Origin of the sequence: Blautia sp. BCRC 81119, assembly GCF_003184505.1 — a bacterium.
Lineage (GTDB): Bacteria > Bacillota > Clostridia > Lachnospirales > Lachnospiraceae > Blautia_A > Blautia_A fusiformis.
The window spans coordinates 1-57,671 of the sequence record NZ_QJHD01000026.1 but is presented as its reverse complement, the minus strand read 5'-3'; the positions used below and the strand labels follow the sequence as shown (position 1 = coordinate 57,671).

64 protein-coding genes (1 of these 64 running past the window's edge) are annotated in these 57,671 nt (G+C 44.6%); 60 read left to right on the top strand and 4 right to left on the bottom strand.

Going from position 1 to position 57,671, the window contains the following annotated elements; translation table 11 throughout:
- The 40 genes from DMI82_RS15065 to DMI82_RS14875 all read left to right on the top strand — a co-directional run.
- A protein-coding gene (locus DMI82_RS15065) for a phage minor head protein (protein ID WP_110103771.1) crosses the window boundary here: on the top strand, nt 1-2,713 show its 3' portion. The gene continues 713 nt to the left of window position 1, outside the view; only the last 2,713 of its 3,426 coding nucleotides appear in the window; its start codon lies off the left edge, out of view; its stop codon occupies nt 2,711-2,713.
- Entirely contained in the window at nt 2,713-3,135 is a 423-nt protein-coding gene (locus DMI82_RS15060) for a hypothetical protein (protein ID WP_110103770.1), read from the top strand. The genes DMI82_RS15065 and DMI82_RS15060 overlap by 1 nt, the downstream gene beginning before the upstream one ends.
- Nucleotides 3,136-3,282: 147 nt before the next feature.
- Nucleotides 3,283-3,747, top strand: coding sequence for an XkdF-like putative serine protease domain-containing protein (locus tag DMI82_RS15055; RefSeq protein ID WP_110103769.1), 465 nt, complete (start codon nt 3,283-3,285; stop codon nt 3,745-3,747).
- Between the two features lie 66 nt (nt 3,748-3,813).
- The gene (locus DMI82_RS15050; protein WP_110103768.1) at nt 3,814-5,112 is read left to right on the top strand and encodes a hypothetical protein; all 1,299 of its coding nucleotides are present in this window, start codon (nt 3,814-3,816) and stop codon (nt 5,110-5,112) included.
- Nucleotides 5,113-5,125: 13 nt separating this feature from the next.
- A complete protein-coding gene (locus DMI82_RS15045; RefSeq protein ID WP_110103767.1) occupies nt 5,126-5,512 on the top strand; it encodes a capsid cement protein in 387 nt (128 codons plus the stop codon).
- A 22-nt stretch (nt 5,513-5,534) separates the two neighbouring features.
- Nucleotides 5,535-6,566 carry a hypothetical protein gene (locus DMI82_RS15040; protein WP_110103766.1) on the top strand — a complete coding sequence of 344 codons (1,032 nt, stop codon included), beginning with the start codon at nt 5,535-5,537 and terminating at the stop codon, nt 6,564-6,566.
- Nucleotides 6,567-6,585: 19 nt separating this feature from the next.
- Nucleotides 6,586-7,143, top strand: coding sequence for a hypothetical protein (locus DMI82_RS15035; RefSeq protein WP_110103765.1), 558 nt, complete (start codon nt 6,586-6,588; stop codon nt 7,141-7,143).
- A gap of 11 nt (nt 7,144-7,154) precedes the next feature.
- A complete protein-coding gene (locus tag DMI82_RS15030; RefSeq protein ID WP_110103764.1) occupies nt 7,155-7,601 on the top strand; it encodes a hypothetical protein in 447 nt (148 codons plus the stop codon).
- Nucleotide 7,602: 1 nt separating this feature from the next.
- Nucleotides 7,603-7,917: a hypothetical protein gene (locus DMI82_RS15025; protein WP_242981850.1), complete on the top strand. Its 315-nt coding sequence runs from the start codon at nt 7,603-7,605 to the stop codon at nt 7,915-7,917.
- Entirely contained in the window at nt 7,914-8,333 is a 420-nt protein-coding gene (locus tag DMI82_RS15020) for an HK97-gp10 family putative phage morphogenesis protein (RefSeq protein WP_110103762.1), read from the top strand. Before DMI82_RS15025 ends, DMI82_RS15020 begins: the two co-directional genes overlap by 4 nt.
- A gap of 12 nt (nt 8,334-8,345) precedes the next feature.
- Nucleotides 8,346-8,645, top strand: a complete 300-nt coding sequence (locus DMI82_RS15015; RefSeq protein WP_110103761.1) for a DUF5026 domain-containing protein — start codon at nt 8,346-8,348, stop codon at nt 8,643-8,645.
- Entirely contained in the window at nt 8,642-9,511 is an 870-nt protein-coding gene (locus DMI82_RS15010) for a hypothetical protein (protein WP_110103760.1), read from the top strand. The genes DMI82_RS15015 and DMI82_RS15010 overlap by 4 nt, the downstream gene beginning before the upstream one ends.
- Nucleotides 9,512-9,524: 13 nt before the next feature.
- Complete coding sequence (locus DMI82_RS15005) at nt 9,525-9,812, top strand: hypothetical protein (RefSeq protein ID WP_110103759.1); 288 nt, start codon at nt 9,525-9,527, stop codon at nt 9,810-9,812.
- On the top strand, nt 9,812-11,233 hold the full coding sequence (locus tag DMI82_RS15000) for a phage tail sheath subtilisin-like domain-containing protein (RefSeq protein ID WP_110103758.1): 1,422 nt from the start codon (nt 9,812-9,814) through the stop codon (nt 11,231-11,233). The genes DMI82_RS15005 and DMI82_RS15000 overlap by 1 nt, the downstream gene beginning before the upstream one ends.
- Before the next feature lie 19 nt (nt 11,234-11,252).
- Nucleotides 11,253-11,714: a phage tail tube protein gene (locus DMI82_RS14995; protein ID WP_110103757.1), complete on the top strand. Its 462-nt coding sequence runs from the start codon at nt 11,253-11,255 to the stop codon at nt 11,712-11,714.
- 86 nt (nt 11,715-11,800) lie between these two features.
- Entirely contained in the window at nt 11,801-12,316 is a 516-nt protein-coding gene (locus tag DMI82_RS14990) for a phage tail assembly chaperone (RefSeq protein WP_199579974.1), read from the top strand.
- 178 nt (nt 12,317-12,494) lie between these two features.
- Nucleotides 12,495-17,750: a phage tail tape measure protein gene (locus tag DMI82_RS14985; RefSeq protein ID WP_242981849.1), complete on the top strand. Its 5,256-nt coding sequence runs from the start codon at nt 12,495-12,497 to the stop codon at nt 17,748-17,750.
- A 4-nt stretch (nt 17,751-17,754) separates the two neighbouring features.
- The gene (locus DMI82_RS14980) at nt 17,755-18,402 is read left to right on the top strand and encodes a LysM peptidoglycan-binding domain-containing protein (protein ID WP_110103756.1); all 648 of its coding nucleotides are present in this window, start codon (nt 17,755-17,757) and stop codon (nt 18,400-18,402) included.
- A 15-nt stretch (nt 18,403-18,417) separates the two neighbouring features.
- Nucleotides 18,418-19,662, top strand: coding sequence for an XkdQ/YqbQ family protein (locus DMI82_RS14975; RefSeq protein WP_110103755.1), 1,245 nt, complete (start codon nt 18,418-18,420; stop codon nt 19,660-19,662).
- Between the two features lie 12 nt (nt 19,663-19,674).
- Entirely contained in the window at nt 19,675-20,031 is a 357-nt protein-coding gene (locus DMI82_RS14970) for a hypothetical protein (protein ID WP_110103754.1), read from the top strand.
- 9 nt (nt 20,032-20,040) lie between these two features.
- Entirely contained in the window at nt 20,041-20,484 is a 444-nt protein-coding gene (locus DMI82_RS14965) for a DUF2634 domain-containing protein (RefSeq protein WP_110103753.1), read from the top strand.
- Between the two features lie 13 nt (nt 20,485-20,497).
- Nucleotides 20,498-21,625, top strand: a complete 1,128-nt coding sequence (locus DMI82_RS14960) for a baseplate J/gp47 family protein (RefSeq protein WP_110103752.1) — start codon at nt 20,498-20,500, stop codon at nt 21,623-21,625.
- Nucleotides 21,625-22,401 carry a putative phage tail protein gene (locus DMI82_RS14955; RefSeq protein WP_110103751.1) on the top strand — a complete coding sequence of 259 codons (777 nt, stop codon included), beginning with the start codon at nt 21,625-21,627 and terminating at the stop codon, nt 22,399-22,401. Before DMI82_RS14960 ends, DMI82_RS14955 begins: the two co-directional genes overlap by 1 nt.
- Before the next feature lie 14 nt (nt 22,402-22,415).
- Entirely contained in the window at nt 22,416-22,721 is a 306-nt protein-coding gene (locus DMI82_RS14950) for a hypothetical protein (RefSeq protein WP_110103750.1), read from the top strand.
- An 18-nt stretch (nt 22,722-22,739) separates the two neighbouring features.
- On the top strand, nt 22,740-23,267 hold the full coding sequence (locus tag DMI82_RS14945; protein ID WP_110103749.1) for a hypothetical protein: 528 nt from the start codon (nt 22,740-22,742) through the stop codon (nt 23,265-23,267).
- Nucleotides 23,264-23,623 carry a hypothetical protein gene (locus DMI82_RS14940; protein ID WP_110103748.1) on the top strand — a complete coding sequence of 120 codons (360 nt, stop codon included), beginning with the start codon at nt 23,264-23,266 and terminating at the stop codon, nt 23,621-23,623. The genes DMI82_RS14945 and DMI82_RS14940 overlap by 4 nt, the downstream gene beginning before the upstream one ends.
- A 3-nt stretch (nt 23,624-23,626) precedes the next feature.
- Entirely contained in the window at nt 23,627-24,727 is a 1,101-nt protein-coding gene (locus DMI82_RS14935) for an SUMF1/EgtB/PvdO family nonheme iron enzyme (protein ID WP_110103747.1), read from the top strand.
- A gap of 53 nt (nt 24,728-24,780) precedes the next feature.
- Nucleotides 24,781-25,152 carry a diversity-generating retroelement protein Avd gene (gene avd / locus DMI82_RS14930; protein ID WP_110103746.1) on the top strand — a complete coding sequence of 124 codons (372 nt, stop codon included), beginning with the start codon at nt 24,781-24,783 and terminating at the stop codon, nt 25,150-25,152.
- A gap of 357 nt (nt 25,153-25,509) precedes the next feature.
- Nucleotides 25,510-26,667: a reverse transcriptase/maturase family protein gene (locus tag DMI82_RS14925; RefSeq protein WP_110103745.1), complete on the top strand. Its 1,158-nt coding sequence runs from the start codon at nt 25,510-25,512 to the stop codon at nt 26,665-26,667.
- Entirely contained in the window at nt 26,648-26,818 is a 171-nt protein-coding gene (locus tag DMI82_RS19865; protein ID WP_015525465.1) for a hypothetical protein, read from the top strand. The genes DMI82_RS14925 and DMI82_RS19865 overlap by 20 nt, the downstream gene beginning before the upstream one ends.
- Before the next feature lie 84 nt (nt 26,819-26,902).
- Entirely contained in the window at nt 26,903-27,286 is a 384-nt protein-coding gene (locus tag DMI82_RS14920) for a hypothetical protein (RefSeq protein WP_110103744.1), read from the top strand.
- Nucleotides 27,287-27,307: 21 nt separating this feature from the next.
- On the top strand, nt 27,308-27,736 hold the full coding sequence (locus DMI82_RS14915; RefSeq protein ID WP_110103743.1) for a hypothetical protein: 429 nt from the start codon (nt 27,308-27,310) through the stop codon (nt 27,734-27,736).
- 11 nt (nt 27,737-27,747) lie between these two features.
- Nucleotides 27,748-28,074 carry an aminopeptidase gene (locus DMI82_RS14910; protein WP_242981848.1) on the top strand — a complete coding sequence of 109 codons (327 nt, stop codon included), beginning with the start codon at nt 27,748-27,750 and terminating at the stop codon, nt 28,072-28,074.
- 29 nt (nt 28,075-28,103) lie between these two features.
- Nucleotides 28,104-29,570 (top strand): glucosaminidase domain-containing protein, encoded by a 1,467-nt coding sequence (locus tag DMI82_RS14905; protein WP_242981847.1) that lies wholly within the window; start codon nt 28,104-28,106, stop codon nt 29,568-29,570.
- 294 nt (nt 29,571-29,864) lie between these two features.
- Nucleotides 29,865-30,194, top strand: coding sequence for a hypothetical protein (locus DMI82_RS14900; RefSeq protein WP_110103742.1), 330 nt, complete (start codon nt 29,865-29,867; stop codon nt 30,192-30,194).
- A 20-nt stretch (nt 30,195-30,214) separates the two neighbouring features.
- Nucleotides 30,215-30,457: a hypothetical protein gene (locus DMI82_RS14895; protein ID WP_110103741.1), complete on the top strand. Its 243-nt coding sequence runs from the start codon at nt 30,215-30,217 to the stop codon at nt 30,455-30,457.
- A gap of 26 nt (nt 30,458-30,483) precedes the next feature.
- Nucleotides 30,484-30,894, top strand: coding sequence for a hypothetical protein (locus DMI82_RS14890; RefSeq protein WP_110103740.1), 411 nt, complete (start codon nt 30,484-30,486; stop codon nt 30,892-30,894).
- A complete protein-coding gene (locus DMI82_RS14885; protein WP_110103739.1) occupies nt 30,888-31,070 on the top strand; it encodes a hypothetical protein in 183 nt (60 codons plus the stop codon). The genes DMI82_RS14890 and DMI82_RS14885 overlap by 7 nt, the downstream gene beginning before the upstream one ends.
- A gap of 12 nt (nt 31,071-31,082) precedes the next feature.
- Nucleotides 31,083-32,036, top strand: coding sequence for an ADP-ribosylglycohydrolase family protein (locus DMI82_RS14880; RefSeq protein ID WP_110103738.1), 954 nt, complete (start codon nt 31,083-31,085; stop codon nt 32,034-32,036).
- 2 nt (nt 32,037-32,038) lie between these two features.
- Nucleotides 32,039-32,239 carry a hypothetical protein gene (locus DMI82_RS14875; RefSeq protein WP_110103737.1) on the top strand — a complete coding sequence of 67 codons (201 nt, stop codon included), beginning with the start codon at nt 32,039-32,041 and terminating at the stop codon, nt 32,237-32,239.
- Nucleotides 32,240-32,456: 217 nt separating this feature from the next.
- Here DMI82_RS14875 and DMI82_RS14870 read toward each other — a convergent pair whose 3' ends face one another.
- The 3 genes from DMI82_RS14870 to DMI82_RS14860 are packed head-to-tail and all read right to left on the bottom strand — an operon-like array spanning nt 32,457 to nt 34,960.
- Nucleotides 32,457-33,881, bottom strand: coding sequence for a hypothetical protein (locus DMI82_RS14870; protein WP_110103736.1), 1,425 nt, complete (start codon nt 33,879-33,881; stop codon nt 32,457-32,459).
- An 11-nt stretch (nt 33,882-33,892) separates the two neighbouring features.
- On the bottom strand, nt 33,893-34,462 hold the full coding sequence (locus tag DMI82_RS14865; protein WP_110103735.1) for a helix-turn-helix domain-containing protein: 570 nt from the start codon (nt 34,460-34,462) through the stop codon (nt 33,893-33,895).
- Between the two features lie 24 nt (nt 34,463-34,486).
- A complete protein-coding gene (locus DMI82_RS14860; RefSeq protein ID WP_110103734.1) occupies nt 34,487-34,960 on the bottom strand; it encodes a GNAT family N-acetyltransferase in 474 nt (157 codons plus the stop codon).
- A gap of 205 nt (nt 34,961-35,165) precedes the next feature.
- Here DMI82_RS14860 and DMI82_RS14855 point away from each other — a divergent pair, with 205 nt between their 5' ends.
- The 15 genes from DMI82_RS14855 to DMI82_RS14785 all read left to right on the top strand — a co-directional run bounded on the left by DMI82_RS14855 (nt 35,166) and on the right by DMI82_RS14785 (nt 52,930).
- On the top strand, nt 35,166-35,354 hold the full coding sequence (locus DMI82_RS14855; protein ID WP_087306154.1) for a MarR family transcriptional regulator: 189 nt from the start codon (nt 35,166-35,168) through the stop codon (nt 35,352-35,354).
- A gap of 15 nt (nt 35,355-35,369) precedes the next feature.
- Entirely contained in the window at nt 35,370-36,455 is a 1,086-nt protein-coding gene (locus DMI82_RS14850) for a site-specific integrase (RefSeq protein ID WP_110103733.1), read from the top strand.
- Entirely contained in the window at nt 36,452-36,829 is a 378-nt protein-coding gene (locus tag DMI82_RS14845; protein WP_110103732.1) for a plasmid mobilization protein, read from the top strand. The genes DMI82_RS14850 and DMI82_RS14845 overlap by 4 nt, the downstream gene beginning before the upstream one ends.
- A 100-nt stretch (nt 36,830-36,929) precedes the next feature.
- Nucleotides 36,930-37,910, top strand: a complete 981-nt coding sequence (locus tag DMI82_RS14840) for an AAA family ATPase (RefSeq protein ID WP_110103731.1) — start codon at nt 36,930-36,932, stop codon at nt 37,908-37,910.
- A 199-nt stretch (nt 37,911-38,109) separates the two neighbouring features.
- Nucleotides 38,110-38,244 (top strand): hypothetical protein, encoded by a 135-nt coding sequence (locus DMI82_RS20485; RefSeq protein ID WP_278308659.1) that lies wholly within the window; start codon nt 38,110-38,112, stop codon nt 38,242-38,244.
- Nucleotides 38,245-38,413: 169 nt separating this feature from the next.
- Nucleotides 38,414-39,763 carry a plasmid recombination protein gene (locus DMI82_RS14830; RefSeq protein WP_110103729.1) on the top strand — a complete coding sequence of 450 codons (1,350 nt, stop codon included), beginning with the start codon at nt 38,414-38,416 and terminating at the stop codon, nt 39,761-39,763.
- Nucleotides 39,764-39,776: 13 nt separating this feature from the next.
- Nucleotides 39,777-40,091, top strand: a complete 315-nt coding sequence (locus DMI82_RS14825) for a hypothetical protein (RefSeq protein ID WP_110103728.1) — start codon at nt 39,777-39,779, stop codon at nt 40,089-40,091.
- A 214-nt stretch (nt 40,092-40,305) separates the two neighbouring features.
- On the top strand, nt 40,306-40,722 hold the full coding sequence (locus DMI82_RS14820; protein WP_110103727.1) for a YjdF family protein: 417 nt from the start codon (nt 40,306-40,308) through the stop codon (nt 40,720-40,722).
- A gap of 67 nt (nt 40,723-40,789) precedes the next feature.
- Complete coding sequence (locus tag DMI82_RS14815) at nt 40,790-43,051, top strand: hypothetical protein (RefSeq protein WP_110103726.1); 2,262 nt, start codon at nt 40,790-40,792, stop codon at nt 43,049-43,051.
- A gap of 1,011 nt (nt 43,052-44,062) precedes the next feature.
- Nucleotides 44,063-44,662: a hypothetical protein gene (locus tag DMI82_RS14810; RefSeq protein ID WP_110103725.1), complete on the top strand. Its 600-nt coding sequence runs from the start codon at nt 44,063-44,065 to the stop codon at nt 44,660-44,662.
- The gene (locus tag DMI82_RS14805; protein WP_110103724.1) at nt 44,652-46,004 is read left to right on the top strand and encodes an HsdM family class I SAM-dependent methyltransferase; all 1,353 of its coding nucleotides are present in this window, start codon (nt 44,652-44,654) and stop codon (nt 46,002-46,004) included. Before DMI82_RS14810 ends, DMI82_RS14805 begins: the two co-directional genes overlap by 11 nt.
- 2 nt (nt 46,005-46,006) lie before the next feature.
- Nucleotides 46,007-49,246 carry a type I restriction-modification system endonuclease gene (hsdR, locus tag DMI82_RS14800; protein ID WP_330409279.1) on the top strand — a complete coding sequence of 1,080 codons (3,240 nt, stop codon included), beginning with the start codon at nt 46,007-46,009 and terminating at the stop codon, nt 49,244-49,246.
- Between the two features lie 21 nt (nt 49,247-49,267).
- Entirely contained in the window at nt 49,268-50,692 is a 1,425-nt protein-coding gene (locus DMI82_RS14795) for a type I restriction-modification system subunit M (RefSeq protein ID WP_110103723.1), read from the top strand.
- Between the two features lies 1 nt (nt 50,693).
- On the top strand, nt 50,694-52,067 hold the full coding sequence (locus tag DMI82_RS14790; RefSeq protein WP_110103722.1) for a restriction endonuclease subunit S: 1,374 nt from the start codon (nt 50,694-50,696) through the stop codon (nt 52,065-52,067).
- On the top strand, nt 52,064-52,930 hold the full coding sequence (locus DMI82_RS14785; protein ID WP_110103721.1) for a DUF6414 family protein: 867 nt from the start codon (nt 52,064-52,066) through the stop codon (nt 52,928-52,930). The genes DMI82_RS14790 and DMI82_RS14785 overlap by 4 nt, the downstream gene beginning before the upstream one ends.
- A 611-nt stretch (nt 52,931-53,541) precedes the next feature.
- On the opposite strand, the gene DMI82_RS14775 is transcribed toward DMI82_RS14785, so the two are convergent.
- On the bottom strand, nt 53,542-53,910 hold the full coding sequence (locus DMI82_RS14775; protein ID WP_110103720.1) for a hypothetical protein: 369 nt from the start codon (nt 53,908-53,910) through the stop codon (nt 53,542-53,544).
- 400 nt (nt 53,911-54,310) lie between these two features.
- On the opposite strand from DMI82_RS14775, the gene DMI82_RS14770 reads away from it, so the two are divergent.
- The 5 genes from DMI82_RS14770 (at nt 54,311) to DMI82_RS14755 (ending at nt 57,440) form a co-directional block, all read left to right on the top strand.
- Nucleotides 54,311-55,225: a restriction endonuclease gene (locus DMI82_RS14770; protein WP_110103719.1), complete on the top strand. Its 915-nt coding sequence runs from the start codon at nt 54,311-54,313 to the stop codon at nt 55,223-55,225.
- A complete protein-coding gene (locus DMI82_RS14765; protein WP_199579972.1) occupies nt 55,222-55,362 on the top strand; it encodes a hypothetical protein in 141 nt (46 codons plus the stop codon). The genes DMI82_RS14770 and DMI82_RS14765 overlap by 4 nt, the downstream gene beginning before the upstream one ends.
- Nucleotides 55,363-55,391: 29 nt before the next feature.
- Nucleotides 55,392-56,774: a GH1 family beta-glucosidase gene (locus tag DMI82_RS14760; RefSeq protein ID WP_110103718.1), complete on the top strand. Its 1,383-nt coding sequence runs from the start codon at nt 55,392-55,394 to the stop codon at nt 56,772-56,774.
- Between the two features lie 67 nt (nt 56,775-56,841).
- Nucleotides 56,842-56,979, top strand: coding sequence for a hypothetical protein (locus tag DMI82_RS19860; RefSeq protein ID WP_158526480.1), 138 nt, complete (start codon nt 56,842-56,844; stop codon nt 56,977-56,979).
- The gene (locus tag DMI82_RS14755; protein WP_242981846.1) at nt 56,979-57,440 is read left to right on the top strand and encodes a glycoside hydrolase family 113; all 462 of its coding nucleotides are present in this window, start codon (nt 56,979-56,981) and stop codon (nt 57,438-57,440) included. Before DMI82_RS19860 ends, DMI82_RS14755 begins: the two co-directional genes overlap by 1 nt.
- The last annotated feature ends 231 nt before the right edge of the window (nt 57,441-57,671 follow it).

The following is a 57,671-nucleotide window of genomic DNA, read 5'->3' as shown; positions in this document are numbered from 1 at the left end:
AGTAAAGATGGCCCAGGCGCAGGGCCTTATGGGCGTTGTGGAAAAGGTATGGTCAACAGCTTATGACGACGGCGTTTGTGATATCTGCAACGGGCTAGAGGGGCAGACGATAGGCATAGACGGCAATTTTAATTTTAAGCTGAATAAATTACTTTTTGGAGGGCAAAGGCTGACACCACCGGCACATCCGCAGTGCAGGTGTGCGGTTGAGTATAGGGAGATTTCCCCGCCGGTAATACAGCCGGCACAGAGTCAGACACCGGGGCCAAGTATACCGGATCCGGCAACACCGTCCGTCCCTGGCAGCTTGCAAATGCCGCAGGGAATGAAAGACAAAGGTCTGGCGCACCTGGGAGGTACCGGAGAAATGCACTTGTGTGAGGACGGCAGCGGCACGGAATGGCTTTTCAAACCGGCGCAGTCCAAAAGCGGCACACCGGAAGAGTTCCGGGCCTATGTGCAGGAAGCTGGTTACAAGGTGCAGGGCATTGTGGATCCGGACACGGCCGTCAAGGTCGGCACCGGAAACATAGGCGGCCAGTTTGGCGCATACCAGCAGAAAATTGACGTGGACCCGAACGGGTTCGACTTTAAGGCGTGGCAGCAGTACGGCACCAAAGGCCTGACAGCTGACCAGGTACAGCAGATACAGCGGGAACATGTTACAGACTGGCTGCTGGGGAACTATGACAGCCACGGCGGCAATTTTGTGACAGATACCAGCGGACGGCTGATCGGCGTAGACAAAGAACAGTCTTTCCGGTACATTACCGACAAAGCCAGTGAAAAAATGACATACGCATATCATCCAAACAGCAAGTATGGTGAAACAGAGCCACTGTACAACACTGTTTTCCGGAAGTATGCCAACAATGAGCTGGACCTAAACCCGCAGGACACCCTGGCATATATAAAACGGGTCGAGGCAATACCTGACAAGGAATATAGAGAGATATTCCGGGACTATGCCGAAAGCCTGAAAGGTAAGGGGAAGGACGCAGAGCAGCTGCTGGATGCCATTGTGGAGCGAAAACAGAACCTCCGGGAAACATACCGGACATTTTACACGGACCTGTTGACCCAGCGAACCGGTAAAAAACAGGCAGCTTTTGTGTGGGCGGACGAAGCACAGAACACGGCCAAGACCATCCAGGCGGTCACGCATGACGCGGCAGCCCTGAAAAAAATGGGAAAGGCTGATCTGCTGCAGATGGCCAAGGCACAAAACATTGCGTACTGCAACAACATGAACAAACAGCAGCTCATTGACAGCTTGTCCGACCCAGTAAAGGCCAAACAGTGCAGCAAGGATGTACGGGACAGACTGGCGGCCAACCAGGCGGCCAGAAATGCCAAGACAACACCGAAAGCACCGACAGCAACCAATACAGGGCACTTACCTCCAGGAACTAAAACGGCCGAGGATGTATTTACAGATTTTGACAAGATACACCCAGGACCAAAGCAGGGGCAGGCGGTATGGAGCGACGCGGACAAGGTTGAGGGCATGAACCTGAGCGCCCGTCGTATGATCATAGACGGAGACGTACACTATGAGATTACCGGCAAGCTGAGGTCCAGCGCCTGGGATGATGTGCTGCAGAGGATGGACGGGGCAAACCCGACGGTCCCGTCGCAGCGTATCAATATGAGCTTTGAAACCACGGCTCCGACAGCAAGGGCATGGACAAGCAACACATTAGTTGAAACCCAGGCAAACATACACGGGGTTGTTACCTACCTGGATTCTTATGATCCAAAGTATGCATCTTTTGAGCTGTACAGTGGGAAGCAACAAGGCCTGCATTCCTGGGACGGTTATTTCAGAATCCGTGTCCGGAGCAGCGGGGATGGCGTAACAGATGCCAAGAAAGCCACAGAGCTGCTGAAAAAGGTAGGCCTGGACGAAGTAGCCAGGACGCCGACAGCAGCCGCAGAGGAAACTCTGAAAAAGGCAAGGCTTGTGTGGTCACAAGCACCTAACAGGGTGGACGAGCTGAAAGATCTGGCAGGCAGCAGGTTGGTAAACAAACTGGACGAGATAATCGCCCAGGAAAATATCAATGTGGTGCAGCTGGCCAGTATGAAACTTCAGAACGAATACAACGGCTATATAACCTATGTGGTTCCCGGACTTGCAAAGGATCTGGAAAAGGCTGGTGCAAAGTATGTTTACCATAGCGTTACCAGGGAGGGCGACGTTATAAAGATTTTGCAAAGCGGTGGAATTTCTTCGACCATGAGCAGAATCAAGCAGGGCATACAGAACCCGGCCGGTGCCAGTATGTGCTCCGACATGAGAACCGGAGGAGCTGACAGTGCATTTACCAGAGTGGCAACAGGACAGGCGCAGCGGATGAAAAAGAAATTTTCCGGTGCTAGTGTTTATGGAGATTACCAGATAAAAATGAGCACGGAAGTCCTGGAACGCACAGATTACTATGCTTTTGAATGGGACAGATTTGGCGAGGTTGCGGACATAAGCCAATACGGAAAAAGCCCCATGCAATTTGTTAAGGACATGGAAAGCGGCTTTCAGGGAAGTAACGAAATCATGTTCCGAAATGGAATAGACAGCCGGTATTTTACAGAAATTATGTGCAACAGTCGCCAGGAACGGCAGCACCTGTTGAGCGAACTCCGGGCACAGGGTATAATAGATATTAACGGTATTGATATCGAAAAATTTATAACCGTAGGGAGTGGATTGTAATGGACGATAGAAAAACGTACTGGTTTGAACAGCCGCACATGCCTGGCATGTTTAATGTGGCCGTGCAGCCTATTGTAGATCCGCGGGACGGGCGCCTGCATTTTGCGGTGCCTGCTTCCGGTATATGGGCCTTGACCGGAAAAGTGATCAAGGACACCGGGGACTATTTTGAATTTGAGTGTAATGACAGCGTTATGGGTGCCAGAGGCGGCACCTATAAATTTTCTGCACTGGACATTAAGACATTCCGAAAAGAAACCTGGAAGTGGATCGCACAAGGCAAGGACATTGCTGAGTGCTGCCAGAATACCGCTGATCTGCATTTCTGGTACCGGAAGAACTGGCCAAACAGCCGCGTGGCAGAAATTGGAGCCTGGGAGATGGAAGAGAACAGGCGAAAAGGACACCGCACGGACATTTAAAATCAAAAACGTACATTTTTGAGCGTAAAACGTGCAAAAAACACGGAAAACGTGCAGAAAATCAACAGTAATGTGCAGAAATGCCATTTAACACAGAGCGTCTGGAAGAACCCCAGGCGCTTTTTTCATACCTAAAAGGAGGAGAAAATGCAGACTTTCAGTGACATTATTAAGAGCCGAGCGCAGCCGATTGAGAAAAAGGGGCGCTTTAAGGTTCAAAAAGTAGACGAGGACAAGCGGCTTGTATTTGGGTGGGCCAATGTGTCTGTAGATGTGGGCGGCAATGAGGTTGTTGACCTGCAGGAGGACATGATCGACCCGGAAACCCTGGAAGCCGCAGCCTATAAATTTGCAGAGCTGTACCGAGACGGCGGGGAAATGCACGAAAGAACAGGAACCGCAGTCATGGTGGAAAGTGTTGTGCTGACTGAGGAAAAGCAGGCAGCAATGGGACTGGCCACCGGCACCTTGCCGGTTGGTTGGTGGATCGGCTTCCGCGTCACTGATGATGATGTGTGGGAGAAAGTAAAAAGTGGAGAATATAGCATGTTCTCCATTGGCGGCACCGCAATCCGGGAAGAAATTGAGGACGACGGAGCCGTAGCAGAGTGATAAGCAGGAACACCGGGAAACTGGTGTTTTTTGTTTATAAAATTTTAGAGAGGAGGACACGGTCAAGTGGCAAAGACAAAGCTGAAAGACCTGGAAGTAACAGAGGTTAGCCTGGTGGATGCTGGTGCAAACCAGCACGCGCACGTTGCACTGTATAAGAGAAACGGCGGGAAACCGGAAGAACAGCCAACAGGCCAGAATCCGGAACAGACACCAGCAAAAAGCGGCCTGCACAAGTTCTTTTCTGCCATTGGCAAGGCGTTGAAGCTGGACCAGGCGGACATTGACAGCGCAGTGGCCGACATTGAAAAAGCAGATACATTCAATGACAAGATGGAAGAACGCAAACTCCGCCGCATTACTGATGAAATTTGGGACGTGTGTTTTGCACTGGAAAACAGCTTGTGCAGCATTATCCGGGACGAAGAAGTAACGGACAAGGCCGCACTGATGAACCAGAGCATTGACGAGTTTGACGTGGCCATCAAGGGCCTGGTTACTTCCTGGGGCGCAGGTAAAACGGCACAGATTGTAAAAACAGCTGGCGCCGTGAGCGTGGAGCACATGCAGGAAACCGTTGACCGCCTGGGAGGGATGATTGAAAAGGCGACAGGCAAACAGCAGCCGCCGGAAACAGAGGATCCTAAACAGGAGGGCGGGGAGACACCGCCGGAAGATAACGGAAAAACCAAAACAAAGAAATCTATAGGAGGAGAAACCGACATGAAATTCAACGAGGCAAACATGACAGCAACAGACCGCATGGCGTTTGAAGAACTTAAAAAGCGCTATGGTGTTGAGGATGGAGCTGAGGGCGCCGGAGCAGGCGCAGGAGCAGCGCCGGAGGGCGTAGGCAAGGCAGCGGGCACCGGAGTAGCAGAAGCCCCAGGAGCGGCCGCTGAGGGAGCACAGGGAGCAACAGGACAGCAGGCAGCGGGCGAAGATATTTACAAGGGTCTGCACCCGTTAGTGGCAGCTGAACTGATCGCACTGAGAAAACAGGCAGACGCAGCACAGGAGGAAAAACTTTACAACGTTGCGAAGAAGTACGAGATCATCGGCAAGAAACCGGAAGAACTGGTCCCGACATTAAAGGCGCTGCAGGCAGCAGGCGGCACAGCATACGACGATATGATCGGCGTACTTGACGGAGCAGTGGCAGCGGTAGAAAAATCCGGGCTTTTCGGAGAAGTTGGCAAAAGAGGCGCAGGAGCTACAGGAGGCACTGACGCATGGAGCAAGATCGAGAAGAAAGCGGAAGAAATTCGCAAGAGCAACGCCGCCCTGAGCTATGCAGAATCCATTGACGCTGCATGTGTACAGAACCCTGACCTTGTACATGAGTATGAGGCAACAAGACGATAAGGAGGCAGAGAACATGAGCTATTACGGAACAACTATCAATGACAGTGCAGTAATTGTGGTAAAAGCAGGCGAAGAGATTCCGGCACCGGCTTTTTTAGCAGTTGGCGCTGATGGAAAAGTGGCAACTGCAGGCAAGAACGCAATCGGTATTGCGCTGCCTGGATGTGACGACAAGGCAACAGTGGGGGATGACCTGGACGTGCAGATCAAGGACATCGGCACATGGACAGTTGGCGAGGCCGTAGCATACGGCGACGAGCTGGCAGTCGGAGCAGGTGGCAAGGCAGTAAAGGCAACAGCAAAGTCCTTTATTGTCGGTATTGCGCTGGAAGCAGCAACCAAAGCAGATCAGCGTATTGCTGTACAGATCGTAAAAGCAGGCTACAAGCCGGCAGAATAATAAACAGGAGGAATAAAAGACTATGAGCAGAAATGTAATGAGCACTAACGCAGGGATTGCGGCAGAAATTGCAAAAGGATGGAAGCCAAACCAGTACCTGACCAACATGTCCCAGGCATATTTCGCACAGCCTGGCGACTGGGTGGCACCGTCCATTTTCCCGATTTGCCCGGTAGCTACTAGCTCCGGATTTTACTACACATTCGATAAGGGAGATCTTGCCAGGGACAACGTAGCCCGCAAACCGGCGTTCGGAAAAGTTAATCCGGCAATCATGGGAACCGGAGAAAACCAGTATGGCTGCAAGGTTGACCAGGTTATCGTTGGTATTGACCAGATCGCAGCTTTGAACTACCAGCGCAGCCACGCGCCGGGCGTACAGGATCCACGCCGCGCCAAGGTTCGTTTTGCTAACGAGCAGATGAGCCTGCACCTTGATATCCTTTTCGCAAAGGGATTTTTCCACAGCGGCGTTTGGGGAGACGAATGGCAGGGAACTGACAGCGCGCCGTCTGGCAAGAAATTCCTGAAATTTAACGACGCGAACTTTGATCCGGTGCACTTCTTTGATGAACGCCGCCGCGATATTAAGCGCAGAGGCCGCAGACAGCCGAACCGCCTCGCCCTGGGTTATGACGCATACCTGGCACTGAAAGAGCACCCGGACATTGTTGAGCGCGTGAAGTATACCGGATCCACAGCAAACCCGGCAATCGTAACACAGCAGGTTCTGGCACAGGTGCTGGGATTTGAGCAGGTAAAAGTGCTTGAATCCACCTACAACGTAGCAAAACCGGGAGAAGAGGCTGACATGCAGTTTATTTGCGACAGCAACGCAGCCCTGATGTGCTATGCAACCAATACGCCGCAGGTAGACGAGCCGTCCGCCGGCTATACCTTTACATGGGATATGCTGGGAAATGGTTCCTATACTGCTATGGATCAGTACGAGGGAGAGAACGGAACACACAGCGAGTTCATTGAGGGACTTATGAGCACCGACATGAGAAAGACGGCCGACGATCTGGCAACATTCTTTACTGATTGTGTGTAATGCCTGAAAGGAGGATGTTATGAGTTATGTGTGCGTAAAACCGATTACATTACTCGGAAACGCTTACATGCCGGGCGACCTGATCCAGGACGGGCACATCCTCCCTACCAGAGAGCGTGCATTGTTACGCACTGGCTGCATTGCTGAGGTAACGGGGGCCGCAGAGCTTCCCGTTGCTGAGCTTGTGCAGGTGGAAACAGGGGAGGAAGTTACTTTTTCCGTTCCGGTAATACAGGAGGTTGATGGAGATACAGCCCAGGTTATGAGTGTGCCACTGACTGAGGGAGATATGCAGCAGGTTTTTTGCATTATGCAGATGAACGCAGACGAGGCTGCAAAAGCCATTAAAGATGTGAAAAGTGAGAATATTTTAGTTGTACTTCATGCAACAGATTCTCGCGTCACAGTAAAGAGAGCTGCAAAAAGCCAGGCAGAGGAGCTTTTGCTGGATGATAAGGCAATCTTGACGAATGACCAGGCAAAAACAGAGAACTTGCCAGCAGAAAGCCAGGAAGTATCAGAAACGCCGGAGCCAGCAGAACACCAGGAAGCGGCCGAAACACCGGCAGAAGGGTAAGGTAATGCCGCATGAAAAAAACGTATACCTACAATCCGGAGAAGATAGGAGAGCAGGGCGTTGATCGTATGCGCTTCGAACTGGGCGACACCATGGTCGAGGGAGCAGAGGAAACCAGCGCGCTGAGCAATGAAGAATACACGGCCATCATTGCGGCAAAGAAAACGTGGAAGCGTGCCAAACTGGCAGCACTGGAAAGCATTATGCGACGGTTTGGCATGGAAGTAAACACGACAGTGGGGCCGTTAAAGTTGGAAATGCAGGCACGCGCAGAGTTTTGGCGGAAGCAGTACGAGCAGCTGAAAAAAGAGTGTGGAGCCGACACGGTACCAACGGCCGGAAAAGCTTCTCCGGAATCGGGCGCAGACGGAGGCCATTATTTTTATGGTGGTATGCACGACAATGTGTACGCAAAAGACGGAGGGGGCGAGCGCGATCTTTTATTTAAGACCAGGTAATTTGTACAAAGATTTTTTTGTAGCAAAATGCACCAGCGGCGTAGATGGGAAAGGCCGCCCTGTAAAAAAATATGACAGCGATCACAGCGTCGTGATACATGCCGTTCTGGCCCAGGCAACACCGCAGGAAAAAGCCAGATGGGAACAGATACAGCACCCGATCACACACACGATTGTGGACCGGGGACACCCGAAAGCGGTGGAAACGGACCAGCTGACATGCGGAAACCGCAAGTTTTATGTGCAGGGCGTTGACGAACCGGGGCAGCTGGGACTGTATACCATCTATTACGTGGAAGAGAGGGCAGACGTATGAGCGTGCCTGATATAAGCGTTGAAGTAGCAAAGAAAGTGACCGCTATCGGCCAGGAAATGAAATCCAGAGCCACAAGAGGCAGCAGGGCGCTGAAAAATGCGGAGCTGCAAGTGCTGAGAGGGCAACGAGGCGGCAGGAGCTACAAGAAATCATTTAAAAAGAGCAGTTACACGGCGTCTGCACCGGGCGAACCGCCAGCAGTGCGCAGTGGAAAATTGCGGAGCAGCTTCAGACCGGTGGCAGGATCCTCCGGCGGGGCTTTATCCGTAAAAGTGGCCATTGAGACAGACACTCATTATGCAGGGTACCTGGAACATGGCACAAGCAAAATGGCGGCAAGGCCATACGTGGAAAAGATTAAGCAGAAAGCGGAACCCGAAATCAAAAGCATTTTCGGAGCACCGTACAACGTGTAAGGAGGTGCCAGCATGGCATTGATAAAAGACAGAGCGGCACCTGTTTTTGACAGTGAGCAGGTGTACAAAGGCGACCTGATAAGGGCAAAGCATAAAACATGGGACGAGTACAGAAACGGGCTTGTTGTTGGGATAACCAGCAATGAGCTCGTTGTGCTTTACCACACTGGCATAGGGAATGTTTCAAACCACTTTGTAATGCTGGCAAGTGAAGTGGCTGACGGGGAATGGCAGGGAACCTGGACGGAGGACATGCAGGCCGTACAGGACATTGTACCCGCAGCAAATGAAAGCGACGGCGTGACAGCATGACTCTGGAAGAACTGATCTATACCAGGCTTGTTCAGGAGAAAGAACTGGCAGAGAGCCTGGCAAAGTATGAGGGCGTTCCGGCGGTGTTTTTACAGAAAGCACCGGACGACAAAGCCCAGGGGTGGGGAGTGAGCCAGTACCCCCGCGCTGATTATCTGGTAGACATGACAGCAGACCCGGAACGGCACAGCAGCGGCATGGTAAGTGTGAACGTATACAGCGACGACACAGGCAAGCCACCGGAGGAGCTGGCGCCGCTGGTGCGCATAGCGCTTTGCGACGTGGTAATGCAGGCGGATGATGGAGCCTATTGTATTACCTGGGCCAGAACGGAGCTGTTTGAAATGAATGACAGCCAGAACCCTAACACCCTAGTAAACGGGTGTTCGCTTACATTTTTGCTGATTGCATTCCCACAGCAGATCACACAGGCACCGGATCCGGCACTTGCAATGCAGGAATTTTTGAAACGCTGGGAAACAGACGCCCTTGTGATCAACAAAGACCATATTGAAAGTTTTTATGAGCCGAGTGACTTCCACCCGGCTATTTATGTGCGCATTTCCGGGACGAAAAAGAAACGCCAGACATGCGCACTCACATGGATGGAGTGCAGCATGGCCATACATGTGATCGCACCAACGCCGGAGGCAAGGAACAGCTGGACACGGTATCTATACGACACCCTGGCCAGACTGGGAGAAATTATCCTCCTGGACGGTGCACCGCTGCTTTTTGATGAATTGGCGGTTGATAATGCCGCCGACTACCTGACCAGGGGGCAGATAACCATCAAAGGGCAGTATGCAACTGAGAATTTCAGTGAGTATTCCCACCCGCTGAAAGAAACCTATTTCAACAAATAAGGAGGACGAAGAAATGGTAACAACCAAGAAGCCCACAGAAGCCACAGAAACGGCTGAACAGGTGCAGGCGGACAATTCCAGGGCTGAGGCCGTAAAAGCCGAAAATGAGGCGGCTGAGAAGCCCACAGCACCGGTCTACACTGCCGAGGAATACGCCAGAGCAGCTGCAAAAGTGTTTGAGGGCAAATACAGCCCGGACATTGTGCGCGCTGCCTTTGCAGTAGCCGGAAAGAAAGAAGCGACCAAAGCGGAAGCTGAGGAGCTTGTAAAGAAATTTGCCAACAAGGAGGTTAAAAACTAATGAGCGGATTTTTTGTTGTAGGAGAGAAGAAAGAACGCCCTGGCGTATACAAGCGCTATGAGAACGCGGGCGGAGTAGAAGCAGCCGGAGCCAGATCTGGCGTCGGTTGCGCACTTGTAACAGGTAACTGGGGAGTATTAAACACACCGGTCACGATTGACCAGAGCACTGATGTTTCCAACGTTATCGGTGCGGGTTCCGGATATGATGCTATCACAGCATTTATGGCCGGAGGCATGGAGGAGTGCGTTGTGGTACGTGTTGGAACTGGCGGAACGCCGGCAACAATTACTCTGAAAGATACCACAGCCAGCGCTGCTGTTGACGCTGTTGCGCTTACAGCACTTTATCCTGGAAACAGAGCATTTACCATTACCGTAAAGGCTTCCCTGGATGATGAAACAGCAAAAGAGGCAACCATCTACGAGGGAACAAAAGCCCTTGAAAAAGTAACCTTTGCAGCCGGAAAAACAGAGGTTGACGGAATTGTGGCCGCATTTGCAAACAGCAAGTACGTGAAAGCCACGAAGAAAGCTCCAGGAAACGGCACTCTGGCAGATGTTACACAGAAAGCCTTTACCGCCGGTACAAACCCGACAGTAAACACTGCAGCATACGGAGAAGCTGCAAACGCAAGTGAGGCAGAAGTGAGAGACATGATCATCGTTGATACCAACGACGCAGCAGTCCACACACTGATTGCAACTCACGTTGCCAGAGTGTTCCAGGAGGGAGCATATACCATGGCGACCGTGGCAGAGCCTAGCTCCGTGGAGATTGAAACCCGTATGCAGCACGCAGCGGCATTCAATGACGAAAAAATCCACTATGTACTGAATCCGTACATTGGCACAGACGGCGTTGAGTATGAGGGTTATATGCTGGCGGCAAGAATCGGTGGCCTGATTTGTGCAGGAGCTTCCAATGCTTCCCTGACTCATACCGTGATCAGCGGAGCAGCGAAGCTGAAAGAAACCCTGAACAGTGGAACCATTAAGAAAGCCCTGAAATCCGGCTGTATTGTACTTTCCACCAGTAAGAGCAAGCAGGTATGGATTGAAAAGGCGATCAACACTCTTGTAACCCTGAGCAAAGACCAGGATGCTGGTTGGAAGAAAATCCGCCGCGTGAAAGAGCGTTTTGAGCTTATGGACCGTGTTGAACAGACTACTGAGGTCCTGATCGGCCAGGTGGACAACGACCCCGACGGCCGCGCAGCTGTTATCGCAGCCGCACAGCGAGTTGTTGACGCCATGGTAGGAGAAAAGAAGCTGTTATCCGGTACCGTAATTGAGGACGAGGGAAATCCAGCACAGGGAGACTCTGCATGGTTCATTATTGCTGTTGACGACCTTGACAGCATTGAAACTATTTACCTGACATTCCGCTTCCGTTTTGCAGCTGAGGAAGATTCTGAGTAAAGAAAGGAGATAAAGGACAATGGGTATTATCAACACACAGGCGGTCGCAAACGCCAAAAAGGTGCTGACCGGTAAGAACGGAGCACTGTACAACGCAAAGGGCAAGCTGCTGGCTACTATGGAGACCTACCAGGCGCAGGTCAATGTTACAAATACCAAGTTCCAGCCGCTGGGAGACCCGCAGGAGCATGAGATCTTTACCAGCTATGGACAGACACTTACCTTTACCGAAATCGTGGTAGAGGACGGGGAGTTTATTACAGATCTGCTGGCAGGCATGAAGTCCGGAGAAATGCCGTCCTGGAACTTCCAGGGCGTTATTAAGGGCCGCAACGGTTCCGAGGAAAGACTGGTATACAACGATTGTGTACCGTCTGGAAACATTGACCTGCAGAACGTAACAGTGGGCGACCTGATTAAGAGACAGTGGAGTCTGTTCGTAAACGGCGCAGTAAACCAGCAGGGCAAGCTGAGAGCCTAAAGCAATATAACAACATAACTACACAGACAGAGCCGCGGGGAATAGCCTCGCGGCATTTTTAAAATAAACCAGGAGGATTTGAGAACATGGCAACTAAGAATGTGAATTTAGAAAATGAGGCAGCTGTTGAAATGACTGAGGACGAGAAGAAAGCAACAGTGAGAAAGTACGAAAATGACATCCTGGGCGGACTTATGGCAGCCGCCGCATACAAGACAGACGCAGAGGAAGCAGTACCGATTGAAATTAAGAGAAACGGCGCTGTTGTGCTGTCTTTCCGTATCCGCCCTATGGGTGAAGATGAATATTTGAAGTGCAAGAAAGATAACACAAACTACAAGCGCAACAAGCAGCTGGGTACAAGAGTGGCAGAGAGTGTTGACGCTGCCAGATACCGCGCACAGCTGATCTATGAGGCAACCGTTGAGGAAGATCGTGACAAGATTTGGGATAACCGTGACGCATGGAAGAACCTGAACGTGCTGAACGGCACTGACCTGGTTGAGGTGGTTCTGAAATCCGGCGAGAAAGACGAGATCCTGGCCAAACTTGACGAGATTTCCGGATATCAGCCGACTATGGAGGATGTAGCAAAAAACTAATCGAAGCCGGCGGCAAAACAACGCTTATGCACATTATTTTCCAACGGCATCATATCCCATTTGACGAGTTTTTGAGCAAACCAGACTGGGCGCAGGTGCTCATGCTGGAAAGTATGAAAATACAGCTGATAGCTGAGCAGAAAGCAAGAGACGGCACTGAGGAGGGCGGTGAGTAAAAGTGGCCGAAACATTGACTATTGAAATTCCGATAGAAGCGGTTGACCGCACCGGTGCTGGTGTGCAGTCGGCCACAAGAAACCTGACGGCGTTTGAACGTGCGTGGGACCGCACACAGCGTCGCCTTGATCGGTTGGAAAGAGCGCACAATATTGATATCGAGTTAGACGACAACGCAAGCCAGGGACTGAGCCGGGTATCTGACCAGGCGGAATCCCTGGACGGCGTAAGCCCAAGCGTTGACGTAGGAGTGAATAATGCAGCCACAGAGACATTGAGCGACGTGACAGACCAGGCAGCGGCCCTGGACGGCACCGCCTCAGACGTTGAAGTGGGAGCAGACAACAACGCAACCGGAATTATTGACGACGTGGGCGACTCACTGACCGCCCTGAATGGCAATGAGGCGGTTGTGGGGTTAAGCGCGGATGATAGCGCCACCATGGAGATAAGGGACGCGGGCGACGCGCTGGCGTCCCTGGATGGGGATGTGGCAACCGTAGAGCTAACAGCAGACGACAACGCCACCCAGGCAATACGAGCAGCGGAGGACGCCGCGGAAATGTTGGACGGTACGAGCGCCACAGCAGAGCTGGGGGCGGATGATAACGCCACCCCGATCGTAAGAGCCGCGGAGGATGCTGTTGAGAATTTTTCCGGAAGTTCCGGATCCGCGCAGCTGGGAGCAGACGACAACGCAAGCCCGGTTATTGATAACGTGCGGGATAAAGCAGCAGCCTGGGACGGCAGCGTCTGGACGGCAACAGTGAGCGTTGTGGATGCAGCAACAGCACCTCTGACGGCAATAATGAACGCTGCAAAGAACCCACTGACACAGGCGGGTGCTGCACTGGGTATCAGTGTAGGCCTGGGCGATACGGTAAACACTTACAAAAACTTTGAAAGCATGATGAGCCAGGTCGGAGCCATTTCCGGAGCAACAGGGCAGGCGTTTGAGGACCTGACAGCAAAAGCCCAGGAAATGGGAGCAACGACCAAGTTCACAGCGACAGAGGCAGCCGAGGCGTTTAATTACATGGCAATGGCCGGGTGGGAACCAGAACAAATGACCGCTGGTATATCCGGTATTATGAACCTAGCAGCAGCTTCCGGAGAAGATTTGGCAAGTACCTCGGATATTGTTACGGATGCGTTGACAGCTTTTGGATTGAAAGCGAGGGATTCGGGACATTTTGCAGATGTATTAGCAAAAGCAAGTGCAAGCGCAAATACAAACGTTGGTATGTTGGGAGAATCGTTCAAATACGTTGCACCCGTGGCCGGAGCCATGAAGTACAGCGTTGAAGATACGTCCCTGGCACTGGGTCTGATGGCGAACAGTTCCATCAAGGGAAGCATGGCCGGTACAGCCCTAAAGACTTCCCTGGCAAATATGGCAGCACCTACTGACAGCATGGCAGCGGCTATGAAAGAGTATGGTATAAGCCTAACAGATAGCTCTGGAAACATGAAAACTCTGAAAGGTGTTATGGATAACTTGCGCGGCAGCCTGGGCGGACTTTCTGAGACTGAACAGACGGCAGCAGCTTCTACTATTTTCGGAAAAGAGGCCATGGCCGGCATGCTGGCGATCATCAACGCCAGTGAAGAGGATTACAACAAGCTGAGCGAAGCTATTTACAATTCCAAAGATGCAGCACAGGATATGGCAGACACTATGCTGGATAACCTAGATGGTTCCATGACACTTATGCAGTCCGCTGTTGAGGGCGTACAGAACAGTTTCGGAAAGAGATTGACGCCGTACATCCGTGGAGTTGTGGACGCGATTACAGACGCAACACCGGCAGCAACAGCAGCACTTACAAACTTGATGGACTTTGTTGACGGCAAGGCCGAGGGAATCAAGAGAACCGTGAGCGGTATGACCAACTCCCAGGAATGGCAGAACGCAGACCTGTTTGGAAAGGTTGATATTGCATGGGACACACTGATCGCAGAACCATTTACAAAATGGGCCGGCAGTAAGGGCAAGCACCTGTTGTCAAAGGGGCTGAGCAGCCTGTTTGGAGAAGCTGCAAAGATTATGCCGGGCGGCGAACAGGCCGGGCTGACTTCATGGCTGAGTGCTGGACTGATTGCCAAAGGAGCAACTAGCCTGATCGGCAACGCAGGCAACGTGGTAAAAGCACTGTCGCCTATTGGCAGCGCCATTAAAAACATAGGGCTGGCAGCACAGACAGCTCCGTCCGTTGGTGCCTTTGTGAGTGACCTGGGCGGAACGATTCCAACAGCTGCAAAATTTGGTATTGCAGCGGCAGCGATTACAGCGGCCGTGGTTGCTATCGGCGTGGCTATAGATAACTACAACGAGAAGCAGATCAGCAACAGCCTAGCGGACCATTTCGGGAGCATTGAACTGAGCGCGAAACAGGCAGAGGAAGCAGCTTCCGGAATCTTAAATGCAAAGTACCTGGTAAATGTTGAGATGGCGATCAATGAATTTAAGAACGCCGACGAACTGAGAAAGAAAGCAGAGGAAGCACTGCAAGCAAACCAGGCACTGACATGGAAAAGCAGCGTCGGCATTGAGCTGACCGCTGACGAGCAGCAGTCCTATAAGGACAATGTAACAACCTTTGTGGAAAGCAAAATTTCCGAGCTTGAAAGCCGGACATTTGCGGCCCATATAAGCGTGCAGACATTCCTGGGAGGTACTGAGGAGGGCGAAAGCCTGGCAAGCAGTATTGAGGAATGGGCGCGAGCAGACCACCTGGAACTGACCAATCTATCCAATGACCTGAAAACGGCCGTGGAGGAAGCGCTGCAGGACGGCATTATTGATGTTGACGAAGCGCAGGCAGTGTCAGCTTTACAGGATAAAATGAACAGCATAACCAGCAAATGGAAGCAGGCGGAAGCCCAGGCGCAGCTTGACTGGATCAACCAGGAATACGGCAGCCTGAGTGGCAAAGACCTGACCGCAGACTCCTTTACTTCAGTAGTGGAGGCTCTGGCAGGACAGAGAGAAACCGCAGCAGAGGAAACCCAGGCGCTGGCAACAGAATTTTACTCATACTTAAATGCCGCGGAGGCTTCTGGACGAATTACAAAGCGGCAGAATGATCATTACAAAGACCTGGCCAGCCAGGCAATTAGAAACCAAAAGGCAAACGACCTCATGACCAGCCTGGACTTTGAAAACAACACCCTGGGCGGTACTTATGGCGACCTGATTGCAACAAACCAGGGAAAGACACAGAAAAGCATGGGAAATGAGGTTGATTATTTAAAGAACTACCTGAAAAGCAATGATGTTCAGAGTCTTTACGACCATCTGAACACGTTCGGCGTAGATTATGCGCAGCAGGGTGGCGGTTGGAAATGGCTGCAGAGCGGCGACCAGAACGCACTTGAAAAAGTGTGGGAGGCCATGAAACCGGATGCAGACTCCATGCGTGGCCTGGTGGATGAATATGTAAAGGTTGGCCAGGATGTGCCAAAGCAGATCATGGACAAGTTTAACGAGACTATGGCCATCGGTGCTGCTTCCGGCGATACAAGCGCAGCCTGGGACGTATACGCCAAGAGCATTGCGGATTCCGGAGACAAAGCCCTGATTGACGCAGTAAGCCAGATGGACACAAAGGGACAGCTGGGAGAGGAGTTTTCCGCAGCCTGGAAGCGTGCCACGGCTTCTGTTACTGACGAACCGGTGGAGCTGGGAGACCTGAAAGCGGAGGTTGATGGCGTAGACATTGACAAAGACGCATGGGTGTCTAGCTTAAACGAAAAGCTGGGCGATCTGGCCGAAACCGAGGACGTGACCGCAGAGGGCGCGACCATCAAGGTAAAAGCCGGGGATTGCTTATGGGAGATCGGCAACGCCCTGGGAATTGACTGGCAGACAATAGCGGAGGAAAACGGTATTGAAAGCCCATACATTATCCACGCAGGGGATGAGCTGAAAATTTCCATGGATAACTTGACCGCAGAGGTTGACGGAGACGCAGCAACAGCGGCCATTGACCAGGCTATGTCCGCATTGACCGCAGAGGGTGCAGAGTTTTCTGTTACTGCTGACGGTGTAAAGGTGGACCTGGCAAACGTTGAGGTTGATTCTGAGACAGCCATGGCACAGATAGAGGCGGCCCTGGGAATGGAAACAGGAACCCTGAGCGGTGCCGGCATACAAGTACAGTCCGGGGCAACGGTAACTATACCGTCCGATCTGGTACAGGTAGACACAAGTGGTATTGAGGCAGCAGTGGAGCAGAGCACAGCAAGCGGAAGTGAGGACACGACTGTTGAGAAGCAGGTAAACGTGACCACGACAGCCGGATCCACGGACACAACACCAGTGGAAGAAGCAGCGCAGGCAGCTCTGAGCAGTGAAACAAACACCACAGACACCACAATGACCACCAATTTAACCGTAGAAGCAGGCAGCACGGATGCAACACCGGCAGCCACATCTGCACAGGCGGAACTTGATAATACATTTTCCAACACTATGCAGACCAATGGCAGCACGGATGTGACAATCGAGAAAGCCAGCGACAATATAGCAGCAGTTTACAGCCAAGTAGGTAGTGAGCTGCAAGCAGCTTTTAACTCCCCTTATTCTGCAAGGGCTTCTGTAAATGTAACAGTTTCCTACCATATTACGAACCCAAGTGCTTCACTGAGCACGCACAGCAGTGGATCAACGGTTTCTGTATCCATTGCCGGACATGCAAACGGTGGAGAGGTGGGCCTGCATGGCGCAGAATTATCCTGGTTAGGAGAAGAGGGCAAAGAGTATGTTATCCCGACGGTACCTGGCAGGCGTGGCCGCGGCATTGCGTTGTGGCAGCAGGCAGGCGAGGACCTGGGCGTGCTGGACAGCAATGGAGAAATTGCAGCCCACGCAAACGGCGGAATCGTAGGGCCTGGCGGCGAAGAACTGGCCAGCAATACCATTTTGCCATTGCAGGCACAGCCACAGGACGAAAGCAAGAGCGTGTGGAGTGTAACCGGCCAGGAAATGTCGGGGGATAGTAGCGAAGAGGAATCCGAGGGCAAGAAAGCCGTTTCTGTCAATGCAGCAGTGCAGGGACAGCAGGGCAACAACACCTTTGAGATTAACGTGGACATGAGTCCGGTTATTAAGATCGAGGGCGGAAACATGGACGAGGAAAAGGTCTTTGAGGTTATGAAGAACCGGATCCGCGAAATGGCAGACGACCTGGGAGACGAGATCGCAGAGCGCATGAGCAAAATTTTTGCAAACATGCCGCTTATACAGGAGGCATAGGGACATGGATATTTACCTGACACCATCCGGCGGCAGCAGAATACAGTTCCCTATGCTGCCGGAAGCTATAACAATGGGCGCTGACGCAAAATTTATGACGTACAGCATTATTTCACTGGGGGACGTAAAACTCCCCCGTGGACAAGGAACAAAAGAAATTTCATGGTCCGGGATGTTTCCAGGGGCAGTGCGGAAGAAAAACAGACTGGTAAGAAAGTATACCAAACCCGACACACTGATCAAAAGCCTGGAAAAGTATCGGGACAATGGCACAAAATGTACTTTGCTATGCACTGGCACCTGCATAAACTATTCTGTTTATGTTTCCAGTTTTAAAGGCAAGTACAAAGGTGGATCCGGAGATTATTTCTATGACATAAAATTTATTATTGCCAGAGATATAAAGATTTACACCACCAATGAGCTGAAAATAAAAACGCCAACCAGACCGTCGCCTAAAAAGAAACAGCCCAAAACAGGCAAAAAGACGACCACCTACACGGTAAAATCCGGGGATTGTTTATGGAGGATTGCACAGCGTCTGCTGGGTAAAGGCTCCAGATACACGGAAATTTACAACCTGAACAGGGACAAGATAAAGAATCCGAACCTGATATACCCAGGCCAAAAGCTGACCATACCGGCCAAGTAAGGGAGGTGCAGCTGAGTGATTGAAGTAAGCAAAGTGCACTATGACGTGATTGCAATCACAGAAAAGAAAGTGCAGCTAAACATTACCCAGGCGGTTGAGGGCCTGGGATGGGAGGAAGAAGAGGACGAGCTGGCCATGAAAATAACCTTTGAGCTATACAATGCCAAGTATAACGGTTCCAGGCTGTCCTCTTTGATAAAGATCGGGTGCGTGGTGGCAATAAAAGCGTACTGGGGCAGCGGCAAGGGCATTGTGGCCATGGGAAATGTAACAGAGTGTGAGCGCAGCACAACGAAAGCCGACGAGGTTTTTAATGTGGTTGCTTATGACAACCTGTACAGTATGCAGCGTTCCCAGGACAATATTTATTTTGCTGCCGGAAAGGGCACCAAGAGCGCCCTGACGGAAGTTTTCAAAAACTGGGGCATTACCCTGAGCAGCTACAGCGGTCCGGATGTGAGTCACGCAAAGATTTTGTACAAAAACTCATACCTGGGCGACGTAGTGCGCGGAATCCTGGACGAAGCTAAGAAAAAAGGCGGAGGAAAGGCGATTGTACGGAGTACGAAGAACAAAGTTTCTATTGTGGCCGTAGGTGGCAACAAAGATATTTATCACTTTGAGGGTAACAACAGCGTGTCCAGTAAGCACAAAGTAAGCATTGCAAACCTTGTTACCCGCGTGAAGATTGTATCCTCTGAAAAAACGGACGGATTGCCAAAGGTTGAGGCAGTCAAGAACGGAAAAACAGAATATGGAATTTTCCAAAGGATTGTGAACCACGCCAGCAGCGACAACCTATCAGAGGCGCAGGAGACAGCACAGGAAATGCTGGACGAAAACGGAAAACCGAAAGAGACGGCAACCGTGCAGGCGCCTGATACCCCACCGGTGCGCAAGGGCGACATGGTACACCTGGCTGTCGGCGCGCTAAATGGCTTTTACATTGTCAAGAGCGTGCAGCATGACGCAGACAGTGGAAAAATGACTATGCAGGTAGAAAAAGCAGATACAACAGCCAAGAAGAAAACAACAAAGGCAAAGAAAAAGACCTACAAAGTGGGCGACGTCGTGAACTTCCACGGCGGCAAGCACTATATTAGCTCTTACCCAGGTGCAAAGGGCTACAACGTATCAGCCGGCCGCGCGAAGATTACAATCGCAAACGGCAGCGGAAAAGCGCACCCGTGGCATCTGGTATATGAGAACTGGTCCGAAACGCACGTTTATGGTTGGGTGGATGATGGCAGCTTTGATTGATAGGAGGCAGATATGGCAGAGAATAAAGGCAGCCCAGGTCTGAGCAAACTGGCCCGCGTGATATCCCAGCGGGCAGAGAACGTGGCCGGAAAGGCAGAGCGTGATCTAGTGCTGGATTTCGGCAGCATTAAAGGAGACATGAGCCTTTTAACAAATACTTTCCCCATACCGATACCGCGCAGTGATTATCATGTGTGCAGGCTTGTGGGAGGTCTGGCGTACACGATTTCCGGAGGCTCCCATGGAGGACATGAGGGAGGCAACGGAAGCCATACGCATACGGCCAAGCCACCACAGATCAAGCCAGGGGACCGCGTTCTGGTTGCCTGGGTGCAAAATGAGGCGGTTGTTATTGATGTGGTAAGTTAGGAGGCAAATATGGCAGAAAATCAGCTTTTTCCGGTGTTTGACTTGCCTGAGATACCAGACAACCCGGAATATGATGAAAGATATTATCCGTCCGTTTATTTTGATTTTGAAACGGGCGATTTTTTACGGGATGGAGCAGGCAGGATGATCACCAGCGCAGGCAGGGAGGCATATATGCAGTGGTGCCTGAAAGTTGCCAGCACGGAGCGGCTGAGCTGCCTGGCATACAGTGACGATATAGGCACGGAGTTTGAGGACCTGGCCGACATACCGGACAGAGAATCCCGTGAAAGCGAAATTGAGAGGACGATCACAGAGGCATTGCTGGTGCACCCAGCGACCGAGTACGTCCGTGATTTTGAATTTACCCATGAGGGAGACGAAACATATTGCAGTTTTACAGTAAAAGGGTACCCGTGGGAGGAAGATGAAACACTGAGCATACAGCTGTAAGGAGGTGAGAGAGTTGGCAAGTGATTTTATTGTACCTGAATTTTTGGAGGATTGTGACGCGGACACGATCCACGCAAGGATGATGGACGAGCTTCCGAATGACATTGACAAGACTGAGGGCGGCTTCCCGTGGGATTTTACAAGGCCCACGGCGCTGATCGCGTCAGAGTTATTGCAGTTTTATATTCCGGAAGCAATAAAACTGATGTTCCCGCAGTGGAGCAGCGGCAGCTTTTTGGACTACCTGGCAGCTGGATCGCAGACAAAAAGGAAAGCGTCTACTTATGCAGAAGCGGAGCTGACACTGACAGGAGAGCCGGGCACCATAGTACCGGCCGGCACTGTTTTTGCGACAGAGGCCAAGAATGATCAGCCGTCCATTGAATTTGCGGCAGTTGAAAGCTGCATATTGAACGAAGAGGGAAAAGGTACCGTGTTGGTGCGTGCGCTACTTGATGGAAAGCAGTCAAACGTAAATGCCGGCACTATTGTTTTAATGTCGGAACCAGTTGAGGGAATCCAGACGGTTACGAACAAAGAAAAAGCCACCGGAGGAACGGAGGAAGAAAGCGACGACGATTTAAGAGAAAGAATCATGGAAGCAGACGCCTCGGAGGAAACCAGTTATATAGGCAACAATGCCGATTATAAACGGTGGGCTAAGGCAGTAGACGGAATCGGGGACGCGATTGTTATCCCGGAATGGAACGGGCCGGAAACAGTAAAAATTGTATGCCTGGACCAGAATGGCGAGGGAGCGAACAAGACCCTGCTGGATGCAGTTTACAATTATATTATGTCTCCAGACAACCCAGCAGACCGACTGGCGCCACCAAACACAATCCTGACGGTAGCAGCGCCGGACCTGGTAAATATATCGTATTCCTTTACAGTTACGGTAGCAGATGGCTTTGAACTAAGCACCGTTATATCCGGGTTTAAAAAGCAGCTGGAAAGTTATTACAAGACGGTTGCGGACGACGGAGCCGTCAAGTACATAAAGGTCCATGCACTTCTGACCAGCACGCCAGGGGTTGAGGATTTTACAAACCTGCTGATCAATGGCAGTGCGGACAACGTGCGCATTGAAAATGACGAATATCCGTATACGCAGGGAGTTGAAGCAAGGGAGGCGGAGTGATGGATCTGGAAAATTTCCCTACACGGGAAAGCGCAAAAGACATGCTGAGCATGGTAAGCCCGATCTATGACCGTTCCTATGTTGGCAAGTGGATTTTTCAGGTCATGGCAGCACCCATGGAGCTTGCGCGCGAGACCGTGGAAGATATAAAAAAACAGGCGTTTCCGGAAACAGCAACCTGGTCGCTTCCCTGGTGGGAAGAACGTTACGGAATAAAAGGAAACGAGGGCAAAAGCCTGGAAGAACGGCGGCGCCCGATTGTGCAGAAACGAAACACAAAACGCCCTATGAACCCGTACCGTATTGCAGCCCTGGTGGCAGAAATTTCCGGGCGGGAGGTTGAAATCTATGAAAACGTAGCACCACACACATATGAGGTTATTATCCGGCCAGGCAGCAGCAATGTTGACCTGGCCGCTGTTGTTGAAGAAATTTACAAGGTTAAGCAGTCACAAAAGCATGTGCGGGTAGTTTTTGAAACGCCCGTGCGCCTGCAAGTACGGCCCACTGGGGCAAATTATTCATATCCCCACATTATGGCCGGTACCAGGCCGGATGTAAACCGGGTTGGAGCATTGCAGCCGTTTGAAGTGGATGTAAAACCAGAAGCAGCAGGCCTGGCGTTTGAGTATCCGACACCAGGAGAGGAGAAGCGGGCAGGAACTTATCCGGATGTGAACACAGTCGGAGAAATGACAGCCCCAGGAGTAAATGCTCGCATTACCGGAGAATCCGCCGGTATTGTATATAAAATTTGTGGAGCTACACGGCTCTAAGAAAGGAGGAGCACATGCTGACAGCAGACGCCATGAACGGCTTTAAGGACCATGTAAAAAAGACAGTTTCCCACGCCATGTATAAGATTAACAGCAGCTATTACAGGGCGGAAATTACAGACATTTACGTGGACAGCACGGGCAAGGTGGCTATTGATTTTACAATAAATCCCACCATGAGCGGCACCGTAAAAATCGCAGAGGTGCAGCTGTACAACCGCAGCGGCAAGTTGTGGCTGACAAAAACGGAGAACATTACTCGAAAGAGCACGCAAGAGGGTGTGTTTTACCGTTTTACTATTGAAATTACAGAGGTATAAGAGAGGAGGCAAAGACCTATGTATGGTATGACACCATGGAAAGACGAGGTTGTCCAGTACCCATACCGGTACAAAGAGACGCAGAACTCTGACGGCACAGTAGAACATGAGCCGTCCCCAGGTACCGTGATGCAGCAGGGAACCCCGCAGAGTGCAACCAATTTCAACCACATGGAAAACGGAATCCATGACGCCCATGTGGCAGAGGCTATTTTCATGCAGGCAAAAATGCACCAGCAGGAGGAAGTTGAGCGCCGCCTGGGAGAGCATGACGCAGAGTTTACGTCTGAAACCGGAGCGGTTACGCTGACCAACAGCAACAAGGTATTTTTTGCTTTTAACAACAGCGGCACAACGGTTGCTTTGAAAACCGTCCGCAAAACTATGAACTATGACCTTGATATTGAGGTCGTGGAAGTAGCAGGCGGCCAGGTTGGGGATGTGATCGTATATGACAAGCAGCTGAACGGCTTCAAACTGAAATTCGAGGGAAGCGCTAAGACCGTAAAGGTTAAATACAAAGTTAGAGGAGGTATGTACGCATGAGCGTAAAGGTTATTGAGAAAAACGCGGGAGAAAAAATCCCATTTACAGAAAGCGGCTACAAGCTGAATTTTGACGATATGCTGGCCATTAAGTGCGACAAGTACCAGAAAGACTGGCCAGTGCATAAAGATATCTGCATGGATGCAGATGGAGACTTGACCATGGGGACCGGCGACGGTCTTTTTTATGTTGCTGAGGTCGATATTCCGGCCAGAGAGTACGAGCAGCAGGAAGAGAGCAACCAGGAGGGCGAGGGAAAAGCTCCGGTTGCAAAGAAGCTGGACATGAGCCAGGTTACAGTGACATTGTGGGGACTGGAAAATCCGGTTGCCGCTGATGATGAAGAGGAGGAATAAGGTATGCAGTACGATTTAGCAGAATTTGCCCTGAAAATGGTAGCACCTAACAACAAGCTGATTTATGACGACAAGGGAATCCCGTCCGTTATGGTTTACGTGCCTAAGTTCAAAATGAGCGACGTGATCGACGGCGCCGGAGACAGCACACACCCAGCCTTTATCGTGAATGGTAAAGAGGTACCGGGAATCTGGATCAGCAAATACCAGAACATTGTAAATAATGGCCGTGCGTACTCCCTGCCTGGCCAGGATCCGACTGTAAATATTACCTGGGACACTGCCAGAGGATATTGTGAATCCAAGGGAAAAGGTTGGCACATGATGACTAAGGCAGAGTGGGCCGCAATTATGCTCTGGTGCAAAAAGAACGGTTTTCAGCCATGGGGAAATAATAACTATGGAAAAGACAGCAGAGAAACATTGCAGCAGGCAATTCCGGCTACATACGGAAGCGGAACAGATGCAGGAAAAATTTATCATGTTTTAACCGGTACCGGCCCGTTGACCTGGTCCCACAATAAACAGCTTGATGGAATTTGGGATCTGAACGGAAATGTTTCTGAGTGGACCGGAGCGCTCCGCACCGTAAAAGGAGAATTACAGTTACTTGAAAATAATAACGGCGCAAATAGCGACAACCCGCAGACTGCAGCAAGCTCCGCATGGAAAGCTATTGATGCAACGACAGGCGCATTTATTACGCCGGACGGCAACGGAACAACCGCGAACAGTATTAAGATCGATGCAACAGGAGCAGGCGGCGCCCAGTGGTGTAAAACCATTACAAAGACATCTGAGAACTTTAGTTGTGCACTGGGAGCTTTAACTTGTTCCGCAGACATTTCCGACGCTGCAAAGGCAGTGCTGAGAGCATACGGCTTACTACCAGTAGACGGAGCAAAAGCCTCTGATTATGACGACGACAGATTGTGGTTTAATAACGTTGCAGATGAGCGCTTGTTCCACTCCGGTGGCTACTCTGGCAGCGGCGCGAGCGCGGGTGTCGGTTACAGTGACGGCAACTGGACGTACCGTGGCCACGTGAGCGTGAACATCGGCTGGCGCTCCGCTTATGTGGATCTGGAATCTGTTGGCCTGTAATCTGATAGGGACGCGATAGCGGACCGATAAGGCCAACTAGATGCAGGAGGAACATGGAAGAGGTACAAATTGAAGATCGGGATGGGGACAGAGATCCCCTCCTGATTTTAGGAAAAATTGAAGATATGATGTTATACGCCTATCCGGTACTAAATGCGTACCCAAAGTATGAAAGATTTGTTTTAGCGGCAGACATAAAGCGGTGTATGGACCAGGCAATGGAAAGAACCATTGAAGCAAATAAAAAGTATTACAAGAAAACTACTTTGCAGGAGCTGGACGTGGAAATTGACAAGATAAGGAAATACATCCGCCTTTCATACCGGCTGAAATATATTGATTTCAAGAAATATAAGCAGTGGAGCGAAATGGTAAACGAGATAGGCAGAATGCTCGGCGGATGGATGGCGAGCATTAAAAAATAAATAACGTAGGGAATGGGATATAGCGCTTGTTCAACTCCGGTGGCAACTATGGCAACGGCACGAACGCGGGTGTCGGTTACAGTAACGGCAACTGGACGAACCGTGGCAACGTGAACGTGAACATCGGCTGGCGCTCCGCTCTACCCCCATACGCCAGATACAGGAGCGCCCACGGACGTCCTGGCAGTGCAGGGGGATAAAGGATCTCGTTCCCGCGCTTTATAAAGAGCGAAAAAGGAAAACAGCAGTGATGGCACCAAGGGGAGTCCCTTGTGCGTGGGTTATGTTTTGCGACAGCAGAACCACTGGCCCATCCGGGAGTAGAATACAGCGAAACCTGCACCACTGTAAAAAAATATGACAATTAGAAACGTATATTATGAGATAACCTCATTTCACACACTAATGGTCGCAGATACCCATGTATCAAAGGGCAAAAGGGAAAACACAGAAAGGCTGAGATTTTACGATAATAGAGAGGGAAACCTGGAAGAAATAAGCACTCTGTTGAGGGCTGGAAAGGTACCAAAAGTCGAATATCACAGTTTTTATGTATACGTGCCAAAGGTGCGGAAAGTTATATTTATTGACTACTGGTCCAAAGTGGTGCAGCGGGCAATATATGACGTGCTGAATCCTAAAATATGCCGGACGTTCATAGAACATACCTATGCGTGCGTAAAGGGACGCGGGCAGCTGGCAGCCATGGAACAGCTTTATACCTGGATGCGAGAAACCAGGACGTCCGGATCAGAATGGTATTATTACAAGTTTGATGTTGCAAAATTCTTTTACCGCATTGACCATGAAATACTTATGGATATTTGCAGGAAAAAGATAGATGATCCGCGAACCGTTGACTTGTTAGGGTATTACATAAACAATGATGCGGTTCCGTTCGGTATGCCATTGGATGCAAACCAGCTGACAATTACCGAGGAGCAAATGCTGTATGATTTAGGAATACCTATCGGCGGCGGCCTGTCCCATATGCTGGGTAATATGTATCTGGATCCACTTGACCAGTTTTGCAAGAGGGTACTGGGAATAAAACGGTATATCCGGTACATGGACGACATTATAATCCTGGACAATGACAAGGAACGCCTGAAAGAATACGGCAGAAGAATGACACAGTTTTTAGAGGAGCGGCTGCACTTAAATTTCAACAACAAGACAGCACTCCGGCCGGTGCGGGTTGGTTGTGAGTTTGTTGGTTTTGTTATTTATAACGACCATGTAATCCTGAGAAAAAGCACAACGCTTCGGATGAAGAGAACTCTCCGGAAAACGCGCCAGGACTACCACGACAACCTGATCACATTCAAGGAGGCAAACGCAACTATGCAGAGCTACCTGGCCATGCTGAGCCATGTGGATTGTAAGAAATTTAAGGAGAAATTGCTGGACGAATTTGTATTGACCCATGCGGATGATAATGGAGAGGAGCAGATCATAAACGTGATTGAAACGGGAGGAATAGGAGCACTTGACTATGAAACAATGTATTGCTGAGGTACTGGAAACCCAGTCGGAAATTATACAGCTGCAAAGGAATGTTATTGACCGCCTGGCGGCCGCATTATTGCAGCACAGTATGATTGAAGAGGAAGAACTGGCAATGATGCAGCAGGCGGCAGACCTGCAAAGAGGCATAGAAGAATGAAACCCATAAAAAGAATTGACCGCAGAGCTGGCCCTGGCCGGTTCTTTTATTTTGCAGAAAATTAAAATGATGAGGTAAGGGAGCATGACATTGAAAGAGATTTTAGAAACCGGCGGCGGTGTGCTGCTGATTGTGCTCACCCTTGTACAGATCGCACCTATCAAGGTAAACCCATGGAGCGTTATCGCAGCAGCCCTGGGGCGTGCTTTAAACAAGGATGTGATTGATCTGATTGAGAAAGGGAAAGCGGAAACGGCCAGGTACCGGATCATTCGCTTTAATGACGAAATCAGACACGACGTAAGGCACACGGAAGAACATTTCACACAGATCATAGAGGACATTGACACATACGAAAATTTTTGTGCAGAGCACCCAAAGTTCCACAATGGTAAAGCAGTGCGCTCGATTGCCAATATCCGCAAAATTTATGATAAATGTTGTGAAGAACATTCTTTCCTGGTTTGAACTGCAAGGAGTGAGACAAGGTTGAGAAAGTTATTTTTTAAGAAAAAACTAGATTATGAGAAGCGCATGAAAGAACTTGACCAGATAGCGGAGGAGCAGCAGCTGAGGCAGCGGGTACGCGACCGAGAGCGTGAGCTGGGACTGAGGCACACCAGGAAGAAACCGGCCTGGGGTAAGGCTATGATGGCGGTTGTATACGGTCTTTGTATTGAAATAGTAATCTATGCAGAGGTTGTTATGTGGATGCGCTTCGACTTGTCGGCACTGTACGCGCTGATCGGTGTACCAGCGGCCATGTTTGGAGTATTTTGGGCGTATGCGCAGAAATCCGCAAAGGAAAACACCAAGGGCGGCATTGTGTACGACATGAACATAAGGCAGGCAGAAACTGACGATCTGGCCGGAATGGAGCCAGAAAACAACACAGATACCGGAGAGGGTATCGGATAAGGAGCAAAAACATGACTTTAGAAATTTTTTTACTGGGATTGATGATCGTATCTATTTTTACGGGGCTGTTTACTGAGGGCATTAAGAAGCTGCTGGACGAAATGACAGTGAAGTACCACTCTAATTTTCTGGCCGGCGGTGTGGCCGTAGTGCTGTCCACCCTGGTAGGTGCCGGGTACCTGATTCTGACGGAGACGCAGATCAATGACAAGATGGCGGTATATTTAATTGCACTCGTGCTGCTGTCCTGGCTTGCTTCCATGGTCGGGTATGACAAAGTAATTCAGGCCATTGCACAGCTGAAAAGAACAGATAATAACGCACAGGGCGGCCGGTAAGGTCGCCTTTTCCTATGGGAGGGACGTACATGACAGAGCAGGAATTTATCAGCTTTATGGGGCCACTGGCGCAGGCAGACATGGCAAAAAGCGGCGTGCTGGCTTCGGTAACAACGGCGCAGTCAATCCTGGAATCCGGTCACGGTAGCACAGAGCTGGCCAGAAATGCAAACAACTTTTTTGGGATGAAATGCAGCTTATCCGGGAATACCTGGCCAGGAAGTACCTGGGACGGCATAAGCAAGTACCGGAAGCAGACCGGAGAAGAGGACGCGAACGGGAACGCCTACACAATTACAGCAGATTTCCGGAAATATGCGAGCGCTGCCGACAGTGTGGCGGACCACAGCGCATATTTACTGGGCGCCATGAATGGCAGCAAACAGCGTTATGCAGGCCTGAAAGGAGAAACAGATCCGGCGAAAGCTATCGGAATCATAAAGGCAGGCGGATATGCAACAGATACAAAGTATGTGAGCAAAGTCCTGAGTATTATCAACAAATATAATTTGACGAAATACGACCAGGCAACAAAGGGAGGAGTGAGCAACTTGAAAATTAACCAGAACCCGAACTTCGGAACACACAACACAAGCCCACGCAGCGGAGGAATTGAGTACATTGTTATCCACTATGTAGGTGCAACAGGTACCGCAAAGAACAATATCGACTATTATAATCAGCGCAGCACGACACAGGCCAGTGCTGATTTTTACGTCGGTTTCGAGGGAGAAATCTGGCAGTATAACCCGAACCCGAAAGCCCGTTACTGTTGGGCTGTAGGCGGCGGCAGACAGTCCAGCCAGGGCGGCAGCTTGTACGGCGTGGCCAGAAATGCCAACAGCGTGTCCATTGAAATGTGCGTAAGAAACAAAGGAAACAAGAACGCAAACAGCAAAGACTGGTATTTTGAGCAGGCAACGATCAACAGCGCTATTGAGCTGACTAAGTACCTCATGAAACTGTACGGGGTACCCGCTTCCAGGGTTATCCGCCATTTTGACGTAAACGGTAAATATTGCCCTGGTGTATACGGATGGAACTCTGCAAGCGGATCTGAGAGCGCGTGGAACGATTTTAAGAAGAAAATCGGCAGCGGTGCAGTAGCCACACCAGCAACACCGGCACAGCCAACTACTGCAAAGAAATACTACAGAGTCCGCAAGACCTGGGCGGATGCAGCAAGCCAGAAAGGAGCCTTTGAGAATTATGACAACGCCAAAGCGTGCGCTGATCAGAACAAAGGTTATAAGGTGTTCGACTGGAACGGCAAGCAGGTTTATCCGGTGGCAGCATTCCAGCCGTACCAGGTGCGCGTTGAAATTACGGACCTGAACATCCGGACAGGCCCAGGAACCGGATACGCCAAAACACAGTATATTCCAGTAGGAACCTATACCATTGTTGAGGAAGCGAACGGAAAGGGAGCGACCAAGTGGGGCCGCTTGAAATCCGGAGCCGGCTGGATCAGTCTGGACTATGTAAAACGGGTATAATAAGCCCGTTGTCTATTCTGTATCTTTTCGGCAAGACTTTTTGTCTGTTATTCCGGGATTTACAGAAATGAAAATATAGTGTAAAATGCGCCGAAGAGGGGGTTCTCAAGGGGGTCAGGCAAACGCCTGAAACCTGGGAACCACCCTCTTTTTTTATGCTTAAAAATAGTTGTCTATCTTGTATCCTTTTCATGCACTTCACTACACTAAAGTTTGTCTATTCGGTCTATGGAATATAAACCGCCATTGGTTTATAATAAAGACAGTTGAAAGAGAGATATGGAGGTAAACGAAATGAGTGTAGCAGAAACAATTTTACAGCAGTTAGGCGGCCAGAGATTTACAGCAATGACAGGCTCAAAGAATTACCTGGCAGACGGCAATAGCCTGAGAATGACACTTGCAAAGAACCACAGCAAGGCAAACCGCCTGACAATTACCCTTGACGAGGCAACAGACACATACCGGATGCGCTTTTATAAGTACACAGCGGGACGCCTGAACAAGAAAACCTTTGAATGGGTACCAGACAAAGTTGTTGAGGTAGCAGAGTTTGACAATGTATATTGCGACACGCTGCAGGAACTGTTTACACAGGTAACATGGATGTATACCAGATTATAAGAAAGTGGAGGGCATGATATATGCAGATTAAAAGATTGAGAAATACACATTTTGGAACCAAGAAAATCAGCCGCATGGTAACAGGTTGGGCGCTGTACGAGCCGGGAAAAGGTTGGGTTGCCTTTAGTGCAGACCGTGACGAGTTTGGTATTTTGGTACCATACATCCCGTGCGGTGGCAAGAGAGCACTGCAGAGCATTTTGGATGCTGGCGGCTTTTGTAGCTTTGAGGGTATGGAGTACGTGCAGGAGCTGGCAGCGTAAGCTGCCGGATCCGGAAAGGGGCAAAGATGGCAAGCAGAAATTATAAATATTACCAGCCAAACGACAAAGACCTCAAAGACAATTACGGGGATTGTGTTGTAAGAGCACTTACAAAGGTAACAGGTAAAAGCTGGCCGGAGGCATTTGAGGCGTTGCTGCCTTATGCCATAGAGCTGCAGTGTATGCCAAACAGCCAGGTATGCTATGAGAGATACCTGAAAGAACACGGCTTCGAGTACCACGGAATTAGCAACAAAAAGGGAAGCAAGCGCCCGACGGTGGACCGGTTCGCAAAGGATCACAAGGCAGGTACCTTTTTCCTGAATGTGGCCAATCATTGCGTTGCTGTTGTGAATGGCATTTACTATGATACATGGGACTCCGGGCAGAAATGCCTGTATGGTTACTGGGAGAGACAGGAGGCAGCGGCATGGTAAAAAGAGAATGGTACCGGGACCGGTACAACAGCAAGAAAACATGGGAGGTCGTAAAGATGGTAGGCGGCTACTATTTACGCCAGTACGTTGACGGGCAGCAGGTAAATACCGGACTCCGGACAACAAAGGCTTTTATTGCAAGCATTGGCATATTTGAATTTGAAAGAATCGCATAGGAGGGCAAAGATATGACGAATTTAGCAAACAAAATCGGTGGCGCATTATTTGGTGTAGCAGTAGGGGACGCACTGGGCGCCCCGCTGGAATTTATGAACGCAAAGGAAATCCAGCACAAGCACGGAACCGTGAAAGAAATGATCGGCGGCGGATGGCTGAACGTAAAGCCGGGAGAAGTTACCGACGACACGCAAATGACAATCGCAGCAGCCCTGGGCGTAGCAATGCACCCGGATAATCCGGAGCCGTGGGCGGGCAAGCACTTTGCAGAGTGGGCCATGGGTGGCCCGAAAGATATAGGCGGCACATGCCGCAGCGCGATCACAAACGCCCTGCAGATGATGCTGAGACGGCCAGATCTGAAAAATTGCAAGGGCCTGGCACCTTATGAGTTATGGGAGCAGGCGGCACAGCTGACAGCGCAGCAGAACGGGAACAGAAGCGCGGGCAACGGCGCCCTGATGCGTACCGTGTACCCTGGTCTGTACTATACAGACGAGAGCAGAGCCGTAGAGGTTGCGGACAGAATCGGACGCCTGACGCACTGGGACGACCTGAGCGCGGAGGCTTGCCAGCTTTATACAAAAATGGTATACTATTTAATCATGCACCATGCAGATACGGTGCAAAAACTATGCAACGGTCTAAACGACATTACAAGGGGCACACGATACAGCCGAAAGGCAGAGCCGGCAAACCTGAACCCTAGCGGCTTTGTGGTTGACTCTTTACATTGCGCCCTGCACTGCCTGAGAAGTACAAAGAACTTTGAGGCGGCCGTTGTTAAAGCTGCAAACCTGGGAGGAGACACGGACACAATCGCAGCTATTACCGGAGGGTTGGCCGGTGCCCTGTATGGATATGAAAAGATTCCGCTCCGGTGGCGTATGGTACTGGACAGCGACACAAAGAGCACGTTGATCAGCCTGACAGGCGACGCAGCGAAAAACCACATGGAGGCATAAAGATGGCATACGGTAGGAAATTAAAGGGAACCTCGCGCCGGGTACCCATTACAGTCCACGCACCACTTGATCGGCTTGATGCTATTGACGAGTACGTGGAAGAGAGGCGCCAGCAAGAGGGGAAAGCATACAGCCGCTCTGATTTTTACGAGGAGGCAGCCGCCTTGTATCTTGAAAAGCTGGGAAGAGGGCAAACAGAATGATGTGTACCAGAATTGTACCGGAAATTTTGAGAGCCAGAAAAGCCATGAATAATATAAATAATAAAAGCAATAAAAACGTGTATGAAACATACAAAAACAGTAGCCGCTAAAACGTTGTTATTGAGTTTGAATAGTAAACAGGGAGCCGGGAAGCCGCATAAATAGCGGACTTTCCGGCTCTTAGTGTGTGGCGTGATACCTTTTTGATACCTAAATGTTATTTGATTATTTTTTTGAGATGTTCAACTTGTTGCATTATATTTGCATCCTCTTTTAACCGATATAAAGGCTGTGAAAAGTTTCTAACAGTGCTAATAAAATCTAATAGTTTGGGTGCAGTGACATTGCTTTCAGCTTTAGTAAGTAGAGATTTGTACTGATTCAAACATAAAGGGAACTGTAATTTGCTGGAAATTTTATCGTGTGTGAATGAAGTTATTGCGAGCATGAATTGAACTTGAGTAAAATTATCAATTAATTCGTTATATATGTCTTCTGCTCCCCAGCATTTACCATTTCCGTTTGTTAAGTATGCGTCAATTATTACCATAGTATAATAAGCGTTAATCTGGATTGGAACTCCGTGCGACCCCACTAGTCGTTGTACTTGTTTTGCATATGGAGGTTCTAAGTAAAAGTTGTTTATAGTAGCGTTATGAGCATTATATAAATGTTCCAATTCAATTTTTAATTCGGCACTTCGTATAGACTCAGGCAGGTATGACTCTGCATTAACTATTTGTAAAAATTCTCTAGCTAGTTTTGCTTCAGTCTGATCATTATTAATTTGGAATTTGCTGTATTTAATTCCACAATTCCATTTTACATCTTCATCTACTAAATACCATAGTTTAGGCAATAAAAGTTTAATATTCCTCTTGGTATCGCTTGTTGTATCTATCCGACAATAAATACCAAAGAAGCCATTACAAAGAGAATTGGCTTTTTCAGAAGTTAATTCACAAAAGAAATTGCTAATAGTTTCAGCTTCTGCTTCATCTAAAGTGTTTGTCTTGATATTACGTAATAATTTTCCGATTTGGATAGTTAAATTGGATAATGGGAGAGATATTACTTCTTTAATACAAGTTTCTAGCCAATCAATTAGTTGTAAGCCCGTTAATTCAACCTGATTGGGATGAGCAGCGCTAGCCCAATTTCGCATGAATTTTATATTATCAAGTAGACGATAACCAATATCAGAAATCAAACCGATTTCTTTAGCACCTTGAATAAGTTCACTATCATCAATTTTTACTAAATCATCTTCTGTAGATAGCTTAGTTCTTTTATCTGATGTTACTGCTAAATCAAAAAAATACTGAATATCATATTGAGAGACACGAAAACGTAACTGACTTACAGTTTCATCCCATAGGTAGTTTAATGCAGCATCAAATAATCCAGCACTTACCGCAGATAAAAACTTTGAGATATAGGTGGAAGTTTCCAGAGTTTCAGATGAAAGTGGTTCTAATACATCTTCTATATTTTTAAAAACCTTACGACGTTCATCCACTTTTACTAAAATATTGTTTGTGGGTAAGCCTAAATATTCGAATACACTCAACATTTTTTCATCATAGGCTGTTAATTCGGTGGCTAATTCGCGACTACTCGCAGTAATTAATTCGTTTGGCATAAAGCTCCTTTCTAATGGTTTTTCCATTTATAAGTATTGTTGCATTTATCAATATTATCATAGTCAACACTACTACTGGAGGCAGGCCAGTTGATTTTCCATTCAAAATATTCGTTTTCTGAAATTTCTCCGCTTTTTAGCTGTTCTTTCCGCAGATACCATTCACGTAGAAATTCATTTACCAGGCCGTAATCAATCCACATACCGATAGGAGCATGAGCAGGCCATTCGTCACTATCATTATAGCGAACAGACTTATCATCAGAAGCATTGCACTTGTTGGGATTGCGGATAAGCTGGAACAGATGAAAGGTATTGCGGTTGTCCTCGTCAAGCCAGAAAAAAGTTTGCATAATGTCCTCGGCGCAGCCGGGAGCTTCGGTAATAAAATTTATATAGTTGACATTCAAAATCCTGGCAATTTCCATGAGAGTATCTTTTTTGGGAACACGATAACCGGATTCATATTGTGCTACACGAACATCAGCGTTGCGTTCCTCATATCCCAGCTTCAAGCCTAGTTCCCGTTGTGTTAATCCCCGAAATGTGCGGACTCTCTTAATTCGTTCTCCCAGTATCATAATTCTGTGTCCTTTCCTTAAACTTTACAAATTACACACCATAATCCATTCTTTTTTGTTTTCCCGTATAATATCAAAACCGATTTTTTGATACATTTTAGCCGCATAATTAGCCTTTTGAACGGAAAGTGAAACACGTTTATAACCATGTGTTTTCAACAAAGATAGCATTTCTTTCATCATATCGGTTCCTATCCCCTGTCCCCGGTATTCTTTGTATAGAGAGATGGAAAGGGAGGGCGTTTTATCATCAATATGTCCGTAATCGTGTATAATGCGTACCCAGACAGCACCAACGATTTTTTGCTCAACTTCTGCGACTAATGCGAAATCAGCTTTTGATGCCCCGAAGCGGTCAATATAAATCTGTAATTCGGGAGAAGCGATAATATTTTTCGGTGGCGGCTTTATACCGTCTGGAATAAAAATAGCTTCGTATAGAAATTCATTCAATAGAGGATATTCCATTACCGTCATTTCTCGTATCGTGTATTCCATAAAGCCCTCCTGTGAAAATAGTTATCCCGTTTCCTACATTGTAGCATACCTAAAATAATACGGCAACAAAAACTTATCAGAAATGCTAAATTTAACAAAAAAGATAAATTTAACAAAAAAGATATTGACAATAGCGGAAATGTTAAGCATAGTGAAAATACAGAACTTAACAAAAAAGTTAAAAATCCAAAAGGAGGACGTGTATTTGAAAAATGATTTATTTGTAACAGCCGGAGAAGTGGCGCAGGACTTAGGCATTTCCAAACCATTTGCTTATAAGCTGGTGCGGCAGATGAACGAAGAACTGGAAGCAAAAGGTTTTATCACAATCGCCGGACGAGTGAGCAGAAAATACTATGAAGAAAAATTTTATGGCATGGCACAGGCGAATTAGGAAAGGAGTGAGATTATGGCGGCGTACAAAGACGAACAGCGGGGAACATGGTATGTGTCCTTTCACTATTATGACTGGACTGGTAAGAATTGCCGGAAAGTTAAGAGGGGATTTAAGACCAAACGGGAAGCAACAGAGTGGGAACGGCATTTCCGTATGAAAGAAGCGGCTGACTTGGATATGACTTTTGAGGAATTTGTTCAGGCATACACAAGAGATATGAAGCCGAAACTGAAACACAATACCTGGCTGACGAAAGAGCATATCTTGAGGACAAAGCTACTGCCCTATTTCAAGGATAAGAAAATGCGTGATATTCGTCCGAAAGATATTATCCAGTGGCAGAATGAACAGATTTCCTATCGTGATGAAAAAGGAAAGCCCTATGCTCCGACTTATTTGAAAACTCTGCAATCAGAATTGAGTGCACTGTTTAATCATGCGGTACGGTTCTATGAACTGAAAAGCAATCCTGTTGTAAAGGCGGGGCCGTTGGGAAAGGGAAAAGCGGAGGAAATGCTGTTCTGGACAAAAGAGGAATATCTGAAATTCATTGAAGCGGTAAAGGACAAACCATATTCCTATCATGCGTTTCAGATATTGTACTGGTGCGGTTTACGAGTGGGCGAACTGTTAGCTCTCACGCCGCAGGATATTGATTTTGATAACAAAGTCATTCGGGTAACAAAATCTTATCAGCGATTGGAGGGTAAAGATGTAATTACAGACCCAAAGACTCCGAAAAGTAAACGAAATGTAAGTATGCCGGATTTCTTATGTGAAGAACTGAAAGATTATATCGGCAGATTGTACGGGATTCTTCCCACTGACCGTATCTTTCATCTGACAAAAAGCTTTCTGCACCATGAAATGACAAGAGGGGCGGAAAAAGCGGGAGTGAAACGCATTAGAATCCACGATTTGCGACATTCTCATGTATCACTGCTTATCAGCATGGGATTTTCGGCGGTATCAATCGGAAATAGGGTGGGGCATGAAAGCGTGGATATTACTTATCGCTATGCTCATATGTTCCCGACGGAACAGACACAAATGGCAAAATTGCTGAATGAAGAATTTAAGGAGGGCGCAGAGGAATGAGCGGCACACACAAATATCCGACAATCAGTTTCCGTATCTCTCCCAGAGAGAGGGAAGAAATCGAAGCAAAGATTTTCACAAGCGGCATGAAGAAAAAAGATTATTTTGTCCGTTCCTGCATTTATAACCGGGTGTGCGTGGTAGGCAAGAAAGAAACAGTTTATCAGATTGTGGAACGGTTGCAGGAAATGGAGAATCGGCTGGTGGAACTGGCGGAGCAAATTGATGGCAAAAATCCGGGGATTACTTCCGAAGAAATCAGAGATTTGCGGGAAGCCTATGAAGATATGCTGAAAGCAATTCTTTGGATGTTGGACGGTGCAAGGTATCTGTGGCAAGGCGAAGAAAAAAGCCCTGACAGCGGCAACTGTTAGGGCTGTGATAACTGGAAAACCTCTGTTATCAATAATCACAATTCAAGTATAGCAGAGGTTTCTTCCGGTGACAACGAATTTTTCAAAAATGGAGGACATTATGGCAGGAACGAGAACAGAATTACAGATGATTAAAATGTCGGAGATACAGTCGCAGGAGGTGGCGTGGCTGTGGTTTCCGTTTATCCCTTATGGAAAGCTGACAATTGTGCAGGGCGATCCGGGGGACGGTAAGACAACGCTTGTGCTGAACATAGCGGCGAAACTGTCAAAAGGCGAGGGTCTGGACAGCAAAATGAAACTGACGGAGCCGCTGAATGTGATTTACCAGAGTGCGGAGGACGGGCTTGCAGATACGGTTAAGCCCCGTTTGGAAGTGGCAGGAGCAAATTGTGAAAATATTTCCGTCATTGACGAGAGCATAAAATCACTTTCCATGATAGATGAACGTCTGGAAGAAGCAGTCATAAGGACAAAGGCGAAGCTACTGATTTTAGACCCGATACAGGCGTATTTCGGCGGCGGTATGGATATGAACCGGGCAAATGAAGCAAGGGATATGACAAAGAAGCTGGCGACTCTGGCGGAGAAATATCAATGTGCCATTGTACTTGTAGGGCACATGAACAAAGCGGCTGGAAATAAGGCAGCATATCGGGGCATGGGTTCCATTGATTTCTTTGCGGTGGCAAGGAGCGTCCTGCTGGTCGGCAGAGTAGAGGGCGTAGCGAATATAAGGGCGGTAGTCCAGATAAAAAACAATCTGGCGGCGTTTGGGCACCCGAAAGCCTTTGAGTTGTCGGAGGACGGTTTTCACTGGCTCGGAGATTATGAGATTACCGCCGATGAAGTGTTGGGCGGTATCGCTCCGAAAGCGAATAAGCTAGAACAGGCGAAGCGTCTGCTCCAGGAAGTGGCAGAAACAAACAATGCCATGCAGAGTAATGAGATTTTCAATCTTGCAGAGGAACAGGGTATATCCAGACGGACGCTTGAAAATGCGAAAAAGGAATTGAGTATCAGAGCAAAGCGGATAAACAATTCGTGGTATTGGGAACTGGATAAAATCAAGCCGGAATAAGGCAACAGCGCAACAATGCAGAGTATATAGAATTTGCGAGCTTGGTGTCTGCAAGGTTGCAAAAGATATAGACCTTGCGTTGTTGCGGTCTTGAAAAGGAGTGCGAATATGATACGACAGCCAGAATGTGAACAAATATTTTTACGAGAGTGAAGCCCGGAGGATTGCCGAACTCAATGAAATATTCGGAGATATAGAATTGACTGAGGCAGAAATGCGGACGCTGATATGGCTTGCCAGATGGGATGAATATACGATAGAAAATGTACTTTCGGCTATCCGAAAAGCTATAGCGGCGGAAGTAAAGCGGCGGCAACAGCTGCCCCGTCCGTAGGACGGAAAAGCCCCCGGCAGGGCGCAAAGGCAGCTTTTGATGGACGGAACGGCTGTCAAAAGTGCTTTTGCGTTACTTTCGACGAAAGTAACAAAGCTTATGCGCCGTATCCGGCGCTGATTGCCCGGAAAGGGAGAAAGGATATTGATTGAAGCGAACTATCAGCTTTATGACAGGAAAAGGCTCTGTCAACCATAATAGCAGAAAATTCCATGCAAAGAATACTGACCCGGAGCGAAGCTGTCTGAACGTGGAATATTGCAATGAAAATGTTAAGGACGTATATCACGAATTGTTTGATGAAGCGCTCACCCGGTATAATGAGAAGCAGACCAGAAGTGACCGCCGGATTGACGATTATTATGAGAAAATCCGTTCCGGCAAACAGGAGAAGCCATTTCATGAGATTATCCTGCAAATTGGGGATAAGGACAACATGGGGGCAAAGACGGAGAACGGACGACTTGCGGCAAAGGTGCTGGATAAATATATGCGGGATTTCCAGCGGCGAAATCCTACGTTAAGAGTATTTAGTGCCTATCTTCATATGGACGAAGCAACGCCCCACTTGCATATAGATTTTGTACCGTATACGACAGGAAGCAGGCGGGGGATTGATACAAGAGTTTCTTTGAAACAGGCGTTATCTGCTCTCGGATTTAAAGGCGGTACAAGGCGGGAAACGGAATTAAATCAGTGGGTAGCTTATGAGAAAGAACAGCTTGCCGCTGTCGTGCTGGAACATGGGATTGAGTGGGAGAAGAAAGGCACACATGAAAAGCATTTATCTGTTTTGGACTTTGAGAAAAAGGAGCGGGCAAAGGAAGTCGCAGAATTGGAGCAATCTATTTCTGACGGAAAAGAGCGATTATCAGATATTCAGATTCAGCATAGAAAAGCAGTGCAGGAAACAGAGCAGATACGGCAGAAGGGCGAAGCAATCCGGCAGGAAGTATCGGAACTTTCGGAAATAAGTGATTTGCTGAAGGAGCAGGCGACAACGCTGGCAGAGGACAAGAAAAAGCTGCTGTCTGATAATGTGAAATTGGAGAAGCAACAGAAGAAATTGCAACAAGATATTGAAAAAATGGTTCAGTCTAAGGCAGTCATGGAACGGAACATACACGCTTATGACGAGGATGAGAAGTGGCAGCTGCCTGAACCGGCGGCGTTGATGTCTGCAAAGGCTTATAAGGATAAAAAAGCTTTTCCGCTTGTGGAGAAATTGAAAGAAACGATAAAAGCACTGACAATTAAATGCGTCCAGCTTGCAGAACAGGGAAAGAAACTAAAAGAAAAAGTTACCCGGCAGGAGCAGCAGATCAGTCGCTTGACAGATAAGGTCATGGAGCAGAGCGGCATTATTGACCGATTGCAGGAGAAAACGGAAGATTTGGGGCGTTTGGAACGCTATTTCGGCAGAGAACAGGCGCAGTCGACAGTTGAGCGGTCTAAGGCTCTGGAATGGGCAGAAAAGGAAAATAAACGTCCGAAACGTGTATTTGATATGAGCAGATAGGGGGATTGATAGAATGACAGATATGGAGAAAAAAGTTATGGTTCGGCTGTGTGCGAAAATCCTTTCAGAAACAGATTTGTATGATACAGATATGGAAGTACGCAATCTAATTGACTGGATATGTGTGTCGGAGCAGATAAAATCAAACAATAATGAGATACGCAGTCTGACAGGGGAATATAAACGGATAGAACCGGATTGCCGGGAGGGAGTGAAGGCGCAGTTGGAACGCATGAAATCACTCTGTAAAGAACGAGACAGCTTGTATGAGAAGCAGAACGATTTGAAAGGGCAGAAACAGAAAATCGAGAGAACGTTGGAACAGTAAGAATTTGGGGCATGGCGGCGGCTGTGTCCCTTATTTCTTGTGGTAAAATTGCTAATGGTATGCTAAAATCAAGGAGCAAAGATAAAAACGCAACGTAAGAGAAAATTCCTTACAGAGCCGGTAGGTAGCCCGGCCGCACCATCTGGTGTAAGTAACCCTCCCTCCTTAGGGTCGTCCGTTCTTTGTTCATACAATCATTTAAGGAGGAATTGTCATGGACAAAGTATCAGGTAGATTGACAGTATTTTTTGAAGAACCATTCTGGATAGGTGTGTTTGAACACATATCGGAGAAGAAATTGTCTGTATGCAAGGTTACATTTGGTGCGGAACCGAAAGATTACGAGATATATGATTTTGTTCTGAAAAATTACTATCGATTGAAATTTAGTCCGGCTGTGGCAACTGATGTAAAAGAAGCTAGTCGCAATCCGAAACGGGTACAGAGAGATGTGCGGAAACAGGTGCAGAACACTGGGATAGGAACGAAGTCGCAACAGGCTTTGAAATTACAGCAGGAGCAGTTTAAAACCGAACGTAAAGCTGTGAGCCGGGAACAACGGGAAGCAGAGAAACAGCGGCAGTTTGAACTGAAACAGCAGAAAAGGAAAGAAAAGCATAGGGGCAGGTAACTGTCCCTATGCTTTTAAGTCCATGAAGAACAATAGAAAATCTAATTAAAGAGGTGAACACTTTCGAATGAATTATTTGGAGCATAAGACACAAGTAAAATTTGTTGATGGTTTGCTGGCACAATCACAAGAATGGCAGTGGCTGATAGATGAAATACAAGAACGATTTGAAATTAAAGAAATTACTTCTTGGGAACAATATATTGCTGAAAGTGTTTCCATAAGAAATGTGTTTGGATATTTTGTAAAAATACTAAATGTATGTGATAAAGATTGGATATATTCAAAAGAGGAATTTAAAGAAATATGGGAAATTGCAAAGTTTTATATTGGAAGTGTTAATGTTAATGATTGTGTCGATAAAATATTGCATAATCAATGTAAACTTTTCTTTTTTTGCGTGTGGATAACGAAATTGGAGAATGGAGACAATAATTCTGACTATTTGTATGATATTCGATTACTTAATCAAAAGAATTATTTTGAATTGATTAAGTGCGATTCGCTATTGGAAGCAGAAAAGAAACTGATAGGTTACACGCATACCATTTCTGTATTGGGGTTAGGCACTCCTTTGAAGAATTTGCAAGACAATCTGAATCAGGTAGAATATACATGTAATGTTGATTTTTTATTGCGACATGAAAAAGAGATTTTAAGTTATAATGCCTTTTCTTATCAGCATATTAATGAAAAAGATTGTCAGACCTGGCAAGAAGTGTTTTTGCTAGATATGCTGCGGGTATCGTTTGAAAAGAAAAGTATACAGCCCATGTTTTCGGGAGCAAGTGGATCTGTTCCAGATATATCCATGTGGAATAAGGAGATTTTAAATGTTTTAAAGAAATACTTTAACCATGTGATTGCGAATTTTATTTTAGATTCTATTGCATATATGGCATTTAGCATTGAACCAGCAAAAGAGGTAAAAATGCTTCATTGTAATCTTTTGATGAAAGCTATTGAATCAGGGGAAGGAAGTTATAAAATTTTTTCTAGTTCTTCTTATCGTATTTTGTCTTATTTACATCAAGATAAATTAATGAGAGATTGTAACAAAGAAAAAGATTACATTAAATTTTTAAGAGTAATACAGGAATGGAAAGAGCCATCGCAGATTATGAACATTAAAGAAGATGGATATCCTATTTCTAAAGAACAAAGAACTATAGTAACAGAATTTCTTACTAACAAATTTAAGGAGATAGACAATGTGTACACAATAAATGACTTGCTTGGATATCTGGAAGACGAAATCAAAACAAAGCAAATTAGTACAGAATATCTTCAAAGGGTAAGTGAAAAGTTTAAGAAATATACAGAGAAAAATACAAGTGTTATTGTTTCTTCAGTATACTATGCCTACATGATTTTTTTGATTAAAATAACAAAAAACAATCAAAATGTAGATAAACGTTATGTGCAGAAAGAAATGATACATATACAAAAGATTTGGCAAGAAACCATATATGAAAAGCAGTGTAAAAATATGCATGTGTTTTCATATGAGAAAGAAGTTAAAACAGAGGAACTTGTGAAATTTAGTGATTTATCATTGTTAAATCCAATCATCTTTGCTAAAAGTTGTACCCCTTCTTCAGAAAAAGCAGTATTGAATGTAATGATACATACTTCGGAACATCCACTATCTCATTTGTTTCGTGGAATGACATTAAGCCCTATATTTCCTACAGAAAAAGATAAAATAGTCTATGAACGTCATGACGTTGATAAAATGCTTTTAGAGTATATAAATGAATTAAAGTGTAAAAAAGGGTATAAATTATTAAATCAACTTGAATCTGAGGTGTTTGTGTCCAGTCTTCATGAAAGATATAAGATGAATACAGAAAGTGCCTTGTCTATGTTTATAAAAGAAGAAGATTTATATAATGCTGTAAGGGCGGAGACAAAAATAAAGTTGCTACCATATTTTAATACGATATCAGTAGCAATGGTGACACAATTATTTCCAGTACTAGAGGTTAAAATACGCGAATTAGTAACATTATTTGGAATTTTCCCTTTTAAAAAAAATATAGATGAGTTTATGCAATATAATGACCCTAGTTCATTGTTACGGGAATTATTGATAATGATTTTTGATGAACAACATAGCTTTGAAAATGTACCAGATTTAATCTTTATTTATAATATTATGTATAATGGTAATTCTTGTAATGTGAGAAATGAATGTATTCATGGTAGAGATTATTTATCTGGCGGCAGACTTAGATTTGCATTTCGAGCAACATTATTTGCGATACATATGGTGGAGTTTCGGATAAACACAATTAAAGAAAATATTAGCGATATTATGGAAATTTAAGGAGACTAGCTATGAAAAAATTGTGAGAAGGAACTGAAAAATAATTTTGGGATAATTTCAGATTAAAATAACTATTATTGCATTAGCAACAGTAGAAAATTAGACACCTTTTGTATGATATAAAAATACCCATTATGAGAATGCTACATTTTATGTTATTACATATGCACTTTCAAATACAATGAAACAAATAAAAAATAATTTTGCTATTTTCTATAGCCAGTGAGTGGTTCACAGCACATGAAAAAAGTACGGATTCTTGTTTTTGGCTTGGTAGAGAAATGTGGCTATTAAAGATGTTACAACTTAGGATGGTTGCCAATGAATTTTTTATATTAGAACTTTAAAGCGAAAAAGAAAAGCTATTGGTAAGTAATCTTTTCGTTGTAATTTGGATTTACAACATAGAGGGAAAAATTATAAATTTACCTGTCAAATATAATTACATGGTGCTAGCACCATGTAGATAAGGCGATCAGGGGAAAATATTTGTGATACCCGTATGATACCTATTTGGGCGAAAACTATGAATAAGGCATGAAATTTAGATATTGTGAATATAAAAACCTATAAAAAACAATCAAATATTTAACGATTATGTTGTAGTTGCAGGGAGTTTGAGTGATGTGAAAACAGCGGGAAGCCAGTATTTATGCGGCTTCCCGTTTTCTGTGCTTGCAAAATGCTTGCAGTTTCTTGATATAATTAAATAGTAGAATAAGGAATATATCTATAGAAATAAGGTCTTGAAGGTGAATGAAAAATCATTTTCGAGACTTTTTTATTATTAGAAATAAATGAACGTAAAAAATATTTCAAATCAATACTTGACATAATAGGTATGACGTGATATTTTATAACCATAAATGTGGAACGTCATATATATTTCAACATTAATGATGAAATGAACTGTACAAGATGATGTAAAGGAGGTATAATGATAAAAGATTAATTTGTGTGATTTGAAACTATTAAAGGATAGATATTTAGTATGACTTGGAGGAAACAGGTATGACATTAGAAAATATAGCAAGTGTAACAGCAGGACAGATTATGACAAGGGTGACAGCTGATAAAGATGCTGGCAATCAGGTTGTAGAAAATGTGAAAGTATTAGTTCCTAAAGCGATTGTATCGGGTGTAATTGTAAAAGAGGATTTAGGCAAAGCAGAACTTGGTAAGCAGATTGATGAAGAAAAATACACGCATGAAGGGGATGTGGTAATAAAGCTTTCAACTCCATACGACGCAGCATATGTTAATGAAGAAAATGCAGGGATTGCCATTCCATCATTTTGCGCAGCGATTAGAATTACAGATAATGATAAGATGGATGCTATGTATTTGACAGCATTTCTTAACTCGTCATATGTAAGAGACGAGCTTACTGCAAAGGTTGTAGGTTCAGCAAGACCAATGATTAAGATTACTGATATTAGGGCATTGGAAGTACCTGAACTTAATATGAAGGATATGCAGGATATAGGAAAAGCATTTGTACTTAGTGGATTAAAGAAAGCTACTCTTCAGGAAATGATAGATAATGAAACAAAATTGATGGAAAATGTTGTATTAGCAAGCATAAAGGAGGGTATTGGCAATGAAGATTAAAAAGATAGAAAATCTATGGGTTGCTGCAAATAAATTACGTGGAGCATTTGAGATAACAGAATTACATAAAGTGATGCTTTATGGATTATTATTTAAATATCTTGAGTTGAAGAAGGAAAAATTCAGTTCTTATGATGAAAAGTTTTCTCTTGGATATTTATCACTGACTTATGGAAAACTTATAGACTCTAAAGGCTTATTAGAATATGTAAGTGCGGTTGAAAAAGAGTTTAGAATAGAAGAAGGTGTGTTGAGAGAATCTTTTGATTCAGCTATTGAGAAGGCGGATGCTGAAAATGTGAGAATTATTTTTGAAGAAGTTAATAATTTGAATTTTGAAGATGAGACAGAAATCTATAATATTGCAAAAATAATATTGGATAGAATGATTGCAAGTGGTGGAGGACGAGGAAGCGGAGAGTATTGTAGAGCTGAATCATTACCCAAGATTGCAGAAACACTTATTGAAGTAGAAGATGATATGTCAGTATATGATGCATGCTGCGGAACGGGTATTTTAGTAAATTCTGTAGCAAATGGTAAAGGCAGGGTTTTTGCTCAAGATATTAATGTTTCAATTATAGGAATTGCTGCTATTATGACAATTCTAAGTGGTAATAAAATTGGAGCCGTTAAATGTGCGGATTCCTTATATAATCCGATAGAGCAGAATGAAAAGTATGATAGAATTATACTTGAGCCCCCTTTTGGTGGAAGATATAGTAAAGAGTATATAATGAATATACCATCTGATAATTGCATGTATGAACATACTAGCGATTCACGATACCTTTTTATCAGACATGCATTAGCTTCATTAAAGGATGATGGAATTGCTGCTATACTTGTTCCAATGGGAGCATTATTTAGTTCAGGCAGTACAGGTAGTATCAGACAAAAACTGGTAGATGATAATTATATTGAAGCTATTATTGAATTTCCTAAAAATATGCTGTTCCCATACGCATCTGTTGCAACAGCTTTGGTTATATTGAAGAAAAATAAAGTGAATGACGATATTATAATGATAAATTCCAAAGATTTTTTTATGAAGATAATAAAGGGTTTTACCATAACAGACAAAAATGTTCAACGCATTACTGAAATATATCGAAATCGTGAAGTTATTGAGGGAGTATCAAATACTATCACGAAAGAAATCGCAGCAGAAAATGGATATAACTTATGTACAATGCAGTATGTTACACTTAAAGCAAGTGAAGGAATTGTTGTAGAAGATAACAGAAAGTTTATTGAAAACTATGAGGAATTACTACAGAAACTGAGAAATATTGATAAGGAGCTTGATGAAGTACGTAGTCGGTTTGTAAAGGAGGCTTGATTATGAGTAATTTTCAATTCTTGGAATCACATTGGACAGACCTTGCCAAACTTGGAGATTTATCAGAAAAGTATGTATATTCTGACCCCAATACATCCATCATTAAGCAGGGGATATTATCAGAAGTAATGGTAAAGTATATGCTTGCATATGACGGCATAGCAGAGCCGGCATATGATAATACACATGCCAACAGAATCAGAATACTTAAGAATAATGATTTGTTACCAAGAGAGATTGATAACACTTTGTATATTCTTAGAAAAGCCAGAAATGATGCCGCTCATAATGCTGCTGATGAAGGTGAAAAAGCTCTTAATAATTTGCAGTTAATGTATGAATTATGTGTATGGTATATGCAGACATATGGTGATTATAATTATGAACCGACAGGGTATGTGCAACCAGTTGATATGACTGTAAGTTTAGCTGACCTTGAAAAAGAAAACGCAGAATTAGAAGAACGCAACCAACAATTATTGATTGAAATTGAGCAGATACAGAAAAATGGTGGAGCGGATATCAAACGTAGAACTGTAGCGTACCAGAAGGCAATTAATGTACATTTATCAGAAGCACAGACAAGAGAGCTTATTGATGAGCAGCTACGAAAGGTCGGATGGGAAGCTGATACGAGAGAACTTCGATATTCAAATGGTACAAGACCAACTAAGGGAAAGAATCTTGCTATTGCAGAATGGCCTACAGATTCAAAAACCGGTAATAATGGTTATGCAGATTACGCCTTGTTTATAGGTGAAAAGCTTGTAGGTATCATAGAGGCAAAGAAGAAGCATACAAATATTTCATCAGTATTAGATGGTCAGTGTAAGGACTATGCAAAGATGATTAAGTCAGAACATCAGAAGTATGTAATCAATAGATTTGGTGCATATATGGTTCCGTTTCTTTATGCCACCAATGGCAGACCATATATTAAGCAGTATGAACAGATGTCAGGAATATGGTGCTTGGATGTCAGAGAACCATTTAACGCACCAAAAGCGTTATCTGGATGGTCAACACCAGAAGGTATTGAGCAGGCACTGGAAAAAGATATTGTAGAGGCTGATAAGAAGTTAGCTGCTACAGGATATGAGGTATTGCAGGACCCTGATGGTTTAAATCTTCGTTATTATCAGATAGAAGCGATTCAGGCTGCCGAAAAAGCAATAGCAGAACATAAGCAGACAGCACTTCTTGCAATGGCTACGGGAACAGGTAAGACAAGGACTGTGCTTGGAATGATTTATAGATTCCTTGATGCTGGGAGATTTAAGAGAATCCTGTATCTTGTCGATAGAACATCACTCGGTGATCAGACTATGGATACATTCAAAGAGGTTAAGCTTAAAGAATTACTTACTTTGAATCAGATGTATGATGTGAAGTCTTTAGAAGATAAAGAATTTGAGAAGGACACCAGAGTGCATATTGCTACTGTTCAGAGCCTTGTGAAACGTATTATGTACAATGAGTCAGATAAGAGTCTTGGAGTATCAGATTATGACCTGGTCATCGTAGATGAAGCGCACAGGGGCTATATTCTGGACAAAGAAATGGGAGATGATGAGGTACTGTATCGTGACCAGAATGACTTCCGAAGTAAGTACAGGGCGGTAATTGATTATTTTGATGCAGTAAAAATTGCACTTACAGCAACGCCAGCTCTTCATACAACAGAGATATTTGGAAAGCCTGTATATTCATATGATTATCGTACAGCAGTCATCGATGGATTTCTGGTTGACCATGATGCACCGCATATTATCAAAACAAAGTTATCAGAAGAGGGAATCAGCTTTGAGAAAGGTTCAACAGTACCGATATATGATCCTGTTACAAATGAAATTACAAACAGTTCAGAATTGGAAGATGACCTGAAATTTGAAGTTGAAGATTTCAATAGGCGAGTGGTTGACAAAAGCTTTAATGAGACAGTCTTACAGGAAATTGCAAAGGATATTGATCCTAACGAAAAAGGGAAAACTCTTATCTTTGCAGTAGATGATGCTCATGCAGATATGATTACTCAGATATTAAAAGATTACTACACGAATCTTGGAATCTCTGAGGAAGCGGTAATGAAGATTACCGGATCAATTGAAAATGGTAATCCTGTAAAGATAAAGGAAGCCATTCGGAGATTTAAGAATGAAACATATCCTAATATCGTTGTTACAGTAGATTTATTGACAACAGGTATTGATGTAGAGGAGATAGAGAATCTTGTATTCATGAGAAGAATCCGTTCAAGAATCTTGTTTGAACAGATGCTTGGTAGAGCTACCAGATTATGTCCTGAAATAGGAAAGACACATTTTGAGATATATGATGCAGTAGGTGTCTATAATGCGTTAGAACCTGTTTCCACAATGAAACCAGTAGTAGCCAATCCAGCAACTACATTTGATGATTTAATTGATGGTATTGATTCATTAGATACCGACAGGGCAAGGAAAAACCAGATTGACCTTATCGTTGCCAAAATGCGTAGGAATAAATCACAGATGAGTGATAAGTACAGAGCACGATTTGAGCAGATAACTGGAGGTTTGACGACAGAGAAATTTATAGAGAAAATTCATAGTATGCCGGTCGATAAGGCAATTGAAACTGTAAAGAATAACAGGCAGGCGTTTGAATATGTCAAGAGGATGCCAAAGGAAAGAGAAAAGTTCATAAGTGATGAGCCGGACGAGCTTCGTAGTCATACCAGAGGATATGGTGATGCTACAAGGCCAGAGGACTATCTAAAAGAATTTAGAGATTTTATAGATAATAATATCAATGAGATAGCAGCTTTGAATATAGTTGCTACACGTCCAAAGGAATTAACAAGACAGTCACTAAAGGATTTGAAGATTATCCTTGATGGCAAGCATTTCAACGAGACTATGCTGCAGACAGCATGGAAAGAAATGACAAATGAAGATATTGCAGCGGATATCATAAGCTTTATTCGTCAGCGAAGCATTGGAGATGCTTTGATTAGTAAAGATGACCGTATACATAACGCCATTGTAAAGACAAAGGCTAATCATCCGGAGCTTAGCAAAATTCAGTTAGGATGGTTGGATAGGATTGAAGCCCAGCTTCTTAAGGAGGTAGTGCTCAACAGAGAGACTTTTGATTCGGATGCATTTAAGAACAAAGGTGGTTATAATGCGGTAAACAAGGCATTTGGGCAGAAATTAGATGAGTTTATTGATGAAATCAATGGATATATGTATTCAGCATAAATTACAAGGAGAGAATGATAGATGACAAATCAGGAAATAGTAGCAAAGTTGTGGAATCTCTGTAATGTTCTTAGAGATGATGGTATTACATATCACCAGTATGTTACAGAACTTACTTACATCTTGTTTTTGAAGATGGCAAAGGAAACAGGAACCGAGGATAAGATTCCAGAGAAATACCGCTGGGATAGATTAGCAGAAAAAGATGGACTTGCGTTGAAAAAATTCTACGAGGACTTGCTTCGTGAGCTGGGCGAAAAAGGTACAGGTCGTATTCAGGAAATTTATTCAGGGGCAAGAAGTAATATTGAAGAGCCAGCAAACTTAAAGAAAATCATTACAAACATCAATGACCTTGACTGGTATTCTGCAAAAGAAGAAGGACTTGGAAATCTTTACGAGGGATTATTAGAGAAAAATGCAAATGAGAAAAAGTCAGGAGCAGGTCAGTATTTTACTCCGAGAGTACTGATTGATATAATGACAGAATTAATAGCACCTCAGCCGGGAGAAAGATGTAACGATCCTGCATGTGGTACATTTGGGTTTATGATAGCGGCGGATGCATATGTAAAGGCACATACAGATGACCTATTTTCTTTAACTTCAGAACAGCAGGCATTTCAGAAGAATGAGGCATTTACAGGGGCAGAACTTGTACATGAGACTCATAGGCTGGCTCTGATGAATGCAATGCTTCACGATATTGATGGTAAGATATATCTGTGTGATACCTTATCAAATCAGGGGAAACAGATGAACGGATTTGATGTTGTTCTTACAAATCCCCCTTTTGGAACAAAAAAGGGCGGAGAGCGTGCAAACAGAGACGATTTTACATTTCAGACAAGCAATAAGCAGCTTAATTTCTTGCAGCATATCTATCGTTCACTTAAAGCAGATGGTAAGGCAAGAGCTGCTGTGGTACTGCCTGATAATGTATTGTTTGCTGATGGTGAAGGTGAAAGAATTCGTGAAGACCTTATGAATAAGTGTAGTCTCCATACAGTACTTAGACTTCCAACTGGCATATTTTATGCACAGGGTGTAAAGACAAATGTTCTTTTCTTTACTAGGGGAACAACCGATAAAGGTAATACGAAGAAAGTTTGGTTTTATGACTTAAGAACAAATATGCCTTCATTTGGCAAAACCAATCCATTAAAGGCAGAACATTTCGATGGATTTAAGGATGCATATACAGCAGAGGACAGGAAAAGTATATCGGATGAGAGATGGAGTTGCTACACATATGATCAGATATCAGAGGAAGGGAAGAATCATAGCCTTGATCTCGGATTGATTAAGGATGATTCTGTACTGGATTATGATGATTTGCCAGACCCTATTGAATCGGGGGAAGAATGTATTGCTCAGCTTGAGGAAGCAGTTGATTTGCTTATGAGTGTAGTAAAAGAGCTTAAGGCTCTGGAAGGAGCTGAGTGATATGGCGAAGGCAAAGAAAGCTAAGATAGCAATAGAAGATGTACTGTTGCCAATAGATGAACATCCATATGAAATACCACAAAACTGGTGTTGGGTTAAGCATAATGGTGTATTAGACATTTCTGGAGGTTCACAACCAGCAAAATCTTATTTTATCTCTGAACCAACAGAAGGATATATTAAGCTGTATCAGATAAGAGATTATGGAGATAATCCTGTTCCTGTATATATACCAGAAAAATATGCGACAAAGACCACGCTTGAAGGCGATATCCTTTTGGCTCGCTATGGTGGGTCGTTAGGTAAAGTGTTTAGAGCTCATGAAGGTGCATATAATGTTGCGTTAGCAAAAGTCATAAAATTATATCCTGATTTAATTGATGACGAGTATTTATATAAGTATTATTTTACTCAGTTTTATCAAGATTTTTGCGTTAAAGCAAGTAAAGGAAGAAGTGCACAAGCTGGATTTAATCGTGATGATATGAACAATATACCATTTCCATTGCCTCCATTAGCCGAGCAGAGACGTATTGTTGAGCAAATTGAGGGCTTGTTTTCTAAGCTTGATGAAGTAAAAGAAAAGATTGAATGTTTATTGGATAGCAAAAAAGTAAGATGTAATTCAGTGCTAAACAAAGCCTTTACAGGAAAATTAACAGCAAAATGGAGAGAAAATAATAATATAAAATTTGAGACATGGGAATACATAAATTTTGAAAAAATAATTGTAGAAGGGCCTCAAAATGGAATGTATAAACCCAAAACTTCTTATGGAAGCGGAACGAAGATACTAAGAATAGACTGTTTTTATGATGGCAAATTGGAGCCTTGGGAGAAACTAAAACGATTAGAAATAACTGACGAAGAGAAACATACCTATTTGCTTTCTGTTAATGATATTGTTGTGAATAGAGTTAATAGTATGCCGTACTTAGGAAAGTCAGCACTTATTCGTAAATTACCAGAGCAATGTGTATTTGAAAGTAACATGATGCGTATTAAAATTAATATTCGAAAAGCAAATCCAGAGTACGTTATAAGATATTTGAATAGTTCTATTGGACTACAGGAACTTCGTAAAAATGCCAAGCAGGCAGTCAACCAAGCGAGTATTAATCAGCAGGATGTAAAGATGGTAAAAATTGCATTACCATCATTGGAAGAGCAAAACGAAATTGTTAAAATAATTACATCTATATCTAATAAAGATGAGGCTATTTTAAATAAAGCTGAAGCGGTTATTGAAGAAATTGATTTGATGAAAAAATCAATTCTTGCTAAAGCGTTTCGTGGTGAACTTGGTACTAATATTTCGAAAGAGAAAAATTCGATTGAAGTACTTAAAAAATTAATTGAGGAGGAATCAAAATGAATGAAAAGATTGACAAAAGCAAACTGACGATCCCTATATATCTTAATACTAAAATTGTTTTTGATATGCTGGCTACAATAGAGGATGGTTTTTCTGAAGTAAAAAACATACAGACCTCAAAGAGTAAAAATAGAGAAGAAGATACTGAAGCTAATATAGGAATGAGTAATTTGTTTGCATTATTTAGTGTTGGATTAAAAGGAAATTTGAAATCTGGGAATAGCAGCGACCAAACGATAATGGAAGAGAAAACACATACAACAGTATCATTATTTCAGAAATTGAAGGCAGATTTGGACACAGCCAAGTTAATAAATAGGAACATTGATACGTATGAAATAGGAGATTTTGTTGAAATACAAGGAAATTTAAAAACAAATCCGTTAATTGAAATGCTGTCTGCATTAAAGGAATTGATGGCCTTAGCGAATTTGTTTTCCGATAAGCCCAAAAATAATCAGAGCAAAAAGGATAAATTAATGTCGGATGCTAAGTTCAATGCTCAGATAGAGGGACTTATCAATGGATTACAAGCTGGAGGAAAGAAAGATATTATTTGTGAGGCGTCTGGATTAAAGGTGGTTCTTCCTACTGATGAAAATTATTTTTTGAATAATAATATGAGTGAGATAACTGATGGAAATTATAAGATTCTTGGAAAAGTAGTGCAGATATGCAAGGATTCAGGAGAGATAAGTTTACTAAGGAATACGGTTTTTTCTAAGCTACAGTTAGATAAGATGAAAGAATTTCGAGATGTATTTAATGATCCAGCTTTAGCTGATTTTGTTGGAAATGGTGGAATTACAACAACAATAGAAGCCCCTGTAATTATGATTATTCCAATAGCAATTTATGTTTAATATTTGAAATGTTTAAGCTTTAAATAGATTTCCCTTTTGATAACGCTATATATGCGTTTCTAAGAAGTCAGGACATTTGGTGTCTTAGAAACGCAACTGGCGTGAGTGTAAGTGATAAAAATTTTTAAAAAGATGTATTGATAGCAGGAATGCCTTGAATGAAACAAACATGTGAAAAGGGAAGGTATCTCCTATGCTGCGATTATTAACACTATTATCAATGCAACAAACAGCAGAAGAAAGATTTGAACTGCCTTGTTTGTTTCAACACGTAGAAGAATCTCCTTTTTATAATTTCGTTCACAATCTTCAAATAGGACAATACATGTTTCTAGCCTTGACATGCCCTAAAACTGCATTATAATACAAACAAGGACAGAACCCTGAAAAACAGGTTCTGTCCTCGATAACTAATGACATGTCTTATATCAGTTTTTTCTGTTTACACAAAACTTGAAACGCTCTCTGGAATAACTGGATATTTTCAATCAATGCCCTTGTTCTTGGAGCTGGATTGCTGAGCATCTTCTTCCAATAATAGAAGCTACTTCTATTGATGCCCATAGCATCACAAAGAAGACTGACTGGAAACTCTCCTGAAAGTTCCAGAATCACTTGATATTCTTGCTGCTGTAATGAATTACCGAACCATCCCCCTTCACTTCGTAACCTTTTTTTAATCGTGCCTCTGTGATACGTGCCTGGATAAGAGCTTGAATTAATTCTTCCTTTGTCATGGATTCATATGATTCAAAATCAGGTTGTTTTGCTTCGATTGTTTGTGGAGTTTTTGAAGCATCCGTTATTCTTTTCCTTCCGGCATTTTTAGGTGGAAGATGATTGGTATCTCGATATAGCCACATATAATTGCGAGCCGTATTATCATTGATACCATACTCTTCAGCTGCTTGAAATCTTGTTAGTTCGCCTTCATAAATACGGCGCCCAATGTCCAAACGTTGTTTTAGAGTGTATTTCATGGTAAACCTCCTGTTAAACACGAAATCAATTAAGACTAAATATGAGAATTCCTTGTTTGAATTATAACTCATTTATGTCTAGAAATTGACCCCTCTGTGTCCAAAATTAGTTTACCACTTCAACAATCAACAAGAAGAAGCCCCGAATTGTACGCTACTACAATTCGGGGCTTCGTTCTTTGCTACAAGTATTTTTGGAATTACTTTTTGCCTATTGGCATTATATTATATGCAAATTTGAAAATCAATATACCGATAAATGGGAAATCGAGAAGAAAAATATTCTGTTTTTTTGGAATAAAAAATGCGAGTGCATTTTGAAACCTATGAGATTTTCAAGATTAGTTAAATGTGGTAGAATTCATATAGAAAATACTAATGAAAGGTTATCAAGATAAAAATGGAACGAGATTTTATCTCAATATTTATTTTTGCACTGGGAACAGCAGGAAGTATATACATTTTTAAAAGTATATTTGATTTTGTAATAAAGAGAAATTTTTCAAAATTATATGGAATAGGAAAATTGCCGAGAAGCATAAAGATAAGAAAGAAATCAAATGAGAAAGGGGAAAACTATTATTATCTAAATTATCCTTATTGGTCTGTAAGTAAAAAGGACGGTACAGCAGACAGGAGAGTAAAGAAAAACTATATCATATGGAAGAGAAGTAAATTATATGTTGAAAACTATTTGGTTTTTACAAAAAGACCATATGAGTTAGTTGAAGTAGTCAAAAAATTGCGTTTGCAAGGCATTGCAATAGATTTATGTAAAGAAGAAAGAATAAAACGTGCCGACCTTTTAAAGAAGAAAGAGACATTTGCGTGTAATAGTGATATTCAAAAAATCGTTGATTATTATTCGGAGAAACCAACTGATTTTGAGGGATTATGCTCGGAATTATTTGAAAGTTTAGGGTATATAGCTAAACTAACTCCCCCGACAAATGACGGAGGTTATGATATATCACTTACCAGAGAGGGAGAAAAAACGATTGTTGAATGTAAATGTTATTCAATAGGACATAAAGTTGGGCGTCCGAATATCCAGAAACTTGTAGGGGCAAATAATGTTGTATTAGCAGATAAAATGATTTTTATAACAACAAGTGATTTTTCCGGTGCAGCTATTTCTTACGCTGAAGAGGTGGAAGTAAAACTGATAAATGGTAATAAGTTAATGGAACTTTTACACAAGCAGGGTTTTATTGAAAAAGAAAAAGTTAAGATAAATGTGATGGAATGCCAGCTAGAAACGGCAGACTTATATCCATATGTTCCACGCGATATATATGAAAGTTTTTTTGAATGATTTTTGAAATATTTTTGAAAATTATTAAGAGAAATGGAGCAGTAACTCCGGGACATCTCAGAATTCCGGAGACCTATGAGATGGCGAGAGAACTTGCTGATTATATAGAGAATCTGGGAATTGAGGAATGGAAATAATAAGAGAAGTTAAACAATAGGAGAAAAATATGGGAAAAGAAAATGGAAAGAATGTAGGATTCCCTAAGGATTTCATCTGGGGAGCAGCAACAAGTGCGTATCAGATCGAAGGTGCAGTAAAAGAAGATGGCAAAGGTGAGCACATCTGGGATGTGTATACAAAAGAACCTGGGAAAGTATATTCCGGTCACACCGGCGAAGTGGCATGCGACCATTATCACAGATATAAAGAAGATGTTCAGTTAATGAAAGAAATGGGCCTGAAAGCTTATCGCTTTTCCATCGACTGGTCACGGGTTTTACCAGATGGATTTGGAAGAGTGAATGAGAAAGGTATTGAGTTCTATAACCATCTGATCGATGAGCTTGTGGAAAATAAGATCGAACCATATATTACTTTGTATCACTGGGAACTTCCATATGAAATCTATAAAAGAGGCGGATGGATGAATTCGCAGATCGTGGAATGGTTTGGAGAATATGCGAAGCTTGTTGCAGAAAGATTCAGTGACAGGGTAAGTCATTTCTTTACATTGAATGAACCACAGTGCTTTGTCGGACTTGGCTTTCTTACCGGAGAACATGCACCGGGGGTAAAAGCACCCATGAGAGATACCTTTGAAATGGCACACAATGCCTTGAAAGCACATGGAAGAGCGGTACAGATGCTCCGTACTTATGGAAAACAGAAACTGACGATCGGATATGCACCGACATCATCTGTTTGTTATCCGGAAACAGATCGGCCGGAAGATATCGAGGCTGCAAGAAAGGCATATTTTTCTCTTCAGGAGGATGACAGTAACTGGACATGGAATGTGTCCTGGTGGTCAGATCCTGTTTTGCTTGGACATTATCCGGAAGAGGGATTGGAACGTTATGAAAAATATCTTCCGAAAATCACAGAGGAAGATATGTGCCTGATTTCAGAACCAATCGATATCTATGGACAGAATATTTATAATGGAAGATGCTTCCGCATGGGAGAAGACGGGAAACCACAGGAGGTTTGCCGGTATGAAGGTTTTCCAAAGACTGCGATCCAATGGCCGGTAACACCGGAATGTCTGCGTTGGGGACCGAAGTTCTTATATGAAAGATATCACAAGCCAATTTATATCACAGAGAACGGATTATCCTGTCATGATGTGATCTCATTAGATGGAAAAGTGCATGATCCAAACAGAATTGATTTTCTTGCAAGATATTTGCGAGAACTGAAAAAGGCAGCAGAGGAAGTAGATATCAGAGGATATTTTCAGTGGTCTTTGATAGATAATTTTGAATGGGCAAAGGGTTACTCAGACAGATTTGGACTTGTATATGTAGACTACAGGAACCAGCAGAGAATTATGAAAGATTCAGCATTCTGGTATAAACACGTGATAGAGACAAATGGAGTCGAATTATAAAAAGAAGAGACCGGATATGAAAATCCATCTTTTTGCGATCTGATGTGGAAAATCTGGAGAAGAATCATTGGGTCCGGCAGAAGTATTGAAGCTTCATGAGGTTTCAGTAAAAGAATTCCAGACGCTTGTGGCAACAGGGGAAGTGAAGCATGTTGCAGGCCTTGCAGCGTGGGCACGCTGGATGAGCAGAGAAGATGAAAAATAATGGAATATCATGGACTGGTATCTTATAACACGGACAAATATCAGGAAGATCATGTATCATGGTGGGATTGTGTCGATATGATCTCTTCCAGCGGATATTATCCGATTGATCAATGGGAGCAGGAACTGGATCGTATCGAAAAAACAGTCTTAAAATATAAGAAACCATTTTTCTTTGCCGAAGCGGGATGTATGTCGCGAAAAGGTTCCGGGATGATTCCGAATAACTGGGAATTGCAGGGAGAACTTCGCCTGGAAGAACAGTGTGAATGGTATCGTGCAATGTTTGAGGCCTGTAAGAAACGACCATGGCTTCGTGGCTTTGCTTTATGGGAGTGGGCACCAAAGCTGCCTTCTGCTTCCGAGGCATGGAAGGACGACAGCTATGAAATATGTGAGAAACCGGTGCAGGAGATAATAAAGAGATTCTATGAGCATGAGGCAGGAACCTCATTAATGTAATATTTGTAAAGGAAAAAGAACAGTCTGTTTTGATGGGATTAATTTCTGTTATGACAGACTGTTTTTTCTATTCCATTATCAATAGTTGATTTGCGGAAAAACATCGAAATATAGTAAGCGTCAAATAAAACAGTGTATAGAAAAATAACCGTCAGCCTTTTATACTAAAAGGTCAACGGTTATCGACAGAATTCTTTTACAAGAGGATTCCAAGGCAGATAATCATCCAGA

Bases quoted from the DNA above. Each gene is read 5' to 3' on its own strand.
- DMI82_RS15060 (WP_110103770.1), top strand. From the start codon at position 2,713: ATGGACGATAGAAAAACGTACTGGTTTGAACAGCCGCACATGCCTGGC.
- DMI82_RS15055 (WP_110103769.1), top strand. From the start codon at position 3,283: ATGCAGACTTTCAGTGACATTATTAAGAGCCGAGCGCAGCCGATTGAG.
- DMI82_RS15045 (WP_110103767.1), top strand. From the start codon at position 5,126: ATGAGCTATTACGGAACAACTATCAATGACAGTGCAGTAATTGTGGTA.
- DMI82_RS15040 (WP_110103766.1), top strand. From the start codon at position 5,535: ATGAGCAGAAATGTAATGAGCACTAACGCAGGGATTGCGGCAGAAATT.
- DMI82_RS15035 (WP_110103765.1), top strand. From the start codon at position 6,586: ATGAGTTATGTGTGCGTAAAACCGATTACATTACTCGGAAACGCTTAC.
- DMI82_RS15030 (WP_110103764.1), top strand. From the start codon at position 7,155: ATGAAAAAAACGTATACCTACAATCCGGAGAAGATAGGAGAGCAGGGC.
- DMI82_RS15020 (WP_110103762.1), top strand. From the start codon at position 7,914: ATGAGCGTGCCTGATATAAGCGTTGAAGTAGCAAAGAAAGTGACCGCT.
- DMI82_RS15015 (WP_110103761.1), top strand. From the start codon at position 8,346: ATGGCATTGATAAAAGACAGAGCGGCACCTGTTTTTGACAGTGAGCAG.
- DMI82_RS15010 (WP_110103760.1), top strand. From the start codon at position 8,642: ATGACTCTGGAAGAACTGATCTATACCAGGCTTGTTCAGGAGAAAGAA.
- DMI82_RS15005 (WP_110103759.1), top strand. From the start codon at position 9,525: ATGGTAACAACCAAGAAGCCCACAGAAGCCACAGAAACGGCTGAACAG.
- DMI82_RS15000 (WP_110103758.1), top strand. From the start codon at position 9,812: ATGAGCGGATTTTTTGTTGTAGGAGAGAAGAAAGAACGCCCTGGCGTA.
- DMI82_RS14995 (WP_110103757.1), top strand. From the start codon at position 11,253: ATGGGTATTATCAACACACAGGCGGTCGCAAACGCCAAAAAGGTGCTG.
- DMI82_RS14990 (WP_199579974.1), top strand. From the start codon at position 11,801: ATGGCAACTAAGAATGTGAATTTAGAAAATGAGGCAGCTGTTGAAATG.
- DMI82_RS14980 (WP_110103756.1), top strand. From the start codon at position 17,755: ATGGATATTTACCTGACACCATCCGGCGGCAGCAGAATACAGTTCCCT.
- DMI82_RS14970 (WP_110103754.1), top strand. From the start codon at position 19,675: ATGGCAGAGAATAAAGGCAGCCCAGGTCTGAGCAAACTGGCCCGCGTG.
- DMI82_RS14965 (WP_110103753.1), top strand. From the start codon at position 20,041: ATGGCAGAAAATCAGCTTTTTCCGGTGTTTGACTTGCCTGAGATACCA.
- DMI82_RS14955 (WP_110103751.1), top strand. From the start codon at position 21,625: ATGGATCTGGAAAATTTCCCTACACGGGAAAGCGCAAAAGACATGCTG.
- DMI82_RS14950 (WP_110103750.1), top strand. From the start codon at position 22,416: ATGCTGACAGCAGACGCCATGAACGGCTTTAAGGACCATGTAAAAAAG.
- DMI82_RS14945 (WP_110103749.1), top strand. From the start codon at position 22,740: ATGTATGGTATGACACCATGGAAAGACGAGGTTGTCCAGTACCCATAC.
- DMI82_RS14940 (WP_110103748.1), top strand. From the start codon at position 23,264: ATGAGCGTAAAGGTTATTGAGAAAAACGCGGGAGAAAAAATCCCATTT.
- DMI82_RS14935 (WP_110103747.1), top strand. From the start codon at position 23,627: ATGCAGTACGATTTAGCAGAATTTGCCCTGAAAATGGTAGCACCTAAC.
- avd (WP_110103746.1), top strand. From the start codon at position 24,781: ATGGAAGAGGTACAAATTGAAGATCGGGATGGGGACAGAGATCCCCTC.
- DMI82_RS14925 (WP_110103745.1), top strand. From the start codon at position 25,510: ATGACAATTAGAAACGTATATTATGAGATAACCTCATTTCACACACTA.
- DMI82_RS19865 (WP_015525465.1), top strand. From the start codon at position 26,648: ATGAAACAATGTATTGCTGAGGTACTGGAAACCCAGTCGGAAATTATA.
- DMI82_RS14920 (WP_110103744.1), top strand. From the start codon at position 26,903: ATGACATTGAAAGAGATTTTAGAAACCGGCGGCGGTGTGCTGCTGATT.
- DMI82_RS14910 (WP_242981848.1), top strand. From the start codon at position 27,748: ATGACTTTAGAAATTTTTTTACTGGGATTGATGATCGTATCTATTTTT.
- DMI82_RS14905 (WP_242981847.1), top strand. From the start codon at position 28,104: ATGACAGAGCAGGAATTTATCAGCTTTATGGGGCCACTGGCGCAGGCA.
- DMI82_RS14900 (WP_110103742.1), top strand. From the start codon at position 29,865: ATGAGTGTAGCAGAAACAATTTTACAGCAGTTAGGCGGCCAGAGATTT.
- DMI82_RS14895 (WP_110103741.1), top strand. From the start codon at position 30,215: ATGCAGATTAAAAGATTGAGAAATACACATTTTGGAACCAAGAAAATC.
- DMI82_RS14890 (WP_110103740.1), top strand. From the start codon at position 30,484: ATGGCAAGCAGAAATTATAAATATTACCAGCCAAACGACAAAGACCTC.
- DMI82_RS14885 (WP_110103739.1), top strand. From the start codon at position 30,888: ATGGTAAAAAGAGAATGGTACCGGGACCGGTACAACAGCAAGAAAACA.
- DMI82_RS14880 (WP_110103738.1), top strand. From the start codon at position 31,083: ATGACGAATTTAGCAAACAAAATCGGTGGCGCATTATTTGGTGTAGCA.
- DMI82_RS14875 (WP_110103737.1), top strand. From the start codon at position 32,039: ATGGCATACGGTAGGAAATTAAAGGGAACCTCGCGCCGGGTACCCATT.
- DMI82_RS14870 (WP_110103736.1), bottom strand. From the start codon at position 33,881: ATGCCAAACGAATTAATTACTGCGAGTAGTCGCGAATTAGCCACCGAA.
- DMI82_RS14865 (WP_110103735.1), bottom strand. From the start codon at position 34,462: ATGATACTGGGAGAACGAATTAAGAGAGTCCGCACATTTCGGGGATTA.
- DMI82_RS14860 (WP_110103734.1), bottom strand. From the start codon at position 34,960: ATGGAATACACGATACGAGAAATGACGGTAATGGAATATCCTCTATTG.
- DMI82_RS14850 (WP_110103733.1), top strand. From the start codon at position 35,370: ATGGCGGCGTACAAAGACGAACAGCGGGGAACATGGTATGTGTCCTTT.
- DMI82_RS14845 (WP_110103732.1), top strand. From the start codon at position 36,452: ATGAGCGGCACACACAAATATCCGACAATCAGTTTCCGTATCTCTCCC.
- DMI82_RS14840 (WP_110103731.1), top strand. From the start codon at position 36,930: ATGGCAGGAACGAGAACAGAATTACAGATGATTAAAATGTCGGAGATA.
- DMI82_RS14830 (WP_110103729.1), top strand. From the start codon at position 38,414: ATGACAGGAAAAGGCTCTGTCAACCATAATAGCAGAAAATTCCATGCA.
- DMI82_RS14825 (WP_110103728.1), top strand. From the start codon at position 39,777: ATGACAGATATGGAGAAAAAAGTTATGGTTCGGCTGTGTGCGAAAATC.
- DMI82_RS14820 (WP_110103727.1), top strand. From the start codon at position 40,306: ATGGACAAAGTATCAGGTAGATTGACAGTATTTTTTGAAGAACCATTC.
- DMI82_RS14815 (WP_110103726.1), top strand. From the start codon at position 40,790: ATGAATTATTTGGAGCATAAGACACAAGTAAAATTTGTTGATGGTTTG.
- DMI82_RS14810 (WP_110103725.1), top strand. From the start codon at position 44,063: ATGACATTAGAAAATATAGCAAGTGTAACAGCAGGACAGATTATGACA.
- DMI82_RS14805 (WP_110103724.1), top strand. From the start codon at position 44,652: ATGAAGATTAAAAAGATAGAAAATCTATGGGTTGCTGCAAATAAATTA.
- hsdR (WP_330409279.1), top strand. From the start codon at position 46,007: ATGAGTAATTTTCAATTCTTGGAATCACATTGGACAGACCTTGCCAAA.
- DMI82_RS14795 (WP_110103723.1), top strand. From the start codon at position 49,268: ATGACAAATCAGGAAATAGTAGCAAAGTTGTGGAATCTCTGTAATGTT.
- DMI82_RS14790 (WP_110103722.1), top strand. From the start codon at position 50,694: ATGGCGAAGGCAAAGAAAGCTAAGATAGCAATAGAAGATGTACTGTTG.
- DMI82_RS14785 (WP_110103721.1), top strand. From the start codon at position 52,064: ATGAATGAAAAGATTGACAAAAGCAAACTGACGATCCCTATATATCTT.
- DMI82_RS14775 (WP_110103720.1), bottom strand. From the start codon at position 53,910: ATGAAATACACTCTAAAACAACGTTTGGACATTGGGCGCCGTATTTAT.
- DMI82_RS14770 (WP_110103719.1), top strand. From the start codon at position 54,311: ATGGAACGAGATTTTATCTCAATATTTATTTTTGCACTGGGAACAGCA.
- DMI82_RS14765 (WP_199579972.1), top strand. From the start codon at position 55,222: ATGATTTTTGAAATATTTTTGAAAATTATTAAGAGAAATGGAGCAGTA.
- DMI82_RS14760 (WP_110103718.1), top strand. From the start codon at position 55,392: ATGGGAAAAGAAAATGGAAAGAATGTAGGATTCCCTAAGGATTTCATC.
- DMI82_RS14755 (WP_242981846.1), top strand. From the start codon at position 56,979: ATGGAATATCATGGACTGGTATCTTATAACACGGACAAATATCAGGAA.